General features: G+C 71.8%; 39 protein-coding genes. 11 read left to right on the top strand and 28 right to left on the bottom strand.

Annotation, left to right across the window (positions count from 1 at the left end):
• Nucleotides 1–42: 42 nt before the first annotated feature.
• The 8 genes from ACWGJ5_RS43440 to ACWGJ5_RS43405 all read right to left on the bottom strand — a co-directional run bounded on the left by ACWGJ5_RS43440 (nucleotide 43) and on the right by ACWGJ5_RS43405 (nucleotide 10737).
• Entirely contained in the window at nucleotides 43–2253 is a 2211-nt protein-coding gene (locus ACWGJ5_RS43440; protein WP_453315130.1) for an SWIM zinc finger family protein, read from the bottom strand.
• A complete protein-coding gene (locus ACWGJ5_RS43435) occupies nucleotides 2250–5102 on the bottom strand; it encodes a DEAD/DEAH box helicase (protein ID WP_453315129.1) in 2853 nt (950 codons plus the stop codon). The genes ACWGJ5_RS43440 and ACWGJ5_RS43435 overlap by 4 nt, the downstream gene beginning before the upstream one ends.
• A gap of 95 nt (nucleotides 5103–5197) precedes the next feature.
• Nucleotides 5198–5779, bottom strand: a complete 582-nt coding sequence (locus ACWGJ5_RS43430; RefSeq protein WP_453315128.1) for a sugar kinase — start codon at nucleotides 5777–5779, stop codon at nucleotides 5198–5200.
• Entirely contained in the window at nucleotides 5776–6921 is a 1146-nt protein-coding gene (locus ACWGJ5_RS43425) for an ROK family glucokinase (protein ID WP_453315127.1), read from the bottom strand. The genes ACWGJ5_RS43430 and ACWGJ5_RS43425 overlap by 4 nt, the downstream gene beginning before the upstream one ends.
• Nucleotides 6922–7038: 117 nt before the next feature.
• Nucleotides 7039–7809, bottom strand: coding sequence for an ATP-binding cassette domain-containing protein (locus ACWGJ5_RS43420; protein ID WP_453315126.1), 771 nt, complete (start codon nucleotides 7807–7809; stop codon nucleotides 7039–7041).
• Nucleotides 7806–8834, bottom strand: coding sequence for an ABC transporter permease (locus ACWGJ5_RS43415; protein WP_453315125.1), 1029 nt, complete (start codon nucleotides 8832–8834; stop codon nucleotides 7806–7808). The genes ACWGJ5_RS43420 and ACWGJ5_RS43415 overlap by 4 nt, the downstream gene beginning before the upstream one ends.
• A complete protein-coding gene (locus ACWGJ5_RS43410; RefSeq protein WP_453315124.1) occupies nucleotides 8831–9835 on the bottom strand; it encodes a sugar ABC transporter substrate-binding protein in 1005 nt (334 codons plus the stop codon). Before ACWGJ5_RS43410 ends, ACWGJ5_RS43415 begins: the two co-directional genes overlap by 4 nt.
• Before the next feature lie 164 nt (nucleotides 9836–9999).
• Entirely contained in the window at nucleotides 10000–10737 is a 738-nt protein-coding gene (locus ACWGJ5_RS43405) for a GntR family transcriptional regulator (RefSeq protein ID WP_453315133.1), read from the bottom strand.
• A 130-nt stretch (nucleotides 10738–10867) separates the two neighbouring features.
• Between ACWGJ5_RS43405 and ACWGJ5_RS43400 the strand changes: the two genes are divergently transcribed.
• Nucleotides 10868–11890 (top strand): Gfo/Idh/MocA family protein, encoded by a 1023-nt coding sequence (locus ACWGJ5_RS43400; protein WP_453315123.1) that lies wholly within the window; start codon nucleotides 10868–10870, stop codon nucleotides 11888–11890.
• A gap of 486 nt (nucleotides 11891–12376) precedes the next feature.
• Here the strand turns inward: ACWGJ5_RS43400 and ACWGJ5_RS43395 are convergent, their stop codons facing one another.
• From ACWGJ5_RS43395 to allB, 9 genes are all read right to left on the bottom strand, one after another.
• Nucleotides 12377–13561 (bottom strand): cytochrome P450 family protein, encoded by a 1185-nt coding sequence (locus tag ACWGJ5_RS43395; RefSeq protein WP_453315122.1) that lies wholly within the window; start codon nucleotides 13559–13561, stop codon nucleotides 12377–12379.
• Nucleotides 13562–13632: 71 nt separating this feature from the next.
• Nucleotides 13633–14304 carry a response regulator gene (locus tag ACWGJ5_RS43390; RefSeq protein ID WP_453315121.1) on the bottom strand — a complete coding sequence of 224 codons (672 nt, stop codon included), beginning with the start codon at nucleotides 14302–14304 and terminating at the stop codon, nucleotides 13633–13635.
• A gap of 79 nt (nucleotides 14305–14383) precedes the next feature.
• Nucleotides 14384–15619, bottom strand: a complete 1236-nt coding sequence (locus tag ACWGJ5_RS43385) for a sensor histidine kinase (RefSeq protein ID WP_453315132.1) — start codon at nucleotides 15617–15619, stop codon at nucleotides 14384–14386.
• A 296-nt stretch (nucleotides 15620–15915) separates the two neighbouring features.
• Nucleotides 15916–16308 (bottom strand): ribonuclease domain-containing protein, encoded by a 393-nt coding sequence (locus ACWGJ5_RS43380; RefSeq protein ID WP_453315120.1) that lies wholly within the window; start codon nucleotides 16306–16308, stop codon nucleotides 15916–15918.
• Between the two features lie 85 nt (nucleotides 16309–16393).
• Complete coding sequence (locus tag ACWGJ5_RS43375) at nucleotides 16394–17305, bottom strand: DMT family transporter (RefSeq protein ID WP_453315119.1); 912 nt, start codon at nucleotides 17303–17305, stop codon at nucleotides 16394–16396.
• A 158-nt stretch (nucleotides 17306–17463) separates the two neighbouring features.
• Nucleotides 17464–18090 carry a dihydrofolate reductase family protein gene (locus ACWGJ5_RS43370; RefSeq protein ID WP_453315118.1) on the bottom strand — a complete coding sequence of 209 codons (627 nt, stop codon included), beginning with the start codon at nucleotides 18088–18090 and terminating at the stop codon, nucleotides 17464–17466.
• Nucleotides 18091–18186: 96 nt separating this feature from the next.
• Nucleotides 18187–19005 carry an AIM24 family protein gene (locus ACWGJ5_RS43365; RefSeq protein ID WP_385318921.1) on the bottom strand — a complete coding sequence of 273 codons (819 nt, stop codon included), beginning with the start codon at nucleotides 19003–19005 and terminating at the stop codon, nucleotides 18187–18189.
• A gap of 123 nt (nucleotides 19006–19128) precedes the next feature.
• Nucleotides 19129–20244 carry an allantoicase gene (gene alc, locus ACWGJ5_RS43360; RefSeq protein WP_453315117.1) on the bottom strand — a complete coding sequence of 372 codons (1116 nt, stop codon included), beginning with the start codon at nucleotides 20242–20244 and terminating at the stop codon, nucleotides 19129–19131.
• A gap of 52 nt (nucleotides 20245–20296) precedes the next feature.
• Nucleotides 20297–21637 (bottom strand): allantoinase AllB, encoded by a 1341-nt coding sequence (gene allB, locus ACWGJ5_RS43355; RefSeq protein ID WP_453315116.1) that lies wholly within the window; start codon nucleotides 21635–21637, stop codon nucleotides 20297–20299.
• 274 nt (nucleotides 21638–21911) lie between these two features.
• On the opposite strand from allB, the gene ACWGJ5_RS43350 reads away from it, so the two are divergent.
• On the top strand, nucleotides 21912–22706 hold the full coding sequence (locus tag ACWGJ5_RS43350; protein ID WP_453315115.1) for an IclR family transcriptional regulator: 795 nt from the start codon (nucleotides 21912–21914) through the stop codon (nucleotides 22704–22706).
• Between the two features lie 107 nt (nucleotides 22707–22813).
• On the opposite strand, the gene ACWGJ5_RS43345 is transcribed toward ACWGJ5_RS43350, so the two are convergent.
• The gene (locus ACWGJ5_RS43345) at nucleotides 22814–23131 is read right to left on the bottom strand and encodes a DUF5955 family protein (protein ID WP_453315114.1); all 318 of its coding nucleotides are present in this window, start codon (nucleotides 23129–23131) and stop codon (nucleotides 22814–22816) included.
• 129 nt (nucleotides 23132–23260) lie between these two features.
• Between ACWGJ5_RS43345 and ACWGJ5_RS43340 the strand changes: the two genes are divergently transcribed.
• Together ACWGJ5_RS43340 and aceB are read left to right on the top strand one after the other, a co-directional pair.
• Nucleotides 23261–23863 (top strand): nucleotidyltransferase family protein, encoded by a 603-nt coding sequence (locus tag ACWGJ5_RS43340; RefSeq protein WP_453315113.1) that lies wholly within the window; start codon nucleotides 23261–23263, stop codon nucleotides 23861–23863.
• 184 nt (nucleotides 23864–24047) lie between these two features.
• A complete protein-coding gene (gene aceB, locus ACWGJ5_RS43335; protein ID WP_453315112.1) occupies nucleotides 24048–25673 on the top strand; it encodes a malate synthase A in 1626 nt (541 codons plus the stop codon).
• A gap of 3 nt (nucleotides 25674–25676) precedes the next feature.
• Here aceB and ACWGJ5_RS43330 read toward each other — a convergent pair whose 3' ends face one another.
• The 4 genes from ACWGJ5_RS43330 to ACWGJ5_RS43315 all read right to left on the bottom strand — a co-directional run bounded on the left by ACWGJ5_RS43330 (nucleotide 25677) and on the right by ACWGJ5_RS43315 (nucleotide 29635).
• Entirely contained in the window at nucleotides 25677–25952 is a 276-nt protein-coding gene (locus tag ACWGJ5_RS43330) for a SelT/SelW/SelH family protein (protein WP_453315111.1), read from the bottom strand.
• A gap of 10 nt (nucleotides 25953–25962) precedes the next feature.
• Complete coding sequence (locus ACWGJ5_RS43325) at nucleotides 25963–26877, bottom strand: HipA family kinase (protein ID WP_453315131.1); 915 nt, start codon at nucleotides 26875–26877, stop codon at nucleotides 25963–25965.
• A 95-nt stretch (nucleotides 26878–26972) separates the two neighbouring features.
• Nucleotides 26973–27959 (bottom strand): agmatinase, encoded by a 987-nt coding sequence (gene speB / locus ACWGJ5_RS43320; RefSeq protein WP_453315110.1) that lies wholly within the window; start codon nucleotides 27957–27959, stop codon nucleotides 26973–26975.
• A gap of 74 nt (nucleotides 27960–28033) precedes the next feature.
• Nucleotides 28034–29635 (bottom strand): acyl-CoA carboxylase subunit beta, encoded by a 1602-nt coding sequence (locus ACWGJ5_RS43315; protein ID WP_453315109.1) that lies wholly within the window; start codon nucleotides 29633–29635, stop codon nucleotides 28034–28036.
• Nucleotides 29636–30240: 605 nt separating this feature from the next.
• Here ACWGJ5_RS43315 and ACWGJ5_RS43310 point away from each other — a divergent pair.
• The 4 genes from ACWGJ5_RS43310 to ACWGJ5_RS43295 all read left to right on the top strand — a co-directional run bounded on the left by ACWGJ5_RS43310 (nucleotide 30241) and on the right by ACWGJ5_RS43295 (nucleotide 36448).
• Entirely contained in the window at nucleotides 30241–33054 is a 2814-nt protein-coding gene (locus ACWGJ5_RS43310; protein WP_453315108.1) for an AAA family ATPase, read from the top strand.
• A complete protein-coding gene (locus tag ACWGJ5_RS43305) occupies nucleotides 33035–33967 on the top strand; it encodes a metallophosphoesterase family protein (protein WP_453315107.1) in 933 nt (310 codons plus the stop codon). The genes ACWGJ5_RS43310 and ACWGJ5_RS43305 overlap by 20 nt, the downstream gene beginning before the upstream one ends.
• A complete protein-coding gene (locus ACWGJ5_RS43300; RefSeq protein ID WP_453315106.1) occupies nucleotides 33964–34647 on the top strand; it encodes a 4'-phosphopantetheinyl transferase family protein in 684 nt (227 codons plus the stop codon). The genes ACWGJ5_RS43305 and ACWGJ5_RS43300 overlap by 4 nt, the downstream gene beginning before the upstream one ends.
• 142 nt (nucleotides 34648–34789) lie before the next feature.
• Nucleotides 34790–36448 (top strand): flavin monoamine oxidase family protein, encoded by a 1659-nt coding sequence (locus tag ACWGJ5_RS43295; RefSeq protein WP_453315105.1) that lies wholly within the window; start codon nucleotides 34790–34792, stop codon nucleotides 36446–36448.
• A gap of 248 nt (nucleotides 36449–36696) precedes the next feature.
• Here the strand turns inward: ACWGJ5_RS43295 and ACWGJ5_RS43290 are convergent, their stop codons facing one another.
• The 6 genes from ACWGJ5_RS43290 to rfbD are packed head-to-tail and all read right to left on the bottom strand — an operon-like array spanning nucleotide 36697 to nucleotide 42496.
• The gene (locus ACWGJ5_RS43290) at nucleotides 36697–38100 is read right to left on the bottom strand and encodes a class I adenylate-forming enzyme family protein (RefSeq protein WP_453315104.1); all 1404 of its coding nucleotides are present in this window, start codon (nucleotides 38098–38100) and stop codon (nucleotides 36697–36699) included.
• A gap of 15 nt (nucleotides 38101–38115) precedes the next feature.
• Nucleotides 38116–38829, bottom strand: coding sequence for a thioesterase II family protein (locus ACWGJ5_RS43285; RefSeq protein WP_453315103.1), 714 nt, complete (start codon nucleotides 38827–38829; stop codon nucleotides 38116–38118).
• Nucleotides 38826–39812, bottom strand: a complete 987-nt coding sequence (gene rfbB / locus ACWGJ5_RS43280) for a dTDP-glucose 4,6-dehydratase (protein WP_453315102.1) — start codon at nucleotides 39810–39812, stop codon at nucleotides 38826–38828. The genes ACWGJ5_RS43285 and rfbB overlap by 4 nt, the downstream gene beginning before the upstream one ends.
• A complete protein-coding gene (locus tag ACWGJ5_RS43275) occupies nucleotides 39809–40876 on the bottom strand; it encodes a glucose-1-phosphate thymidylyltransferase (RefSeq protein WP_453315101.1) in 1068 nt (355 codons plus the stop codon). Before ACWGJ5_RS43275 ends, rfbB begins: the two co-directional genes overlap by 4 nt.
• Nucleotides 40877–41500, bottom strand: coding sequence for a dTDP-4-dehydrorhamnose 3,5-epimerase family protein (locus tag ACWGJ5_RS43270; protein WP_453315100.1), 624 nt, complete (start codon nucleotides 41498–41500; stop codon nucleotides 40877–40879).
• A 3-nt stretch (nucleotides 41501–41503) separates the two neighbouring features.
• Entirely contained in the window at nucleotides 41504–42496 is a 993-nt protein-coding gene (rfbD, locus tag ACWGJ5_RS43265; protein WP_453315099.1) for a dTDP-4-dehydrorhamnose reductase, read from the bottom strand.
• 249 nt (nucleotides 42497–42745) lie between these two features.
• Here rfbD and ACWGJ5_RS43260 point away from each other — a divergent pair, with 249 nt between their 5' ends.
• From ACWGJ5_RS43260 to ACWGJ5_RS43250, 3 genes are all read left to right on the top strand, one after another.
• Nucleotides 42746–43759 (top strand): ABC transporter ATP-binding protein, encoded by a 1014-nt coding sequence (locus tag ACWGJ5_RS43260; RefSeq protein WP_453315098.1) that lies wholly within the window; start codon nucleotides 42746–42748, stop codon nucleotides 43757–43759.
• Nucleotides 43756–44652, top strand: a complete 897-nt coding sequence (locus tag ACWGJ5_RS43255; protein ID WP_453315097.1) for an ABC transporter permease — start codon at nucleotides 43756–43758, stop codon at nucleotides 44650–44652. The genes ACWGJ5_RS43260 and ACWGJ5_RS43255 overlap by 4 nt, the downstream gene beginning before the upstream one ends.
• A gap of 119 nt (nucleotides 44653–44771) precedes the next feature.
• Nucleotides 44772–45665: an ACP S-malonyltransferase gene (locus tag ACWGJ5_RS43250; protein WP_453315096.1), complete on the top strand. Its 894-nt coding sequence runs from the start codon at nucleotides 44772–44774 to the stop codon at nucleotides 45663–45665.
• Nucleotides 45666–45734: the final 69 nt, after the last annotated feature.

Here is a 45734-nt window from a genome sequence, read left to right as displayed (position 1 = left end):
CGACAACCGCTGCCGGCACCGGCCTTCTCGCGTCCCGGACGGTCAGGCGTCGTCCGGTGTGCCGAGGCCGGTCAGGGCGCCCACCGGGTCCAGGTCGGGTGTGCCGCGGGGCCACCAGTCGTCCTGGCCCGGTTCCGACTCGTACGCGTACCACAGGCCGTCGCGGCCCAGCCGGAGCTGGACATGCCCGCGCGGATGGGTGAGGTGGTTGCGCCAGGGGCGGAACGCCGGGAGGTCGGCGGCGAGCAGCAGCGGGCGGGCCCGGTCGAAGCGGCCGGCCGGCGGATCCCACGGCTCCTCCAGGACGGCCAGCCCGGCGGCCCCGCCCTGGCGCCAGGCCGCGACGGCCCGCGCGAGCTCGGCCGGGGTGCGGCCGACGGCCGTGGCGAGCGTGGCGTACAGGGTGCGGGTGGTGGCCGTGAGGCCGGAGCCGGGGCGGGCGGCGGCCAGGCGCACCGCGTCCTGCCACAGGGTCAGCTCGCCCACCGGGTCTCGTCCGGTGCCGAGCAGCGCGTGGGCGCGGGCGGCGGCGTCGGTCGCGAGCTGGTCCAGCGCGAAGGGGTCCGGGCCGCCGGGCGCCGCCGGATAGACCGGGGGCTGCTCGGGGTGCGGGGGCACCGGCAACGGCGGGGGCAGCGGCGGGAGTCGGCGCGGGGCGAGGGCGTCGGCGGCGCGCACGCCCGGCAGGGACTCCGGCTGCCGTTCCTGTGCGGCGCGGGCCGCACGGGCGGCACTGCGGCGCGACAGCGCGTCGAGCAGGCTCCGCTCCCCCCGGCCGCGCAGCAGGAGCAGCACGAACGGGTCGGCGTCGAGCAGCCGTGCCGTCTGGTAGCAGAGCGCCGCCGCGTGCTTGCAGGGGTGCCCGGAGTCGGGGCAGCTGCAGCGCGGCACGAGGTCACCGGGGCCGGGCAGCAGGGGCACACCGCAGTCGGCGAGGGACTGGGGCAGTTCCTTGTCGAGCAGCGCGGCGATGTGCCCCGGCCGGTCGGCGGCCGCGTCCAGGAAACGCGCCCAGTCCGCGTCCTCCAGCGTGCGGACCCGTACCTGCACCCGGTACGGGCGGGGCCGGCTTCCGCGGACGTACGCCAGGACCAGCCCCGGGGTCACGGTGATCGCGTCGACGTGCCCCTGGTCGGCATAACCGCGGCCCCGCACCAGCCTCTTGGGGTCCAGCGCGCCCTGCTCCAGCGCGGCCACCCAGGCGTTGCCCCACCAGGTCCCCGCGAACGGCACACCCTCGTCGGTGGCCTCCCGGGGCGCGAACTCGGGGAAGGTACGGCGCAGTTCGGAGTCGCGGTGGGGGGTGGCCATGCTGACGGGCACGTGGGGGGACGCGGCAGCGGGGTCGGATCGGCGCGGGATGGTGTCGCGTCGGTTGTTCGGGCCGGCGGGGGTGGTGGGGGTCGCGGGAGCGGATGTGGCGGGGGGAGTGGGCGGGTACGCCGGCTCGTCCCGCGTCGGCCCCGGACCGGCGGGCGTGGGGTCCGGTCCGGCGGGCGTGGGGTCCGGTCCGGCGGGCCAGGGGTCCGGTCCGGCGGGGGCGGTGACGGGGCCTGGCTCGGTGGTGCCGGTGGGGTCGGGCGTCTCGGTGCTGTCGCCGCTGCCGCTGGTGTCCACGCTCGGGGTCTCGTCCTCCGGGGTGTCGGACCACACCGGCATCCGGAAGGCGTTGGCCAGGTAGTGCCGCATGTCCTGGACGGCCTTGGCGCGGGCGGCCGGGGAGTCCTGTCCGGGGACGGCAGCGGTACCCGGTGCCAAGAAGCCGGAGCCGCCGGTCGCGCGCGGCCCGGGTCGGGTACGGCGCTCCTGCGATCGCCGGCCACGCGCGGCGGCCTCCTCCGCCTCGGCCTCGGCACGCAGCGCCTCCCGGCGTGCGGACCGGAGTGCTTCCCTGGCCACGTCGGCGGGTCGCACAAGGGGCCCTTCCGCACGGATGGCCTCGGACACGCCCCGGTCCCCCGCACGGCCAACCCCCAACACGCCTCGGGCATCGGCACGGGCAGCCTCGGACACGGATCGATCACCCGCGCCCTGGTCGCCCGCCCGGTCAGCCCCAGCTTCTTCGACCCCAGCTTCTTCGGCCCCAGCCCGCTCGCCCCGAGCCCGCTCGGCCCCGGCCCCTCCGCACCCGGCCGGCTCGACCCCGACATCTTGGGACCCGGCCCGTGCGGTCTCCGCGCGCCGGCGTGCCTCCCGCAGGGCCCGGCGGGCGGCGTCGGCGGGGCGCTGTTCTCCGCGTTCTCCGGCCGTCATGACTGCCTCCGCAGTGAGACGAGGTCGGACAGCTCGCGGTCGGTCAGTTCGGTGAGGGCCGCCTCGCCGGAGCCGAGGATGGCGTCGGCCAGGGCGCGCTTGGCAGTGAGCATCTCGGCGATGCGGTCCTCGACCGTGCCCTCGGTGACCAGGCGGTGGACCTGGACCGGCTGGGTCTGGCCGATGCGGTACGCGCGGTCGGTGGCCTGTTCCTCGACCGCCGGGTTCCACCAGCGGTCGAAGTGGATGACATGGCCCGCGCGCGTGAGGTTCAGGCCGGTGCCGGCGGCCTTGAGGGAGAGCACCAGGATCGGGGTTTCACCGCTCTGGAAGCGGTCGACCATGCGCTCGCGTTCCGGGACGGGAGTGCCGCCGTGCAGCAGGTCCACCGGGATCGCGCGGGCGGACAGGTGCGCGGCGATGAGGCGGGCCATGCCGACGTACTGGGTGAAGACGAGCGCCGAACCGTCCTCGGCGAGGAGGGTGTCCAACAGCTCGTCCAGCAGGGCGAGTTTGCCGGAGCGGGCCACGAGCCGGTCGGCGCGCGTCTCCTCCTTCAGGTACAGCGCCGGGTGGTCGCAGATCTGCTTCAGGGCGCCCAGCAGTTTCAGCACCAGGCCCCGGCGGGCGATGCCCTCGGCGATCTCGATGGCCAGCATGGACTCGCGCACCACCGCCTCGTACAGCGCGGCCTGCTCGCGGGTGAGCGGCACCGGGTGATCGGTCTCGGTCTTGGGAGGCAGCTCGGGGACGATGCCGGGGTCGGACTTCTTGCGGCGGAGCAGGAACGGCCGGACCAGACGGGCGAGGCGGTCGGTGGCCTCCTGGTCCTCGCCGTTCTCCACCGCGCGGGCGTGCCGGGCGCGGAAGGACTTCAGGGGGCCGAGAAGTCCGGGGGTGGTCCAGTCGAGCAGGGCCCACAGTTCGGAGAGGTTGTTCTCCACCGGGGTGCCGGTCAGCGCCACGCGCGCGGGGGCCGGGATGGTGCGCAGCGCCTTGGCGGTGGCCGAGTAGGGGTTCTTCACGTGCTGGGCCTCGTCGGCGACGACCATGCCCCAGGCACGGTCGGCGAGCTGTGCGGACGCCGATCGCATCGTGCCGTACGTGGTGAGGACGAACCCGCCGGCGAGGCCGTCGAGGGTGCGGTCCGGGCCGTGGAAGCGGCGGACGGGGACGCCGGGTGCGAAGCGGGTGATCTCGCGCTGCCAGTTGCCGAGCAGAGAGGCCGGGCAGACGACGAGGGTCGGCTCGGTGCGGGCGCGTTTGAGGTGCAGGGCGATGAGCGTGACCGTCTTGCCGAGGCCCATGTCGTCGGCGAGGCAGCCGCCGAGGCCGAGGGAGGTCATCAGATCCAGCCAGGCCAGACCGCGCAGCTGGTAGTCGCGGAGGGTGGCGGCGAGGCCCGCGGGCGGGTCGGCGGGGCGCAGGCCCGCCGTGAGCCGGTCGCGGAGGGCGGCCAGCGCGCCGACCGGCACGGCCTCGACACTCTCGCCGTCGACGTCGGCGCTGCCGGTGAGCGCCACGGAGAGCGCGTCGACCGGGTCGAGCAGGCCCAGTTCGCGCTTGCGGGCCTTGCGGACGAGGGCCGGGTCGACCAGCACCCAGCGGTCCCGCAGCCGTACGACCGGGCGGTGGGCCTCGGCCAGGGTGTCCATCTCGGCCTCGCTGAGCGGATCCCCGCCGAGGGCCAGCTGCCAGCGGAACTGGAGCAGTTCCTCGCTCTCGAAGAAGCCGGTGCCGTCGGTCGCCGAGCCGGGCGCCGGGCGGACCACCGCCGCCGCCGTGAGGTCGCGGGCGAGGTCCCGGGGCCAGTGCACGGCGACCCCGGCGGCGGCCAGCCGCGTGGCGGCGACACCGAGGAGCTCGCCCAGCTCCTCCTCGGACAGGGCGAGCACATCGGGTACGTCCTGTTCGGCGAGCCGGTCCAGGGGCGGCCACACGCGGGCCGCGCGCCGCACGGCGAGGGCGGCGTCCACCCGCGAGCGGGGCCCGAACGCCGTGTCGGCCTCCCCCGCCCACAGGGCCGCCGCGTCGGCCACCAGGGTGGGGTCGGCAAGGCTGTGCACCTGCACGATGGCCGCGCCGGCGTTCCTCGGGCCGGTCGCCTGCTGGGCGCTCGTGTCGGCGTCGAAGACGTCGTACGCGGACAGGTCGAGGCGGAGCGAGATCCGCACGCCCGCGTCCATGCCGGCGGCGACCTCTGCCGCCCATTCATGGGCCTGTGGCAGCGCAACGGGCTCCCGGGCGGCGAAGGGCCGGCCGGCGGTGAACGGGGCGGCCGGGGTGCGGGGCAGGGTGTCGGCGACCGCGTCCAGGAAGGAGCGGATCAGGGCCTCCGGTTCGGGCAGCCGGAGCGGGCCCGGGTCCGGGAGCGGCACGGCGTGGCCCTCCGGGGGCAGGGCCGCGGCGACCGCGCGCAGGTGGGCGATGTCGGCGGGCTCCAGCGGGCCGGCGCGCCAGGCGTCATGGCCGGCCGGGGTCAGGCCCGGCAGCAGGCGGCCTCGGGCGGCCAGCCGCAGCGCGTGCAGCGCGGCGGCGCCCCAGCAGGCGGTGGCCGGATGGGCGGCCGGGTCGCGGCGGGCCCGGACCAGCAGCGGCAGGGCCTCGGCGAGCGGCAGTGTCAGCGCGGGCACCTGCCGGCGGCGCACACCCGCACCGTGGCGTCGTACGACCGTGATCTCGGCGGTGTCGCCCTCGACGGACCCGCCCTCGGGGTCCCAGAAGGCGATGCGACCCTCGCGTGGGAGGGTCGCCGGAAGGTACACGGACGCGAGGCGCACCGGGACCTGGTCCCCGGCCTGCCCGGAGCCTCCCGTGCGCTCGGCCACCGCGGCCGTGCCTGCGCTCATACGTCCTGCCACCTCCCGCCCGTGCGTCGGACCAGACGTCTTCGACTCTACGGGCGGGGTCTGACAACCGGCCCGGGACCGGCCGTGGCCTGCGGCTACGGGACGGTGCGGGAGACGACGTAGACCATCGGGTTCTTCGGGTCGGACATGTTCACGACCACGTCCTGGGTCGGCGCAGGGTTCTTCTGCGCGTGGGTCAGTCCCCACCAGGGGCCGGGTCCGGTGAAGTGCCATCCGCTGACCTTCTGGTCGCGGGTGCCGATGGTGATGTCGCCCGTCTTCAGCTCGTCCCGGCGCGTGCCCATGGTCTGCAGGAAGCTGTCCAGGCCGGCTTCGTTGGTGCGGAACTGCACGTAGAGGCGGCTGGTCTTCCAGTTGTTCGTCTCGTAGGAGGCGATGTAGTCGGCCGGGTGCGGGACGGTCACCTGGTAGAGGCGGCGCTGCACCTTCGACGGCCAGCCCGGGGTCAGGCCGGTCGCCATGTACTTCGCCTCCTTGTCCTTGCCGCTGTTGCGGCTCTGGTTCGCGGAGATCACCAGGTAGCCGGCCGGGACGCCGATCAGCAGCCCGATGATCAGCAGGGTGAGCGCGCGGCGCCTGGCCTTGTGCCGGGAGTCCTCGGCGGGGCGGCGCGGCTCGTCCGGCGGGGCGGCCTGGCGCGGCAGTGACGCGGTCATGCGGTGTCCCGGTCGCGTCGGGCCTGGGAGTACCGTTCGTAGCGCTCGTACCGCTCCACCCGGCGGCGCTTGGCCCGGCGGAACCGGCGGGCGACCAGCCGGGCCAGGTCGGCGGCGCCCACCATGCCGGCCTCGGGGCCGAGCTGGGCGCGGGTGATGCGGGCCTCGGGTCGGTAGCCGCGGCCGGTGAGGTGGCGTTTGAAGGCGTCCCGGGCCGGGCCGATGAGCAGGTCGTCGGCGGCCGAGACACCGCCGCCGATCACGAAGCAGGAGGGGTCCAGGGCGGCGGCGAGGTTGGCGATGCCGACGCCGAGCCACTGGCCGATGTCCTGGAGCAGCTCGATGCACATCGCGTCGCCCTCGCGGGCCAGCTCGGTGATCATCGGGCCGGTGATCTCGTGGATGTTGCCCTTGACGTGCTCGATGATGCCGTAGGCCACCGGGGAGTCGGCGGCGGCCAGCTCCTTCGCCTCGCGGACGAGGGCGTTGCCCGAGCTGTACTGCTCCCAGCAGCCGCGGTTGCCGCACGGGCAGCGGTGGCCGCCGGGCACGACCTGCATGTGGCCGAACTCGCCGGCGACGCCGTACTTGCCGCGCTTGACCTGGCCGTCCTCCAGGATGGCGCCGCCGATGCCGGTGCCGAGCGTGATCATGACCAGGTGGTCCTCGCCGCGCCCCGCGCCGAAGCGCCACTCCGCCCAGGCGGCGGTGTTGGCGTCGTTGTCCACGAGGACCGGCACGGACAGGCGACCGCTCAGGCGGTCGCGCAGCGGTTCGTTGCGCCAGGACAGGTGCGGGGCGAACAGGACGCGGTTGCGGTCGGCGTCGACCCAGCCGGCCGCGCCGATGCCCACCGCGTGCACGTCGTGCCGGTCGGACAGGTCCAGGACCAGTTCGACGATGGTGTCCTCGACGACCTGGGGACTCTTGGACTTGTCCGGGGTCTCCGCCCTGAGCTTCTCCAGGATGTTGCCGTCGGCGTCCACGACGCCCGCCATGACCTTGGTGCCGCCGATGTCGATCCCCACCGTGGGCACGCGGGGTGCGGTCAGGTGGGAGCGGCGCTCGCGCGTGCCGACGGTTCGCAGGACCGGGGCTCGGCGGGAGCCGATGGGGGCGGTGAGGTCGCGGTAGGTGCTCATCGTTGGTCGATTGTGCCGCACGCTCACGCTGAGTGCTGCGCGGGGCAGCGGGAGGGGGTGCGCGAGCATTGCCGTCCGCGGGTGCGTCGCGGTTGATCGCGCAGTGCCCCGCGCCCCTCAGCTGCGCTGCAGTTCGTGGCGTAGGGCCTCCAGGTCGGACCCGCCGGCCATCTGCTGGGTCAGCTCGTCCAGCGTTATGTCGTCCCGTGTGTAATTCCCCACCATCGTGCCCCTGCGCAGCAGTACGAACCTGTCCCCCACCAGGTACGCGTGATGCGGGTTGTGGGTGATCAAGACAACGCCCAGGCCCTCGTCGCGTGCCGCGGCCACATATTTCAGGACCACACCGGACTGCTTCACACCCAGTGCCGCCGTCGGCTCGTCCAGGACCAGGACCTTCGCACCGAAGTGGACCGCGCGGGCGATCGCCACGCACTGGCGTTCGCCGCCGGAAAGGGTGCCGATGGGCTGGTCGACGTCGCGGAGGTCGATGCCCATGCGGAGCAGGGCATCGCGGGTGGTCCGGCGCATGAGGTCGGTGTCCAGGCGCTTGAAGGGGCCCTTGCCCTTGCGGGGCTCGGAGCCGAGGAAGAAGTTGCGCCAGACCGGCATGAGGGGGACCACCGCCAGGTCCTGGTAGACCGTGGCGATGCCGCGGTCCAGGGCCTCCCGCGGGGAGGACAGGGTCGTCTCCTCGCCCTCGATGCTCAGGGTGCCGCCGTCGTGCCGGTGCAGACCCGCGACGATCTTGATCAGGGTGGACTTGCCGGCTCCGTTGTCGCCGAGGACGCAGGTGATCTCGCCGGGGTGGACCGCCAGTGAGACGCCTTCGAGGGCGCGGACGGTGCCGTAGTGCTTGCTGACGTCGGTCAGCTCGACCAGAGTCACTTGTTGGCCTCCGCGCGCTTCTTGACCCAGGCGTTGAGCAGGGTCGCGAGGAGCAGCATCGCTCCGAGGAAGAACTTGAACCAGTCGGGGTTCCACTCGGCGAAGACGATGCCCTTGCTCGTCATGCCGAAGAGGAGGGCGCCCACGGCGGAGCCGATCGCGCTGCCGTAGCCGCCGGTGATCAGGCAGCCGCCGATCACGGCCGCGATGATGTAGATCAGCTCGTTGCCGACGCCCTCGCCGGACTGGACGGCGTCGAAGGAGAAGAGCAGGTGCTGGCCGGAGATCCAGGCGCCGAACGCCACGCCCATGTAGAGGCCGATCTTGGTCCTGGCGACCGGGACGCCGACCGCGCGGGCCGCGTCCTGGTTGCCGCCGACGGCGAAGATCCAGTTGCCGGCGCGGGTGCGCAGCAGGATCCAGGAGGCGAGGACGACCAGGCCCAGCCACCACAGGATCGTGACCTTGAAGTCGACGCCGCCGACGGTGAGGGTCGAGGCGAAGAGTGCGTGGGCGGAGGGGAAGCCCTCCATGTCCCCGATGGTCTTTGTCGACACCGTGCCGTCGATCAGCTTGGTGAAGCCCAGGTTCACGCCGGTCAGCATCAGGAAGGTGCCCAGCGTGACGATGAAGCTGGGCAGCCTGGTACGGGTGAGCATGAAGCCGTTGAAGGCTCCGATGGCGAGGGTGACCAGCAGGGAGACGCCGACGCCGACCCAGGTGTTCGCCGTCATCTGGTAGCTGAACATCGAGGAGACCAGCGCCGAGGACGTCACCAGGACACCGGCCGACAGGTCGAACTCGCCGCCGATCATCAGCAGCGACACCGGTACGGCCATGATGCCGATGGTCGAGGAGGCGTACAGGACCGTGCTGAGGCTGGAGGCGTTGAGGAAGCCGTCGGCGGCGAAGGCGAAGAAGAGGAGGACGGCGAGGGCGCCGACCACCGAGCCCAGTTCCGGCCGGGCGAGCAGCTTCTTCAGCGGCGAGCTCTGCAGAATCCTTTCATCAACGGCTGTGCTCATCGGGTGCCCCGCTGGGTGTACGCGGCCAGCGCGGAGGCCTGGTCCTTGGTGATGATCTGCGGACCGGTCAGCACCGGCTTGCCGCCGCCGAGGACGTCGCCGTTGTACCTGTAGGCCCACAGCAGGTCGACCGCCTCGTAGCCCTGGAGGTACGGCTGCTGGTCCACGGCGAAGCCGAGGGTGCCGTTCTTCAGCTCGGCGGCGACCTGGGCGTTGAGGTCGAAGGTGTCGATCTCGGCCTTGCTGCCCGCGTCGCTCTTCGCCTTCACGGCGGTGTCGGCGTACGGGGCACCCAGGGTGACGACCGAGTCGATGGACCTGTCGGCCTGGAGCTTGGCCTCGATGGCGGACTGGACGTCGGGCATGTCGGTGCCGTTGACGTAGAGCTTCTGCAGGGTGCCGTGGAAGGTCCTGGCGACGCCGTCGCAGCGCTGCTCGTGGCCGACGTTGCCCTGCTCGTGCAGCACGCACAGGGCCTTCTTCTTCCCGCGCCTGTTCAGCTCGTCGCCGACGGCCTCGCCGGCGATGGTCTCGTCCTGCCCGATGTGGGTGAGGGCGCCGAAGGCCTTGGACTCCTCGGAGCCGGAGTTCACCGTGATGACCGGGATGCCGGCCTTCTCGGCGCGGGCCACGGCGGCCTTCATGGCGTCGGGCTTGGCGAGGGTGACGATGATGCCGTCGACCTTCTTGTCGACCGCCGCGTCCACGAGCTGCGCCTGCTGCTGGGCCTGGTCGTCGTGCGAGTACAGGAAGTTGATGTTGTCCTTGACGGCGGCCTGTTTGGCGCCGCTCTGCACGATGTCCCAGAAGGTGTCGCCGTCTCCCGAGTGGGTGATCATCGCGAAGGTCCAGCGCGGTGTGTTCACCGCCGCTCTCCCCTGGGCCGTGGCGGCCTTGCGGGCGTCCTCGGCCCGCTTGCCTCCGGTGCTGCTGCACGCTGCCAAGGACAGCGAAAGTGCCCCCGTCAGCGCTATGACTGCCCAGGTCCGAAACCGTGCCACGAGGCGGTGCCCCTTCTTGCCGTGTTCGTACGTACGGAAGGGGCCGGTGATCAGCTCAGCGGCCCCAAACGCTCCAGTATCGAACACGGCCGACGCTCATGACACAGCCGGGGAGCAAGCGTCCGCCTGAATGTCCGGACATTGCGACGAACTCAGGTCACCGGTCAGGGCCGGACGAGCAGCTGGAACTCGAAGGAGTAGCGGGTCGGCCGGTAGGTGTGATCGCCGAACTCGACCGCGCGGCCGGTGTCGTCGAAGGTGGTGCGCTGCATGGTGAGCAGCGGCGCACCCTCGACCTCGGCGAGCCGCTCGGCCTCGGCCGCGGTGGCGCCGCGGGCGCCGATGGACTGGCGTGCGCTGTGCAGGGTGATCCCGGCCGAACGCATCAGCCGGTACAGGCCGGTCGCCTCCAGCTGGCCGGTGTCCAGTTCGAGCAGGCCGGGCGGGAGATGGTTGATCAGGTACGCCATCGGCTCGCCGTGCGCGAGACGGAGCCGCTCGATGCGGTGCACGTCGCTGCCCTCGGGGACGCCGAGCGCGGCGGCGACCTCGGCGGAGGCCGGCACGACGGTGTTGACGAGCACCCTGGTCGCGGGGCGCTGTCCGGCCGCCTCCAGGTCGTCGTAGAGACTGCTCAGCTCCAGCGGGCGCTTGACCTGACTGTGCACCACCTGCGTGCCGACGCCGCGGCGGCGCACGAGGAGCCCCTTGTCGACGAGGGACTGGATGGCCTGGCGGACCGTCGGCCGGGACAGGCCGAGCCGCGCGGCCAGCTCGATCTCGTTGCCCAGCAGGCTGCCGGGGGTGAGGCTGCCGTGCTCGATGGCGGCCTCCAGCTGCTGGGAGAGCTGGAAGTACAACGGCACCGGGGAGCTACGGTCCACATGGAGGTCGAGCGACACGGTGGGGTCCACATCTGGTTTCGGCACGGGGCCGAGCGTAGCCCCGTGGCCGGTTGACGGGAAGTTGTGTAGTCCGATTGTCCGGACATATGCATTGACAGCGCGCGGGCTCCGCCCTCACTTTGTTTCCATGCGCATCGGGGTCATCGGTACGGGCCGCATCGGCACCCTTCACGCGAGAACGCTGAGCCGTCACCGCGAGGTCGGATCGCTGATCCTGACGGACACGGATCCGGCCCGGGCACAGGGACTGGCACACCGGCTGGGCGAGACGGCGGCGCCGGGTGTGGACGAGATCTTCAAGTGGGGCGTGGACGCGGTGGTGATCACCACGGCGACGTCGGCACACGCCGAACTGGTCGGTCGGGCAGCGCGTTCGGCCCTGCCGGTCTTCTGCGAGAAGCCGATCGCGCTCGACCTGCCGGGCACGCTGCAGGCGCTCGCCGAGGTGGAGACGGCGGGCACGATCCTGCAGATGGGGTTCCAGCGGCGCTTCGACGCGGGATACGCCGGCGCCCGCGAGGCCGTGCGCTCGGGACGCCTCGGCCGGCTGCACACCGTGCGCGCGATGACCTGTGACCAGTCCCCTCCCCCGGCCGACTGGCTGCCGCTGTCCGGCGGGCTGTTCCGGGACGCGCTGATCCACGACTTCGACGTGCTGCGCTGGGTGACGGGCCGTGAGGTGGCCGCCGTGTACGCCACCGGGTCCGACGCCGGGCCGCCGATGTTTCGCGAGGCCGGCGACATCGGCACGGGCGCGGCGCTGCTCACGCTGGACGACGGCACGCTCGCCACGGCCACGGCGACCCGGCTGAACGGCGCCGGGTACGACGTGCGCATGGAGCTGGCCGGGGAAGCGGACACGGTCGTGGTCGGCCTGGACGACCGTACGCCGCTCGCGTCCACCGAGCCGACCGGGCCACCGCCCGCGGACAAGCCGTGGCCGGGCTTCCTGGAACGGTTCGGGCCCGCGTACGAGGCCGAGCTGAACGCCTTCGTCGACGTGGTGCGCGGCGAGCGCCCCAACCCGTGCGACGGCCACGAGGCCCTGCAGGCCCTGCGGGTGGCCGAGGCCTGCGAGATCTCCCGGCACGAACGGCGCCCGGTGTCCCTCACGGAGATCCCGGACCGGGCACGGCCGTCGCAGGGCTGATCCCGGGGCCGCGTACGACCGTTGCCGAGAGCCTCTCACGGCCGTTGCCGCCGGCGCCGCGTGTCACCGTAGCCGCAGGCGCCCCGCACGACCGTCGCCGCCGGCTGCGCCTACGCCCGTGCCGCGTGCGCGCCGCGCGACAGTGCCACGGGCGCCGCGTACGACCGCTGCCGCCGGTGCCGCCGGTGCCGCCGGTGCCGCCGGTGCCGCCGGTGCCGCCGACGACCGTTACCGCCGGCGCCGCCCACGACCGCTGCCGCAAGTGCCTCGTGCAACCGCACCAGCGCGCCACGCACGACCGCAGCCGTCGGCGCCACGTACCGCCATAGCCGCCGGCGCCGCCCACGCCCGTTGCCACGGGCGCCACGCACGACCGCAGCCGCCGGCTCGCCCTACGACCGTGCCGCAGGCGCCACGCACGACCGTGGCGGGGCTGTGCCTGCGACCGAAGTCGCAGGTCCGCGCACAGCTGGTGTCAGCTGCCGGTCACCAGCGGACCGGGAGGCTGCGCATCCCTCTCATCAGGAGGCCGGGCAGCCACTCGCCCGGTGTGCCGTCGAGTGCGAGGGCGGGGGCGCGCTCCAGGAGGGTGCCGATGGCCGTGCGGCCCTCCAGGCGGGCCAGGGGTGCGCCCAGGCAGTAGTGGATGCCGTGGCCGAAGGCGAGGTGGCCGCGGGTGTCCCGGCGGATGTCGAACCGGTCGGGGTCGTCGTAGCGCTCGCCGTCGCGCTGGGCCGCGGTGAGGCTGATCACCACATGGGTGCCCTTCTCGATGGCCGCGCCGGCGATCTCCAGGGGTTCGGCGGCGAACCGGTAGGTGGCGCTCTGCACCGGGCTCTCGTAGCGCAGCATCTCCTCGACGGCGCCGTCCAGGAGGGTCATGTCGGCGCGCAGGGCTGCGAGTTGGCCGGGATGGGTCAGGAGGGCGTGGACGCCGTTGCCGATGAGGTTGACGGTGGTCTCGTGGCCGGCGATCAGCAGCAGGAAGGCCATGCCGCGCAGTTCGTGTGCGGAGAGCCGGTCGCCGTCCTCGGCAGTGGTGCGGATCAGGTCGCTGAGCAGGTCGTCGGTGGCGCCGCAGGAGCGCTTGTCCTCGATCAGCTCGGTGAGGTACTCACCGAGGCGGACGATCGCCTCGTACCCCGTCTGCCCGTTCGTCGGCGCGACCACCTCCGTGGACATCTTGCGGAACTCCTCGCGGTCCATGCCCGGCACGCCGAGGAGTTCGCAGATGACGGTGATCGGCAGCGGGTAGGCGAGGGAGGCGATGAGGTCGGCCCGGCCGGCCGGGAGCATCTCGTCCAGCAGTTCGTCGGTGATCTGCTGGATCCGCGGCCGCAGCTGCTCCACCCGGCGCATCGTGAACGCGCGCGTGACGAGGCCGCGCAGCCGGGTGTGCTGGGGCGGATCGGTGGTGAGCAGATGCCGGCCGATCATCTCCTGCTCCATGGCGGTCAGGCCGATCTTGCCGGTGTCCTTGGCCAGCCGGGGGTCGGCGAGGGCCGCCCGCGCCTCCTCGTACCCGACGACCAGCCAGGCGTCGTCCTCCCAGCCCGGCAGCCGGACGCGGTGCACGGGGCCCTGCTCGCGCAGCCGGGCGTACACCGGATGGGGATCCGTGCGCAGCGCATCCCCCAACTCCCCAAGATCGACCACGTGTTGCCTGCCCATCGCTCCCCTTCCGGACGCCCCCGAGGCACACCGGGAACCCCCGGTACCAGGACAACGCGCGGCGTACGCGCTCAGTGCCCGTCGTCCTCGAGGAGTCCGGCGTCGTACGCCAGCAACGCGATCTGGACGCGGTTGTCGAGCCCCAGCTTGGCGAGGATGCGCGAGACGTGCGTCTTGACGGTGGCCACGCTCATGAACAGCTCGGTGGCGATCGCCGCGTTGGCGAGGCCGCGGCCGACGGCGACGGTGACCTCGCGTTCGCGGTCGTTGAGGACGGCGAGCCGATCACGCGCGCGTGCCTGGCGCGCGTCGGCGGCACCGCCGGCCGCGTGCCGCATCAGCTGCCGGGTGACGGCGGGCGACAGCACGGGGTCGCCGGCCGCGACCCGGCGCACGGCGTCGACGATCTCGGCGGGCGGGGTGTCCTTGAGCACGAATCCGGCGGCGCCCGCGCGCAGGGCGTGCAGCACCTGCTCGTCGGCGTGGAAGGTGGTGAGCACCACGACCTGCGGGGCGTCGGCCCGCGCGCGCAGTCGCCCGGTCGCGGCGAGCCCGTCCACCGACGGCATCCGGATGTCCATGAGGACGACGTCCGGCCGGGTGCGCGAGACGAGTTCCTCGGCCTGGGCGCCGTCCGCGGCCTCCCCGACGATCTCGATGTCCTCGGCCCCGCCGATCATCAGGGCCAGTCCGGCCCGTACGAGCGGGTCGTCGTCGACGAGGAGGAGTCTGATCGGCGTCATGGGCCTTACGTAATCACGGTTGCGCGACTCGTGTTGCCACCCTCGCGCCCGCCGGCGTCCACGGCCGGCCCTGAGGTGCTCAGGGCGTCGGTGCCGTCCGGCCCCAGGGCAGCCAGGCCCGTACCTCGAACCCGCCGTCGGCCGTGCCGCCGTGCTCCAACCGGCCGCCGGTCAGGGTCGCACGTTCGGTGAGGCCGATCAGGCCCTGCCCGGAGCCGGGGACGGGCGTGGGCTCGCTGGTGGGCGACGGGTTGGTGACCGTCACGGTCACGCCCTCGCCGGGGGTGCCGGTGAGACGCAGGGTGACCTCGGCGCCCGGGGCGTGTTTGCGGGCGTTGGTCAGGGCCTCCTGGGCGATGCGGTAGGCGGTGCGGCCGACGGAGGCGGGTACGGCGGCCGGGTCGGCGACGTCATGGTCCAGGGTGACCTTCATGCCGGCCTCGCGGCACTCGGCGACGAGGGCGTCCAGCGCGGCCAGCGTCGGCTGGCGCCGCTCCCCGGCCGCGTCGTCGGACTCGCCGGCCCGCAGCACGCCGATGATCTCCCGCAGGTCCTGCAGCGCCTCGTGCGCGCTCTCCCGGATCACTCCGGCGGCCCGGGCGATCTCCTCGCGGGGCGCGTCCGGCCGGAACTCCAGCGCGCCCGCGTGCACGCTGAGCAGGGTGAGCCGGTGGGCGAGGACGTCGTGCATCTCCCGGGCGATGGCCTCGCGGGCGAGCCGCTGCGCCTGTTCGGCACGCAGCCGCGCCTCGGTCTCCGCCCGGCGGGCCCGCTCGCGCAGGCTGAGCATCAGCAGCCGCTTGGAACGCACGAACATGCCCCAGCCGATGACGGAGACGGCGAGCAGCACGACGAACACGACGGAAGCCGCGAAGGGCAGATCGGGGTCCGGACGCAGCCAGTAGTAGACGGGTACGAGGGCGAGGTCGGCGCCGCCGACCCAGGCGACGTAGCGGAAGGGCCGGTGCACTGCGAGCGTGAACAGGGCGACCGCGCCGGCCCCGCCCGCCGTGGAGGACACGAAACCGACGGCGACCATCGCCACGGCGAGGCCGACGGGCCAGCGGCGGCGCAGCCAGACGGCGCCGCAGGACAGGGCGCCCAGCACCACGTCGGCGATGGCGAGGCCGCCGGGCACGTCCTCCTGGCGAAGGGTCACGGCGGATGCCAGGAAGAGGAACACGGCAAGCAGGAAGCAGCAGGTGTCGACGGCCCAGTCCCGTGCGGTGCGCCGGGGCCGGCGGCCGTCCGGGTCGAGCCCGTGCAGCAGGGCGGAGGGCAGCATCCACCGGCGGGGCCACGCCCCGCGTTCCATGGTGTGGTCGAGCCCGTTCTCTGTCACGGTCGACAAATCTACGCAGGGCGCGGGGCACCGGCCGCACCGTGGGGGTGATCGGCTACCAAAGTCGCGGACTCGTCGACTTTCGGCGGCACCACCGGACGAGCCTTGCCGACGGTCGGACATCCCCGGTCGCGCCCTGGAGGAGGTCGAGAGCGTCACCGCCCGACCGGATCGCGGACGACAGCGGGCCGCCGGGGCAACACCGGCGGCCCGTTCGTGCGTTCGTGGGATCTGTCGCGCTGTTCCCTGGAGTCCTGTCGGCTTCCGGCTCAGCAGCCGAAGTCGACCAGGTCGAACGTGGCGTAGTGGTCGGAGGTGTAGTAGTCCTCCTGGGAGCCCTCACCGGTGACGATGCGCCGGGCACCGCGCGTGGGGGAGCCGGGGGTGATCACCGTGTACTCGTGGTAGTAGCCGGAGGGCTCGCTGGGCAGCACGCCCTCACGGTTGGAGAAGACGGTGCCGTCCTGCGAGTACGGGTACGGGCCGCCCCGGTCGATCAGGTCCAGGGTGTCGTGGGCCTGCGACGGCAGGTCGCCGTAGCAGACGCTGCCGACCGACGAGGCTGCGTCCGCCGTGGTGGCGGAGACGGTGCCGCCCACGAGAAGGGCGGACAGGAGCGCGGCTGCGGCGCTGATGCGAGTGGCGCGTGGGGGGAATCTCATACCCCCATGATGACGCGCGTAGACGTTGGCATGTCAACGACAAGATTGAAGATTTTCCCATCAAGTCCCATGAGTTTTCGGGAAGTTAACCTGCCGCCCTGCGCCCCCACGCGGTCCCCACGAGCACCAGCGCACCACCCGCGAGAGCGAATGCGCCGAGCCGCTCCCCACCGAGGGCGATACCCGCCGCGGCGGCCCACAGCGGCTCGGTGCCGAGCAGCAGCCCGACCCGGGACGGGGAGGTACGGCGGACCGCCCACATCTGCACGAAGAAGGCGAACACCGTGCACAGCGCGGACAGGAACAGCAGCCCCGCGCAGTCCCGGGCGCCGAACCCGGCCGCGACCGACCAGGGCGCCGGACCACCCGAGACGGCCGACAGCAGGGCGAAGACGGCGACGGACGCGCCGAGTTGGACCGTGGTCAGCGGCAGCGCACCGGCGCCCTGGACGGCCCTGAGCCGGGACATGGCGAGGACGTGCAGCGTGCGGGCGAGCGCGGCCAGCAGCATCAGCAGGTCGCCGGTGCTCGGCCGGGTGAAGCCGCCGCCCTGGGTGAGCAGGACGACGCCGAGCACCGACAGCAGCGCCGCGCCGAGGAAGGCCGGGGTGGGCCGGGTGCGGGTGACGGCGGCCTCGGCGAGCGGGGTGAAGACCATGGTGAGGCTGATGATCAGACCGGCGTTGGTCGCCGAGGTGTGCACCACGCCGTAGGTCTCCAGCAGGAAGATCCCGCTGAGGATCAGGCCGAGCAGGGCCGCGCCGCGCCACTGGGCGCCGCTGAGCGCCCGCAGGGTCCGGCGGCCGGCGACGGCCAGCACCGGTACGGCGAGCGCGAACCGCAGCACGAGCACCGCGAGGACCGTACGCGCGGTGGTGATGTCCTTGGCCGCGAGATAGCTGGCGCCCCAGCAGACGGCGACAAGCAGGACAGGCAGGTCGGTGTGCCAGGCGCGGCGGGGCGCGACGGCGGCACCCGGTACGGCGATCGACGACATGGGGCGGCTCTCCCGGTCTCCGAAAAGGGGTGCGGAGACATCGGTGGCTCGCACGGGGCGCGATCACCGTACCGGCGGGGACGATCTTCGGCCAGGGTTTTCCGCGGGCGTCTCAGACGCCGTCGGGAGTGCCTCGGGCGTGTCTTCGGGGAGCGGCCTCAGGCGTCTTCCGGGAGTTCGTACGACCCGTACTCGGGGCTCCCGGCGAGGTCGTACGACTGGATGGAGACGCCCGCGCCCGTGACGCGGCCGCCGGTGTGCCGGAAGCTGGTGGGGACCGCGCCCTCGGTGAACAGGCGGCGGCCGGCGCCGAGGACGACCGGGAAGGTCAGCAGGTGGAGGGTGTCGAGGAGCCGGAGGTCGATCAGGGAGCGGACCAGGGCGCCGCTGCCGTGGATCTGCAGTTCGCCGTCCGTGCGCTCCTTCATGGCCTGCACCTCCTTGGCGACGTCGCCGCCGAGCACGGTGGTGCCGGACCACTCGGGAGCCTGGAGGGTGGAGGAGACGACGTACTTCGGGAGTGTGTTGAGGCGGGACGCGATCGGGTTGGCGGGGTCGGTCACCTTCGGCCAGTAGGAGGCGAAGATGTCGTAGGTACGGCGGCCGAGCAGGAAGGCGCCGGACCGGTCGAAGACCTCGGTGACGAAGCGGCCGAAGTCGTCGTCGCCGTACCAAAAGCTCCAGCCGCCGTGCGTGAAGCCGCCGCTGGTGTCCTCCTGGGGGCCGCCGGGCGCCTGGTACACGCCGTCGAGGGTGACGAAGATGGTGGAGACGAGCTTGCCCATGGCGGTGCCTTCTTCCGGGTGCGGGGTCTGTCGGTCATCAGCTCAGACCCCGCGGGCACCCGGAACTCATCGGTCCGGCCGTGGAGAGGACCGGGCTCAGCCGGCGTGGGTGGAGAACAGGCCGCCGGTCGGGCCCTGCTTGTCGCCGCCCTGGGCCTTCTTCAGGGCGTTGGCGAGGCTCTCGATGGTGAGGGACTGCAGGATCACCCGGCCGTTGCCCTCCAGGGTGGCCAGGGACAGGCCCTCGCCGCCGAACACTGCGTTCATGATCCCCTGGCGGTTGAGGCCGCCGACGCGCTGGACGCCGTACTGGATGCCCTCCTCGAAGGCGACCACGCAGCCGGTGTCCACCTCGATGCGGCCGCCGAAGTCCGCCGGGTTGAGGTCGATGAAGTTGCCCGCACCGGCGATGATCACCGTGCCGTAGCCGGTGAACTTCTCCAGGATGAAGCCCTCGCCGCCGCTCATGCCGGTGCGGGCGCCGGCGAAGGCGATGCCGAAGTCGACGGTGGACTCGGCGGCCACGAAGGCGTCCTTCTCGGCGAACCACGCGCGCGTGCCGTCGAGTTCCAGCGCGCGCATCTCGCCCGGGAGCACGCCGGCGAACCCGACCGTGCCCTCGCCGCCCTGGGAGGTGAAGTACTGGAACGCCAGCGACTCGCCCGCGAGCATGCGCTGGCCGACCTGCATGGCGGTGCCCATGGCCTGGCGGAGCAGGCCGCCCATACCGCCGCTCCCGCCGCCCTGTGCCTGCTGCCCGCCGTTTCCGGACGGGGTGGACAGCCGCGTCTCCATGGTCACGTTCGTCGTCTTGAACAGGAACTTTCCGGCCTCGCAGTACACGGTCTGGCCGGGCTGCAGGTTGACGACCGCCATCTGCATGGCGTTGCCGACGATCTCTTGCTGAAGGGTCACGCGGAAAGAACGCGGGAGACGCACCCGTAAGTTCCACCGGACCGGAAACGGATCCTTGTGGGTGACGCGTGGGGCGCCCCGGTGCTGTCCGGACCGGGGCGCCCCACGCGGGTACGGGGTGGGTCAGCCGCCCAGTTCCTGGTGCCGGGCGGCGAGGCCGGCCGCGCCCCGCTCGGTCAGGGAGCCGTACAGGCGCAGGCGGGAGATGCCGCCGTCGGGGAATATGTCGATCCGCGCGTGCGTGCCGACCGCGGGCTCCGGGAGGACGAATCGGTGGTTGGTGTCGGGCTGGAGGCGGGTGCGCGGCACGATCTGCGTCCAGTCACCGTTCTCGCCGTCCTTCACGGACACCGAGGCCCAGCCGGCGCTGTTGCCCTTCAGACAGGCGGTGTCGATCTCGATCGCGCGGATCTGCGACTGGGCGGCCAGCTGGTAGCGGATCCAGTCGTTGCCCTGGTCGCGCCGGCGGCGGGTCTCCCAGCCGTCGTCCATCTTGCGGGAGCGGCCCGGCTGGATGGTGTTGGTGGCCGGGGAGTAGAAGAGGTTGGAGGCGTCCTCGACCCGGCCGCCGTTCTCCAGGGCGACCACGTCGAAGGTGCCGAGGACGGCCAGCCACTCGGGGTCCGGGACGACTTCGCCGTACACGCGCAGGCGCGCGATGCCGCCGTCGGGGTGCTGGTTGACGCGCAGGTGGGTGAAGCGCTGCTCGACGGCGACGGCGAAACCGTTCGCCGCGTGGCCGCCGACGGCGGTGCGCGGGACGATCGTCGTCCACTTCACGTCCTCGCCCAGCAGTTCCTCGGGGGACGGCGAGCCCGGTACGGACGTGCCCTCGACGGAGACCGCCTGCGGGTAGTTGCCGCGGAAGTGGGCGGTGTCGACGACGATCCCGCGGATCACCCCGGGCGCGCCGAGGCGGACCAGCGCCCAGTCGTGGTCCTCGGCGGTCGGCCAGGGGTGTTCGGCGGAGGCGCCGCGCCGGCGGCGGGTCTCCCAGCCGTCCATGACCTTGCCCTTGTGCCCGAAGTGCTCGGGGTCGAACTCGGCCGGCTCGGGCACCAGCAGGTTCTCCCGCTGGGCGAAGAACTCGTCGTTGGCGGCGATGACACCGGCGCCGAGCTGCCGGTCGGCGAGGTTGGCGTACTGGGTGAAGGGGAAGTCGGCGGTGCGGTAGTCCGCGTACGGGTCGCCGCCTCCGTAGGGGTTCGCGTCGCCGGTGAAGCTCTGTGTCGCCGTCACGGGGATCAGGGGGTCCTTTCTGGAGTCGGCCGGTTGCGGGTGCGGGGGTGGCTTACTGGGGGCGGGTGAGCAGCGTGCCCTTCGGGTCGGTGAACTCGCCGTCTGCGACGATGCGTTCGCCGCGCAGCCAGGTGGACTTCACGACGCCGTACAGGGTCTTGCCGGCGTACGCGGTGACCCGGTTGCGGTGCTGGAGGCCGGCCGGGTCGACGGTGAAGGTCTCGTCGGGGGCGAGGACCGCGAAGTCGGCGTCGCGGCCGGGGGCGATGGCGCCCTTGCACGCGTCGAGGCCGACCAGGGCGGCGGTCTTCGTGGACATCCAGCGCACGACGTCCTCCAGGCCGTGACCACGCGCGCGTGCCTCGGTCCATACGGCGGAGAGGCTGAGCTGGAGGCCGGAGATACCGCCCCAGGCGGTGGCGAAGTCGTCGGTCTTCAGGTCGGCGGTGGAGGGCGAGTGGTCGGTGACGACGCAGTCGATGGTGCCGTCGGCCAGCGCCTCCCACAGCAGGTCCTGGTTGGCGGCCTCGCGGATGGGCGGGCAGCACTTGAACTCGCTGGCGCCGTCCGGGACTTCCTCGGCGGTCAGGGTGAGGTAGTGCGGGCAGGTCTCCACGGTGATCCGGACGCCCTCGGCGCGGGCGGCGCGGATCAGCGGCAGCGCGTCGCTGGAGGACAGGTGCAGCACGTGCACGCGCGCGTGGAGGCGGCGGGCCTGCGCGACGAGGTTGGCGATGGCCGTGTCCTCGGCGTCGCGCGGGCGGGAGGCGAGGAAGTCGGCGTACCTGGGGCCGCCGTGCTGCGGGGCGGCGGCGAGGTGGTGCGGGTCCTCGGCGTGCACGATCAGCAGGCCGTCGAAGCCGGCGATCTCCGCCAGGGACCGGTCGAGCTGGTCCTGGTCGAGGTGCGGGAACTCGTCGACGCCGGACGGGGACAGGAACGCCTTGAAGCCGAAGACACCGGCGTCGTGCAGCGGGCGCAGGTCCTTGACGTTGTCGGGCAGGGCGCCGCCCCAGAAGCCGACGTCGATGTGCGCCTTGTCGGCGGCCACCTCCCGCTTCACGCGCAGGTTCTCGACGGTGGTGGTCGGCGGGAGGGAGTTGAGCGGCATGTCGACCAGCGTGGTGATGCCGCCGGCCGCCGCCGCGCGGGTGGCGGTCCAGAAGCCCTCCCACTCGGTGCGGCCCGGGTCGTTGACGTGCACGTGGGTGTCGACCAGGCCGGGCAGCAGGACGTGGTCGCCGAAGTCCTCCAGCCGCACGCCGGCCGGGACCTGGGCGTCGTACGGCAGGACGGCCGTGATCCTCCCGGCGGACACGGTGACCGTGGCGGCCCGTGTCCCCTCCGGAGTGATGACGCGCGTCGAGCGCAGGACCAGTTCAGCGTCGGACACCCGAACCCCTCTCTGTACCGCCGTTTTACGCCCCGGAAAAGGGGATTTACACCCACGTAACGGAATTCAACGTTCTGTTGAAGGAGTCTTCACTCCCACTCCCCCGCCGTCAAGGGGCACACTTCTGGGCAGCGCCCGACCGGCACCCACTCTGGACGTTTCCACAAAGCGGAATTAGAATTCCGGCAAGCAGAACGTAGCTACGTACAAGCAGGGAGTCAACCGGCTGCCGGGTAGGCTTCTCACCTCTTGCCAGTCCCGAAAGGAACGCGCCGTGCCGACGTCCAGGGCCAGCACCAACGACTCCGCCAAACCCTCCGCCGCGGGCGGGGTCCAGTCCCTGGAGCGCGCCTTCGACCTGCTCGAGCGGATGGCGGACGCGGGCGGCGAGGTCGGCCTGAGCGAGCTGTCCGCGACCAGCGGGCTGCCGCTGCCGACCATCCACCGGCTGATGCGCACGCTCGTCGCGTGCGGGTACGTCCGCCAGCAGCCGAACCGGCGCTACGCGCTCGGCCCCCGGCTGATCCGGCTCGGCGAGTCCGCGTCCCGCCTGCTCGGCACGTGGGCGCGGCCGTATCTCGCGCGGCTGGTCGAGGAGACCGGCGAGACCGCGAACATGGCGCTGCTGGACGGCGACGAGATCGTGTACGTGGCCCAGGTGCCGTCGAAGCACTCGATGCGGATGTTCACCGAAGTGGGCCGACGGGTGCTCCCGCACTCCACCGGCGTGGGCAAGGCGCTGCTGGCCGGCGTGCCGGACGGCGAGGTGCGCGCCCTGCTGTCCCGTACGGGGATGCCGGCCGCGACGGAGAAGACGATCACGACGCCCGATGGCTTCCTGGCCGCGCTGGAGGACGTACGGCGGCTCGGGTACGCCGTGGACGACAACGAGCAGGAGATAGGGGTTCGGTGCCTCGCGGTGTCCGTGCCGGAGTCTCCGACGGCCGCGGCGATCTCCATCTCGGGGCCGGCCGGGCGGGTCACCGAAGAGGCCACGGAGAAGATCGTGCCTGTGTTGCAGCAGATCGCCCTTGAGTTGTCTCAGGCTTTGGCGAGTTCGGGCGCCTGAGAGCCCGGGGGGATCGTCCGTCGGCGGGTGCGGGTGCTTCGTGGTCGTTCGCGCCCACGCGGCGGAGCCGCATATTGATACAGGCCCGCGCCCCCAGGGGGTTGCAGTCAGCCCCTCTGCATTGGTTCCCCGAAAAGATCCACCGCCTCCCGGACCTCCCTCAGGCCGCTCGCCAGCGCGCTCACCGAGCCGATCGCCCCAGCGATCAGTAACAGGGAGCTGCGCAGGCGCGGGATTTCCGGTGCGCCGCCCACGGCCATCGCCGCCAGCGTCGCCAGTTCGTCCTCGGCTATGCCCCGGTCGGGGAAGTCGGACGGGAGCGCGGCGAGTTCGCGGCGCAGCCGGGACACCGCGGTCCGCAGTTCCGACACTCTCGGATCCTCGTCGCTGCCGGTCACTGGCCTCTGCCCCAAGCTCCGCAACACAGCCCTCCCCCTCACACTCCGTCGTGCGCGGGCCAGTAAACGCCACCGCGTCCGGGAGCGCCACAGGGCGGACCGAAATTCAGCCCAAGGAAAGCGGCCGCCGCATCGCCCGTCAGGTATGCAGGACGCATGACGGACAACCATCACGAGGAGGTCGCCGGGCTGCTGCTCGCCGCCGGCGGGGGCAGACGGCTCGGCGGGCGGCCCAAGGCGCTGCTGGAGCACCGGGGGCGCCCCCTGGTCGAGCACGCGGTCGGGGTGCTGCGCGCGGCCGGATGTGCGCGGGTGCACGTCGTACTGGGCGCGCGCGCCGAGGACGTGCGGGCGCGGGCCGATCTGCGCGGCTGCGTGCTCGTGGACAACCCCGACTGGACCGAGGGCATGGGCTCCTCGCTGCGCGCAGGACTGGCCTCCCTGGCCGGTACGGGGGTGCGCGCGGCCCTGGTGAGTCTCGTCGACCAGCCGGGCATCGGGCCGGCGGCCGTGACGCGGGTGCTCGGCGCCTATGAGGACGAGAAATCGCTGGTCTCGGCCGCCTACGACGGCACCCGGGGGCATCCGGTGCTCTTCGGCGCGGCCCACTGGGCGGACATCACGGCGGCCGCCACCGGGGATCGTGGCGCTCGCGCCTATCTGAAGGACCACGCGGCTCAGATCCGGCTCGTGGAGTGCGCGGACGTGGCCGAGCCGTACGACATCGACACCGAGGCCGACCTACGCCACCTTGAGTGAAGGAGGTGGCACTGGGCGCCACCTTGCCTCGACTCAGAGAATCTCGACATCAACAAACCATTGAAGTTCCACAATGAGGAAACTACTATCCACTGATCAGAAGCGCCTGCCCGCACAGTCGGCGCTGATTGCCCTATTCGTGCCACTAGGCACCCGGTGCCACCGCTGAAGGAAGTGACAGCTCATGTCCGCACCAGCGCCGTCCCCGCTGGCCATCGTCGACGCCGAGCCCCTGCCCCGGCAGGAAGAGGTCCTCACGGACGCGGCGCTCGCCTTCGTGGCGGAGCTGCACCGGCGGTTCACCCCACGCCGTGACGAACTCCTCGCCCGCCGGGCCGAGCGCCGCGCCGAGATCGCCCGCACCTCCACGCTCGACTTCCGCCCCGAGACGGCCGCGATCCGCGCGGACGACTCCTGGAAGGTCGCCCCGGCCCCGGCCGCGCTGAACGACCGGCGCGTCGAGATCACCGGCCCCACCGACCGCAAGATGACCATCAACGCGCTCAATTCGGGCGCGAGGGTCTGGCTCGCCGACTTCGAGGATGCCTCAGCGCCCACCTGGGAGAACGTGGTCCTCGGCCAGGTCAACCTGATCGACGCCTACACCCGCAGCATCGACTTCACCGACCCGAAGTCGGGCAAGTCCTACGCCCTGCGCCCGAACGAGGAGCTGGCGACGGTCGTCATGCGCCCGCGCGGCTGGCACCTGAACGAGCGTCACCTGCTCGACGCCGACGGCCACGCCGTCCCGGGTGCCTTCGTCGACTTCGGCCTGTACTTCTTCCACAACGCCCAGCGGCTGCTGGAGCTCGGCAAGGGCCCGTACTTCTACCTGCCGAAGACGGAGTCGCATCTGGAGGCCCGCCTCTGGAACGACGTGTTCGTCTTCGCCCAGGACTACGTCGGCATCCCGCAGGGCACCATCCGCGCCACCGTCCTGATCGAGACGATCACGGCGGCGTACGAGATGGAGGAGATCCTCTACGAACTCCGCGACCACGCCTCCGGGCTGAACGCGGGCCGCTGGGACTACCTGTTCTCCATCGTGAAGAACTTCCGTGACGGTGGCGCCAGGTTCGTCCTGCCGGACCGCAACGCGGTCACGATGACGGCCCCGTTCATGCGGGCGTACACCGAACTCCTCGTCCGCACCTGCCACAAGCGCGGCGCGCACGCGATCGGCGGCATGGCGGCGTTCATCCCGTCCCGTCGCGACGCCGAGGTCAACAAGGTCGCCTTCGAGAAGGTCCGCGCCGACAAGGACCGTGAGGCGAACGACGGTTTCGACGGCTCCTGGGTCGCCCACCCCGACCTCGTCCCGATCGCCATGGAGTCCTTCGACCGGGTCCTCGGCGACAAGCCGAACCAGAAGGACCGGCTGCGCGAGGACGTCCACGTCGAGGCCGCCGACCTGATCGCGATCGACTCGCTGGCCGCGAGGCCGACGTACAACGGCCTCGTCAACGCCGTCCAGGTCGGCATCCGGTACATCGAGGCCTGGCTGCGCGGGCTCGGCGCGGTCGCCATCTTCAACCTGATGGAGGACGCGGCCACCGCGGAGATCTCCCGCTCCCAGATCTGGCAGTGGATCAACGCGGGCGTCGAGTTCGAGAACGGCGACAAGGCCACGCCCGAGCTGGCCCGCAAGGTCGCCGCCGAGGAACTGTCCGACATCCGCAAGGAGATCGGCGAGCAGGCCTTCGCCGCCGGCCACTGGCAGGAGGCCCACGACCTGCTGCTGAAGGTCTCCCTGGACGAGAACTACGCCGACTTCCTCACCCTGCCGGCGTACGAGCAGCTCAAGGGCTGACGCCTACGCGGTGCTGTCCGAGTGGCCCAGGGGCTTTCCCGGGGCCACTCGGTCGCGTACGAGGCGCTTGACCGCCGTGGGCTCCGGGAAGCCCTGCTCGCGCCGGTCCCAGACGACCTCGTCGTTCACCCTGACGACGAAGACGCCCCCGGTGCCGGGCTTGAGCGACAGCTCGGTCAGCTCGGCCTCGAAGGTGGTGAGCAGTTCCTGCGCCAGCCAGGCGGCACGGGGCAGCCAGCGGCACTGTGTGCAGTACTCGATCTGAACGCGACAACTCATCCGATGTGCCTCATCCCAGGTGCACCGACCAGTCCTGTTCCGCCGCCGGCTTGCCGTGCAGGTCGGGGACGCGCTTGAGCCAGTCCGGGCGGCCCGCCTGGGTCTTCTCCGCGCGGGCGGCCTCCTCGGCCGCGAGTTCCTCGCGACTCGGGAAGTCGCCGGGCAGCCACTCGGGCGAGAGCCGTACGCGCGCGAGGAGGTAGTCGACGTAGGCGTCCCGGACATCGTCCGGTGTCGCGAACCCTGCATCCTCGGCGAGCCAGGCGTCCGGCACCTCCGCGACGATCCCGCGCAGCAGCTCCTCGGTCACCCGGGGAGCCAGTTCCGCGTCGGCGGCGCGGACGTCGGGGCCGTAGTGACCGAGCGCGTGATGGCGGAAGTCGTACTTCTTGCCGGGTGTCGTGGTGTCCCAGCGGTGGTGGAAGACCAGGGCGGCGCCGTGGTCGATGAGCCACAGGCGGGGCGGTACGGTGCCGAGCGTCGGCCAGACCATGAGGTTGGAGCTGTGGACCGTGCGGTCGACGTTGACGGCCAGCGCGTCCAGCCAGACGATCCGGCCCGCCTCCAGCGGATCCACGGGGAAGCTCCTCGCGATCTCCGGGGTGAAGTCACAGGCGCCCGGCAGGTAGTCCATGCCGAGGTTCACGCCCGCGCTCGCGCCGTGCAGCTCCCGCACCTCCTGGTGCGGCTCCTCGGCGGCGATCGCGGGGTCGAAGTGGACGAGGACCAGCTCGGGGAAGCGCAGGCCGAGCGCGCGGGCGAGCTCGCCGACGATCACCTCGGCGACCAGCGCCTTGTGCCCCTGTGCCGAAGCGGTGAACTTGACGACGTACGTGCCGAGGTCGTCGGCCTCGACGACGCCGGGGACGGAGCCACCGGAGTGGAGGGGCGCGACGTAGCGGGTTGCAGCGACCTCTCTCAACATCATCGAAGGTCCCCTCGCCCATCTGTCCTACATTCATGAGCATGGTAACCAAGCGTGACAGCCGGGAGGAGTGCCGGAGCCGTCCTCGGCGGGTGTTACTTGGCCCCCCAGCGGGCCGGACCCATCTGGCGGGACATGATCGTGACGAGTTCGTAGGCGATATGGGAGGCGGCGACGGAGGTGATCTCGGCATGGTCGTAGGCGGGGGCAACCTCGACGAGGTCGGCGGAGACCAGGCGGCAGTCGGACAGCCCGCGGATGATCTCGAGCAGTTCGCGTGAGGTGAGACCGCCGGCCTCCGGCGTGCCGGTTCCCGGGGCGTGCGAGGGATCGAGGACGTCGATGTCGACGGAGATGTAGAGCGGACGTTCGCCGACGCGCTCGCGCAGCTGCTGGACCACCTCGTCGACGCCGCGTCGCATCACGTCCGCGGAGCTCACGATGCCGAAGCCCAGCTTGGCGTCCTCGGCCAGGTCGTCCTGGTGGTAGATCGGGCCTCGGATGCCCACGTGGGACAGGGCCGAGGTGTCGAGGATGCCCTCTTCGACCGCGCGGCGGAACGGTGTGCCGTGGGCGTACTGCACACCGAAGATGGAGTCCCAGGTGTCCAGGTGGGCGTCGAAGTGCAGCAGAGCCACGGGACCGTGCCGGCGCGCCACGGCCCGCAGCAGGGGCAGGGCGATGGTGTGGTCGCCGCCCAGCGTCATCAACCGCGCGCCGGTGCCGAGCAGCTCGTCCGCGGCGGCCTCGATGGTCTCCACCGCCTCCTCGACGTTGTACGGGTTGGCGGTGATGTCACCGGCGTCCGCCACCTGGGCGAAGTGGAACGGGTAGACCTGCTGGGCGGGGTTGTAGGGGCGCAGCTGGCGTGACGCCTCGCGGATGGCGTTGCCGCCGAAGCGGGCCCCGGGCCGGTAGGAGACGCCCGAGTCGTACGGCACGCCGACCACGGCGATGTCGGTGTTGTCGACCTCGTCCAGCCGGGGCACCCGGCCGAAGGTCGCCGGACCGGCGTAGTGGAGGGTCCGGTCGGACTCCTCCGGACCGCGCGGCGGGACGATGCCGTTGGGGTGGGCGTTCATGGTGGGTCCAGGGCCTTTCTCGGGGCGGTCGGCGCGGTGGCGGGCCCGGGCGGGGCCGGCTTCGAAGTGCGCCGTCAGATCGGGGGGTTGCCGTGCTTGCGGGCCGGCAGGTCGGCGTGCTTCGTGCGCAGCACGGCAAGGGCACGGATCAGCACCTCGCGGGTGTCGGCGGGGTCGATGACGTCGTCGACCAGGCCGCGTTCCGCCGCGTAATAGGGGTGCATCAGCTCGGACTTGTACTCCTTGACCATGCGCTCACGCATGGCCTCGGGGTCGTCGGCCTCGGCGATCTGGCGGCGGAAGACGACGTTCGCCGCGCCTTCCGCGCCCATCACCGCGATCTCGTTGGTCGGCCAGGCGTAGGTCAGGTCCGCGCCGATGGACTGGGAGTCCATGACGATGTAGGCACCTCCGTACGCCTTCCGCAGGATCAGCGAGATCCTCGGCACCGTCGCGTTGCAGTACGCGTACAGCAGCTTGGCACCGTGCCGGATGATGCCGTTGTGCTCCTGATCGACACCCGGGAGGAACCCCGGTACGTCCAGCAGCGTGATCAGCGGGATGTTGAAGGCGTCGCACATCTGGACGAAGCGGGCCGCCTTCTCGGACGCCTCGATGTCCAGGACGCCCGCCAGCACCCGGGGCTGGTTGGCGACGACACCGACGACCTGGCCGTCGAGGCGGGCCAGGGCGACGATGACGTTGGCCGCCCAGCGCTCGTGGACCTCCATGAACTCGCCGTCGTCGACGATCTCCTGGATGACCTCACGCATGTCGTACGGCCGGCTGCCGTCCACCGGCACGAGCTTCAGCAGGACGTCGGAGCGGCGGTCGGCGGGGTCGTCGCCGACTACGTCCGGCGGCATCTCGCGGTTGTTCTGCGGCAGGAGCGACAGCAGGTACCGCACCTCGGCGATGCAGGTCTCCTCGTCGTCGTACGCGAAGTGGCAGACACCGGAGGTCTCGGCGTGGACGTCGGCGCCGCCGAGCCCGTTCTGGGTGATCTCCTCGCCCGTGACCGCCTTGACCACGTCCGGGCCCGTGATGAACATCTGCGAGGTCTCACGGACCATGAACACGAAGTCCGTCAGGGCGGGGCTGTACGCCGCGCCGCCCGCGCACGGGCCCAGCATCACCGAGATCTGCGGGATGACGCCGGACGCCTTGGTGTTGCGCTGGAAGATGCCGCCGTACCCGGCCAGGGCACTGACGCCCTCCTGGATACGGGCGCCCGCGCCGTCGTTCAGCGAGACCAGCGGGGCACCGGCCGCGATGGCCATGTCCATGATCTTGTGGATCTTGGTGGCGTGGGCCTCGCCCAGCGCGCCGCCGAAGATCCGGAAGTCGTGGGCGTAGACGAAGACCGTACGGCCCTCCACCGTGCCCCAGCCGGTGATGACACCGTCCGTGTACGGCTTCTTCGCCTCCAGGCCGAAGCCCTGCGCGCGGTGCCGGCGCAGCTGCTCGACCTCCTGGAAGGACCCCGGGTCCAGGAGCAGCTCGATCCGCTCCCGCGCCGTCAGCTTGCCCTTGGCGTGCTGCGCCTCGGTCGCCTTCTCGCTGGGGCCCGCCACGGCCCGGGCACGAATCGCGTGCAACTCGGCGACCCGTCCGCGGGCATCGCCGGCGGCGGTCGTCGGGGCCGCCGTCAGCTGCGTCGCCTCTGTCGTCGTCATTGGACCAGCTCCACCCCGGGCCCGGCAGCAGTCCGGGCGACATCATGGTCCGCGACCCCGGCGGGCTCGCGCTCGATGATTGAATCCCGTACCCGCCGACGGTTCCACCTGCAACTCCCCCTAACCTTCGCCGGCAACCCCTAATCGTCGCCGCGCCGACCGGAGGAGCGGCGTCCGGCGCCCGGACCGCCGCGGAACACAGGACGTCACAATTTGTGAATATCCTCTTACATAACACGCCGTCAGCGCCAGGCAGATTTACTTCACGGGGCCCAGTCGTTGCTAGAGTCACCACCGCGGGCCTCGTGCAGAGGTTCGGAACCGATGTAACCGGCCCATCGTAAAAGCAACTGACCAGTGCTTTCCGGACATTGATGTCGGCTTCGAGGCCCATGGGGAAGTGCCGGGCAGCCGCGGTCATCCGCTTCGCCCGGGTGAAGACACATGAGGTGCAAGCATTCTTACTGACGATCATTCGGATCCACCGCACACCACCCTTCGATGCCTACGAGCTCTTCTACTGATCGGTAGCGGACCAGTGCCCGGCGACATCTCTCGGGAGCTACCTCAATTCTTTGCGCGCAATTAACGGGAAGGAATTGACGATGTTGCTGGAACGGGATACGGAGACCGCGAGACTCACCCGGTTCCTCACTGGTGAGGCGCACGGCCGGGGCCGGGTCGGCGTCGTCGCCGGCGCCGTCGGATCGGGGAAGACCGCCTTGCTGCACCGTGTGGCGGAACACGTCACGTCCTGCGGTGCGCGTCTGCTGAGCGCGGTCGGGTCCCCTGATGAACAGGCCTTTCCCTACGCGGTCGTGGAGCAGCTGATCCATGGGCTTCCGCCTGCGCCGTCGGGCCACCCGACGGCCGCCGCGCAGGCTTCGCCACCGCAGCCGGTGGCAGCTCGGACCGAGGCGGCCCGCCACCACGCCCTCCACCCAGCGTTTCGGCAACGGCTGGCCCGGGCGGCGTCGGCCGGGCCGGTGCTCATCGTCATCGACGACGTGCAGTTCGCGGACCCGGAGTCCCTGGCCTGCCTGACGCACACCTGGGAACTGCTGCCTGCCGAAACGTTCTCGCTGCTGGTCGCGCTGGGCTCCCCGGAGGCAGCGCTGCCCGCCGCGCTCGCCGAACTCCCGCACCGGGCCCAGGTATGCGACGTCCGACTCGGCCCACTGACGGAGACGGGCGTCGAGGGCCTGCTGGCCGGGACGTACGGCACGGCGCACGCCGCCCGGTTCGCGCCCGTATGGCATGCGGCGACCGGTGGCAGTCCCCTGCTGGTGCACGCGCTGCTGGACGACGCCTCGGGCCGCACCCGCACCTCGGGCGCCTCCACAGTCCGGGACGGGGCGGCCCCCGAGACCGGTGAGATGTTCCGGCGGGCGACGCTGGCCTGTGTGCACCGTCATGGTGCGGCGGGGGTGCGGGTCGCCCGGGCCGTCGCCGTACTGGGCGGTGCCGAACGGGTGCGGCTGTTGTGCGCGTTGACCTCGCTCGAGGAGCGGGCGGTCCACGGATGCCTGGTCTCCCTCACCCGGGCGGGCATCCTGGACGGCACCGGCTTCCGGCACGAGGCCGCCCGGCGTGCCGTGCTGCAGGACGTACCCGCGGAGCAGGCCGGCCGGTTCCGTACGGACGCCGCGCGGTGGCTCCACGAGAACGGGGCCCCGGCGGTGGAGACGGCCCGCCAGCTGATCGCGCACGAGTCGGCCGTGCCCCACGAGGCGTGGGCGGTCGCGGTCCTGCGGGAGGCGACGCGGCAGGCGCTCGACGAGGACGACACCGCCCTCGCCACGCAGTGCCTGCAGGCAGCCGAACGCTGCAGCACCGACGAGCAGGAGCGGCTCACGATCCAGGCGGACCTGGCCCAGCTCATCTGGCGGCTCAAGCCCTCGGCGTCCGGCCCCTGGATGCAGTCGCTGACCGAGCCGGCCCGAGCCGGCCTGCTGGCGCCCGCCCAGACGCTGCGCCTCGCGGTGGGGCTGCTGTGGAACGGGCGCACGGACGATGCCGCGGCACTGATCCGCCAGGTCGACGAGGCGATGTCGGGCAGGCCCGACCCGGTCCTCGACACCCAGGTGCGGACCGTACAGATGATGCTGGCCACCACGTACCCCGACGCCCTCGGGGCGATCCGGCAGTTGCTGCAACGGCTGGACGGCGCACAGCATTCCCCGGCGGACACGGCCGGCAGCGACTCACTGCGGTCGTTCCGCCTGCTGCGCGCCGCGCTCTACCAGGAGTGGGACGAGTCCGCGACCGCCGAAGCGGACCGGCTCCTCGAGGCGAACCAGCCGACGGAGCAGGGATTCGACCAGGTGCGGGTGGCACTGCTGGCGCTGGTGTACGCCGACCGGCTGGAGCAGGCCACGCGATGGTGCGAGCGGTTCCTGGCCGGGGCGGAGGGGCGGGTCTTCCCGGGCTGGCAGACGGCGCTCGACGCGATGCGCGGTCAGATCTCCTTGCGCCAGGGCCGGTTGAGCGAAGCCGCGGAGCTCGTCGAGCGCGCGCTGGAGCATCTGCCGGCCCACGCTTGGGGGGTGGCCGTCGGCATGCCGCTGGGCACGCTGGTGGAGGCCAGGACCGCAATGGGCCACCACAACCGCGCGGCCGAGCTGCTCGAGACGCCGATGGTGTCGACCATGTTCGCCACCCGGTACGGGGCGCACTACCTGTACGCGCGCGGCCGTCACCAGCTGGCCACCGGCCGCCACGACGCCGCCCTCGCCGACTTCCTGGCCTGTGGCGAGCGGATGACCGCCTGGCGGATGGACACCGCCTCCCTCGCGCCCTGGCGGCTGGGCGCGGCCGAGACCTGGCTGGCCCTGGGCGACCACGCCAAGGCCGCCGCCCTGGCCAAGGAGCAGGTGGACCGGCCCGGACAGCCGGCCGCCCGCGGTCCGGCGCTGCGGATCCTGGCCGCCACCCGGCCGCCCTGGGAGCGCATCGGGCTGCTCGGCCGGGCTCTGACCGCGCTGCGGGAGTCCGGGAACCGCTACGAGACCGCACGCGCCCTCGCCGATCTGGGGCAAGCGCACCGGCGGGTCGGCAATACCGCGCAGGGCAGGCAACTGGCCCGCAAGGCAAGGGAATCGGCCGACTCGTGCGGCGCCGAGGAGCTGAGCCGCTCCCTGCAGCCGGAGCCGGGTCGCGGCGCCGCGCCGGAGTCCGGGCGGGACGGCGCGGACGCGGTGCGGCCGGACGCCGCGGCGCTGGCCTCTCTGACCGACGCCGAGCGGCGGGTCGCGGCGCTGGCCGTCTACGGCCACACCAACCGGGAGATCGCCGCGAAGCTGTTCATCACGGTCAGCACGGTCGAACAGCACCTCACCCGGGTCTACCGCAAGATGAACATCAGTCACCGACAGGACCTCCCGGTCAGTTTGGACAGCGATGTCGCACACAGTGCATGACATACCGGCGCAGCCCGCCGACCCGGCGAGATCCGGCGGGCAGTTGCTCGCCGTGAGCGATCTGCACATCGGTATGGCGGACAACCGGCCCATCACCGAGTCGCTGCGGCCGGGCTCGGACGGTGACTGGCTCCTGGTCGCCGGAGACGTGGGCGAGCTGACCACGGACATCGAGTGGGCGCTGCGGCTGCTGTCGCAGCGGTTCGCGAAGGTGGTGTGGGCGCCCGGCAACCACGAGCTGTGGACACCGCGCGAGGACCCCGTCCAGCTGCGCGGCGAGCGGCGGTACCGGTACCTGGTGGAGATGTGCCGGGGCCTCGGCGTGGTCACCCCGGAGGACCCGTACCCGGTGTGGGAAGGGGAGGACGGGCCGGTCGCGGTGGCCCCGCTGTTCGTGCTCTACGACTACTCCTTCCGGGCGCCGGGCACCGCCACCAAGGCGGAGTCGCTGGCCCGGGCGCACGCCACGGGGGTGGTGTGCAGCGACGAGTACCTGCTGCATCCGGACCCCTACCCCACCCGGGAGGCGTGGTGCGCCGCCCGGGTCGAGGCCACCGAACGGCGGCTCGCGGCGCACGATCCGTCCGTGCCGCTGGTGCTGGTCAATCACTATCCGCTGCTGCGCGAGCCCACCGAGGTGCTGTGGTACCCGGAGTTCGCCCAGTGGTGCGGCACCGTGCGGACGGCGGACTGGCACCGCAGGTTCCGCACCGCGGCGGTGGTCTACGGCCATCTGCACATCCCCCGGACGACCTGGCACGACGGGGTGCGGCACGAGGAGGTCTCGGTCGGCTATCCGCGTGAGTGGCGGCGCCGGGGACATCCGCGGGGGCTGCTGCGGCGGATCCTGCCGCATCCTCCCGCCCCCGCCGGAAGCGGCGCGGACGGCGTCCGGCAGCGGGAGAGCGTGTGATCGGCGAGCTGATGCCGGGGACGGTCGTGTGCGCCGAGGCGTTCGAGGACCGGGACGAGGAGGCGCTGTTCCCCGAGGAGCGCCGGGTGCTGGGGCAGGCGGTCGAACGCAGGCGCCGGGAGTTCGCGACTGTACGGGCGTGTGCCCGGCAGGCGCTGGCCGGTCTGGGGCTGCCCCCGGCGCCGGTGCTGCCCGGGGTGCGCAACACTCCGCAGTGGCCCGCCGGGGTGGTGGGCAGCATGACGCACTGCGACGGCTACCGCGCCGCCGCGCTCGCCCGGGCGTCGGACGTGACCGCCGTCGGCATCGACGCGGAGCCCGACGGGCCGCTGCGGCAAGGGGTGCTGGAGTCCATCGCGCTGCCCCGGGAACTGGCCTGGGCGCGGACTGCGTCGCCGGTCCCGGTGCACCGGGACCGGCTGCTGTTCAGCGCCAAGGAGTGCGTGTACAAGGCGTGGTTCCCGATGATGCGCAGCGAACTGGACTTCGACGACGCGGAGATCACCTTCTCCGGGACCGCGGGGGCGGGACCGGAACAGGGCGCTCACGGTGCCTTCCACGCGCGGATCCTGCGCCCGGCACGCAACGCCGTGGGGCAACAGGTGGGGGCCTTCTCGGGACGCTGGGCGGCCCGGCGCGGGCTGCTGGTCACGGCGATCGTGCTGGCGGCCGCGTCCTGAAGTCGCCGCGCCGGCCCCGGAGAGGGCGGCCCGGGGTCGGTAGGGGTTGTCCGCCCGGAACGGCCCTCCCTAGCGTGAGAGCGCCGGGGCGATCTGCGATTCCGCGGCCCCGTTGCCGACACGGCCGAGAGGTTTTTCCACCATGTCGACTGCCGGCCCCTCCCCGACCACCATGCTGGTGCCGGACTTCCCCTTCTCCTACGACCGCTGGCTGAGCCATCCGGCCGGGCTGGGTGTGCTCCCCGAAGCACTGCGGGGCACCGAAGTCGCGGTCGTCGGAGGTGGCATGGCCGGGATGACGGCGGCGTACGAGCTGATGCGGCTCGGGCTGCGGCCCGTGGTGTACGAGACCGGGCAACTGGGCGGCAGGATGCGTTCGGTGCCCTTCCCGGAGGATCCGCGGTACGTGGCCGAGATGGGCGCCATGCGCTTCCCGCTGTCCGCCCGGTCGCTGTTCCACTACGTCGGCATGCTCGGTCTCGCCACCCGTCCCTTCCCCAACCCGCTGGCCGCGTGCACCCCGAGCACCGTCGTCGATCTGGGCGGCAGCCGGCACCTGGTGCGGTCCGCGGACGAACTGCCCGGGCTCTACCAGGAGGTGGCCGAGGCCTGGGCCAAGGCGCTGCAGGAGCGTGCCGAGTTGTCCACCGTGCGGGACGCCATCCAGCGGCGGGACACGGAGACCCTGAAAGCCGTGTGGAACCGGCTGGTCACCGAATTCGACGACCAGTCCTTCTACGGCTTCCTCGCCACGACTCCGGCCTTCCAGTCGTTCCGGTACCGGGAGACGTTCGGCCAGGTGGGGTTCGGGACGGGCGGCTGGGACACGGACTTCCCCAACTCCTTCCTGGAGATCCTCCGCGTGGTGTTCACCGAGGCGGACGACAACCAGGTGCTGATCGACGGCGGCGCCCAGCAGGTGCCGCTGGGCCTGTGGCAGCACGTTCCCGCCGATCCGGTGCACTGGCCGGCGGGAACGTCCCTGGCGGCCCTGCACGGCGGGTCGCCGCGCCCGGGAGCGGTCGGGCTGAGGCGCACCGCGGGCGGCATAGCGGTACGGGACGCCGGCCAGGAGGAGCGCGAGTACCCGGCGGTCGTGTACACCCCGCACGTGTGGACGCTGCTGCACCGCGTCGACTGCGACCCGGCGCTGCTGCCGGCCGCGCACTGGACGGCGGTCGAGCGCACCCACTACATGGGGGCGTCGAAGCTGTTCGTGCTGGTGGACCGGCCGTTCTGGCGGGACGTCGACCCGGTGACCGGGCAGCACGTGATGAGCATGACGCTCACCGACCGGCTGCCTCGCGGTGTCTACCTGTTCGAGGAGGGCTCCGACCGGCCGGCCGTGATGTGCCTGTCGTACACCTGGAACGACGACTCGCTGAAGGTCGCCACCCTCTCCGCGGAGGAGCGGCTGCGGGCGCTGCTGGCGCGGCTGGCGGAGATCTACCCGGACACCGACATCCGCTCGCACATCATCAGCGAGCCGATCACCGTCACCTGGGAGACCGAACCCCATTTCATGGGCGCGTTCAAGTCCAACCTGCCGGGCCAGTACCGCTACCAGCGGCGGCTGTTCACCCAGTTCGTGCAGGAGGGCATGACCCCCGCGCAGCGCGGGTTCTTCCTGTGCGGGGACGACGTCTCGTGGACGGCCGGCTTCGCCGAGGGTGCGGTGACCACGGCGCTCAACGCCGTGTGGGGAGTCCTGCACCACCTGGGCGGTGCCGCGCACCCCGCCAACCCGGGGCCGGGTGACCTCTTCGAGGCGCTCGCTCCCGTGGAGCTGCCGTACGCCTGAGGCGATGGTGCGGCCGGCCGGTGCTGATGATCAGCCCGGCCGGCCGTTCCACGATCGACGAGCGCGCCGGGAAGCCGCCGATGCCGCCGGCCTCACGGCCGGCGGCGCGTCCGTGTCTCACCGCACTGCGGGACGCCGACGAGGCGAGGACGTCCTCGCGCTCTCCGGCGGCGAAGACGTCCTCGCACTCCGCCGGCCTCGCCGGCGCTCTCATCCGCTGCCGGAGCACCGCCGGCCGGGACGGGGTCCTACTGCTGGGCGAGCTCGGCCAGGCGGTGCTTGTCGGGCTTGCCGTTGCGGTTGAGCGGGAAGCTGTCGAGAACCAGGACGCGGTTGGGCTGCTCGAAGGCGGGCAGCAGGCCCGCCAGCACCTCGCGCCAGTGTGCGGCGTCCCGCCCCTGCTCGTCCTCCACGAAGAACACCAGCTGGGTACCGCGCCGCTCGTCCGGCAGCGGAACGATCCGCACCGGGCAGTCGGCGGCTTCCGCCTTCCGTTCGATCACCTCGGGATAGAGGGTGTAGCCGTTGCGGTGCACGGCGAGCTTGCGGCCCAGGACGAACAGGTTGCGGTGCTCGTCGAGGTAGCCGAGGTCGCCGGTCGCCTGCCAGCCGGACGGCACGCGAGCAACGGTTCCGTCCGCGTTCAGATGGCCCTCGAGGCCGTCGGGGGTGTCGACCTCGATCTCCCCCGGCTCGCCCGCGGCCCGCGGGAGCCCCGCCTCGTCGACGATCCGCACCTCGATGCCGTCCATGGCCCGGCCGCAGGCGACCGGATTGTCCAGGGTGGCGAAGGCGATGTTGCCGAGTTCGGTGCTTCCGTAGCTGTCCAGCAGCGGCAGGCCGAACTCGGCCTGGTAGCGCGACACCAGCGGAGCGTCCAGCGGGGCGGCACCGACGCAGAACATCCGCACCGACTCCAGGTGGGTGCGCAGTGCCGGCTTGCGGGTGACGAGGTTGAGCATGCTGCGGTAGCTCGACGGTGTGGCGTCGATGACGGTGGTACCGGTCTGCCCGGCCATCCGCAGCGCGTGGTCGAGCCGCCGGTAGGGGGCGATCACCAGTGAGCAGCGGGTCAGCCAGGCGATCAGGACCATCGACAGTCCGTACTGGTGCGCGAAGGGCAGCAGCGGCAGCAGTACGTCGTCGGGGCGGTGGCCCACCTGTGCGGCGTTGCGTTCCAGGTTGCGCAGGAACTTCGCGCCGTTCTTGACGACGCCCTTGGGGGAGCCGGTGGAGCCGGACGTCCACATGATGAGTCCGTCGGGCAGTCGGCCCCAGGTGTCGAAGTCGAGGCTGTGCTCCGTGCCGGTGAGGCCGGCGGAGGGCACCAGCAGCTCGTAGAGATGCACCGGGTCGGCCTCGCGGTCGACGGGCGCGTCGTCGTCCACGAAGACGACCTTCGCACCGGTCCGCAGGGCGATGCGGCGGGTTTCCTCGGCGCGCTCCTGCTGGTCGACCAGCACGATGGAGGCGCCGATGTGCATCAGGGCGAACAGCACCGACAGGTAGGCGGTGGAGTTCCCCGCCTTCAGCATGACCCGGTCTCCGGGGCCGACGCCGCGGTCCCGGATCACGCTGGCGACGCGCAGCGCATCCTGCTCGAAGGCGTCGAGGGTCTGCACCGAGTCGGCACCGAATATTTTCGCTGTCATCGTAGGCTCCCTGTCCTACTCGGCGTCCATGGTCCTTGCGTTGCGCGGGTGGTGGGTCGGGTCGAGCAGCCGCAGCTCTCCCCCGGGTCCCGGGGGTTCCGGCGGGTCGAAGGGCGAGAGGGACATGAGCTGGTCGTGCACGATGTTGACGACCTCGCGTTTGTGCGAATCCAGGCAGCCGCGGGCCCCGGAGAGCGTCTCCAGGTCGAAGCGGCCGCTGGTGCAGCGCCGCCAGGCGCGGACCCCCGCCGGGGTGAGTCCGGGATCGCGGTCGGCGGCCAGTGCCACGATGCGGCAGCCGAGCGTCGGGGGGCCGAGCGGCGTGTGCACGCACGGCGCGTTGCTGCCGGAGACGAACAGGGTCTGCAGCAGTGCGGCGGTCTCCCGCTCCAGCCGTTCGGCCACCCGGTAGGCGAGCCGGGCACCCGCGCGGTGCCCGAAGAACGCGAGCCGGCAGCCGGTGAAGCCGTCGAGTGTCTCGAATATCCTGGAGGCCAGTTCCTCCGAGTCGCAGACGGGTTCGGGCCTGTGGCCGCCCAGGTCGCCCGAGTCGCCGGGGTACTGGATCAGCAGCACCTCGACGGTGGGCAGCAGCAGTTCCGCCAGTCCGAGGTAGCGCCCGGTGGCATGCGTGTGGCCCGGAAAGCAGATGAGTCGGAACCTGCTCGGGGTCTCCGGTTGCAGAATCCTGACGAGCCCGATGTCGTCGGGTGTTTTGTCGTGGGTCATGAAGTCGGCAGCCCCTGCCTGAGCGGGGTCCACACCTTGTGGTTGTTGCGGTACCACTCGACCGTCTCGGTGATCCCGAGGTCGAAGTCGACCATCGGCCGGTAGCCGAGGTCCTCACGGATCCTCGACCAGTCGACGCAGTAGCGGCGGTCGTGTCCCTTGCGGTCGGTGACCGGCTCGACGCGGTCCCAGCCCGCGCCGCACGCCTTCAGCAGCATCTCGGTGAGTTGACGGTTCGTCAGTTGCGTGCCGCCGCCGATGTTGTAGACCGCACCGGGGGTGCCTTGGGTGAGCACCGCGAGGAGGGCACGGCAGTGGTCGTCGACGTGCAGCCAGTCGCGCACGTTCTCGCCGTCGCCGTACAGCGGGACCGTGCCGCCGCCGAGCAGGCGGGAGACGAAGAGCGGGATCACCTTCTCCGGGTACTGGTAGGGGCCGTAGTTGTTGGAGCAGCGGGTCACCCGCACGTCGAGGCCGTGGGTACGGTGGTGGGCGAGGGCCAGCAGGTCGCTGGACGCCTTGGACGCGGCGTAGGGGGAGCTGGGCCGCAGGGGATCGTCCTCGCGGGAGGCGCCGGTGGGCACCGAGCCGTAGACCTCGTCGGTCGACACGTGCACGAACGGTCCGACGCCGTGCCGCAGTGCGGCCTCCAGCAGCACCGAGGTGCCCAGCACGTTGGTGGTCACGAAGTCCCCGGCCGCCACGATGGAGCGGTCGACGTGCGACTCGGCGGCCAGGTGGACGACGGCGTCGTGGTCCGGCATCACCCGGTTCACCAGCTCCGCGTCGGTGATGTCACCGTGGACGAACGCAAAACCGGGTTCGTCCGCCACCGGTGCGAGGTTCTCCCGGCGGCCCGCGTAGGTGAGTTTGTCGAGGGCGGTGACGTGCACGTCGTCACCGAGCGGTCTGCCGGCCCCGAGGATCGTACGGACCAGGTGGGAGCCGATGAAGCCGGCGGCGCCGGTGATCAGAAGTCTCATGAACGGATCTGCACTTTGCTGTGGTCGCCGAGGATCAGGCGGTGGGCTTGGGGGACGCGCGGCGCGGGGGTGACCTGGACGTGCCGTCCGATCATGGACGCCTCGATGCGGCGTACACCGTCGATGCCGGCGCCGGTCAGGACGATGGAGTACTCGATCTCGCTGTCCGCGATGGTGCAGTGGTCGGCGACCGAGGTGAACGGGCCGATGTAGGAGTCCTCGACGCGGCTGCCCCGTCCGATGATCGCCGGTCCCACGATCCGGGACCGCGCCACTGTGGCGCCGGCTTCCACGACCACCCTGCCGACGAGCTCGCTGGCCTCGTCGACCGTGCCGTCGCAACGCGGGTCCAGCCGGTCCAGGACCGAACGGTTGACCTCCAGCATGTCGGCCGCGTTGCCGGTGTCCTTCCAGTAGCCGGTGACCACCGAGGAGCGGACGTCGGTGCCGTGGTCGATGAGCCACTGGATGGCGTCGGTGATCTCCAGTTCGCCGCGCGCGGAGGGCCGGATCGCGGCGACCGCGTCGTGGATGGCGGGGGTGAAGAAGTACACCCCGACCAGAGCCAGGTCGCTCTTGGGGAACCGCGGCTTCTCCTCGAGCCGGATGACGCGGCCGGCGTCGTCCAGTTCGGCCACGCCGAAGGCCGACGGGTCACCGACCCGGGTGAGCATGATCTGCGCGTCCGGTCCCGCCTGCCGGAAGTCGGCCAGTTGCGCGCGGATACCGCCGACCAGGAAGTTGTCCCCCAGGTACATCACGAAGTCGTCGTCGCCGAGCCAGTCGCGGGCGGTGCGCACGGCGTGCGCCAGGCCCAGCGGGCGGTCCTGCGGGATGTAGGTGACGCGGATGCCGAAGGTCGTGCCGTCGCCGACCGCGCCGCGGATCTCCTGCGCGGTGTCGCCGACGATGATGCCGACGTCCGTGATGCCGGCCTCCGCGATGCCCTCCAGCACGTAGAAGAGGATCGGTTTGTTGGCGACCGGGACGAGTTGTTTCGCCGAGGTGTGGGTCAGGGGCCGCAGGCGGGTGCCGGACCCCCCGGCCAGGACGAGCGCCTTCACTCAGGCCTCCAGGACGGTTGTGGGCGCCGCGGGGCGCGGCGGCAGGGAGCTCAGGTGGCGTCGGCACTCCTCGTACGAGGGCAGCAGGCCGGCGGCCTCCAGCTGGGCGAGCCCGGGTGCGGCGGCGTCCTTCTCGGAGAGCACCGCCGGGATGTGCGGCCACTGGATCCCGAGGTCCTCGTCGAGCGGGTGGACGCCGTGCTCGCGACTCGGCTGGTAACCGGTGGAGCACAGGTAGACCACGGTGGCGTCATCGGTGAGCGCCTGGAACGCGTGGCCGAGGCCCTCGGAGAGGAACACGGCGTCGCGGTCGCGGTCGTCCAGTTCGACGGCCTCCCACCGGCCGAAGGTCGGTGAGCCGGTTCGCAGGTCCACCACCACGTCGCGCACCGCGCCGCGTACGCAGGTGACGTATTTGGCCTGGCCGGGCGGAACATCGGCGTAGTGCACCCCGCGCAGCACGCCGCGGCGGGAGACGGAGCAGTTGGCCTGGGCCGGATCGAGGTCGCGGCCGGTGGCCTCGCGGAACAGGTCGCCGCGGAACCACTCGAGGAAGGTGCCGCGCGGGTCGCCGAACTGGCGCGGGCGGTACCGCCAGGCGCCTTCGATGGACAGGGGTTCCATGGTTCAGCCGACCTCCGTCGCCGCGGCACCGCCGTGCTGTGCCGGTGTTCCGCTCTGTGTGATCGCCTCGTGGAGCGCCGCCCGCCAGGGGCGCGGGGCAGGCAGGCCGGCCTCGGCCCACCGATCGTGGCCGAGCACGCTCCAGGCCGGCCGCCGTGCGGCGCGCACCAGTTGGTCGCTGCCGATCGGCCGCACCCGCAGCGGGTCGGCGCCCAGCAGCCGGAAGACCTCCTGCGCCAGTTCGTGCCAGGTGGTCTGCCCGGCGCCGGTGGCGTGGAAGACACCGCACGTCCGGTCCCGGGGCAGCGAGCCGAGGGCGACCAGGGCTTCGGCGACGTCGGGCGCCCAACTGGGCTGTCCGTGCTGGTCGTCGACCACGTTCACGGTCCGGCCCGGCTCGGCCGCGAACCGGGCCATGGTGCCCACGAAGCCGGTGAGCGGGAGGCCTCCGGCCGGGGCGCCCCCGTCGGCGGCCGGCCCGTACAGCCAGGAGGTGCGCACGACGGTGGCCTGCGGGAGCTCCGCCAGCACGGCGCGCTCACCCGCCAGTTTGGTACGCCCGTAGGCGGTACGGGGCTTCGGCGGCGCGTCCTCCGGGTACGGCGTGCCCCGGTGCTCGGGGTCGCCGCCGAACACGTAGTCGGTGGAGACGTGCAGCAGCCGGGCAGCGGAGTCGGCGCAGGCCCTGGCGAGGTTGCGCGGGCCCATGACATTGACCTGGGCGGCGGCGCTCTCGTCGCGCTCCGCGGCGTCGACGTCCGTCCACGCGGCGCAGTTGACGACCGTGTGGGGACGATGTGCGGCGACGGCTTCCGAGACGGCGCGCCGGTCCGTGATGTCCAGGTCACCGTGTCCCAGCGCCACCGTCTCGGCGCCCGCCGTCTCCAGCAGCGCCCGCACCGCGCGTCCCAGCGTGCCGCCCGCGCCCACCAGCAGCCACCCGAATCCGGCCGGCGACCGCGCTGATATGTGCGAAGAATCCTTCGAGGCGATCACACGGCGATGCTACGGGCTATTCAGGTATTCCCATACCCGCCCTTTCCCCCTACGCACCCCTAACCCGGCACGCTCACCCCTGCCTTGGGGCCCGTGCGGGCCACGGGAAAAGAAACCGTGCTACACATGGCGAGCACCTTTGTCACGTTCCTTTCCGTCGGCGCACACATCGCGCAGCCAGGCCGCACGCGACCCTCGCGGCAGAACGCCGGTGCGGCGGTGTCGCGTCCAGCTTGATTCACAGGTTTCATGAATACAACACGTGCCGCGGATTCCGCCGTCCTCGTCGACGGACTGGTCAAAAAATATCCCGATCGAGAACAATTCGCTGTCGAAGACCTCAGCTTCAGCGTGAACCACGGAGAGGTCTTCGGATTCCTCGGTCCGAACGGAGCGGGGAAGACCACCACGATCGGCATTCTCACCACCCGGGTGGCTCCCACCGCGGGGCGCGCCTTCGTGATGGGCGTCGACGTGGTGGCCAAGCCGGCGCTGGCGCGCCAGTCGTTCGCCGTCGTACCGCAACGCAACAACCTGGACCGCTCACTGACCATCCGGCAGAACCTCGTCTTCCACGCCGGATACCACGGGCTGCCCCGGTCCGAACGCAACCGGCTGGCGGACGAGAGCCTGGAGTTCGTCGGGCTGACCGACCACGGGCAGGCGCGCGCCGACGAGGTGTCCGGCGGCCAGGCCCAGCGCGTGATGATCGCCCGGGCGCTGATGCACCGGCCCCGGGTGCTGTTCCTCGACGAGCCCGCCACCGGCCTGGACCCCCAGTCGCAGCTGTTCGTGCACGACCGGGTGGCCGAACTCAGCGGCCGGGGCGTCACCGTGGTCATCACCACCCACAACATGGACGAGGCCGAGAAGCTGTGCGACCGGGTCGGCATCGTCGACCACGGCAAGCTCCTCGCCCTCGACACCCCGCAGGCCCTGATGGAGTCGCTCAGCAACACCTCGGTCTCCGTCACGGTGGCACCGCCGCCGACCGGGGCCGAGGAGGTCCTGGCGCGTCTGAAGCGGATCGAGTCCGTGGCGGGCGTCGAGGTTCTGCACCAGGACGGGGACGACGACCTCGACCTCGACTTCCGTCCGAAGGACGTACGGCTGAAGGTCTACAGCGACGCCGCTTCCTCGACGATCCTCCCGACCGTGATCCGCGCCCTCGCCGAAGCCGGCTGCGAGGTCAAGGACATGAGCGTCGGCAACTCCACCCTCGAAGACGTCTTCGTCGAGCTGACCGGCAGGGAGCTGCGATGACCACCGCCGCCACGTCCGCGCCCACCGACGACACCGCCCCCGAGACGGACGACACCACGGACGCCGCCCAGCCACAGGGACAGCCGACCGCCCGCGGCGGCCGGCACCGGCGCCGGGCCACCCGCTGGCGGACCTTCTGGTTCATCCTGTGGCGGGACATCTTCGTCACCGGCCGCGAGATCGCGCCGTTCCTCGGCCAGGTCCTCGTGGAGCCGTTCTTCATCCTCTTCGTCTTCGGCAAGGTGCTCGGCAACCTCGGCTACACCACTCCGGGGTTCGAACAGGTGCTGCTGCCGGGCGTCGTCGCGCTCAACAGCTTCCTGGTGAGCCTGCAGAACACCGCCCTGCCGCTGGCCATCGACTTCTCCTACACCAAGGAGATCGAGGACCGGCTGCTGGCGCCGATCCCCGTGGTGCTGGTCGCGATCGAGAAGGTGCTGTTCGGTGCCATACGCGGGCTGATCGGCTCGCTGGTGATGATTCCGATCGGCCTGCTCCTCCTCGACCACGTCTCCTGGCCGCTGCACACCCTCCCGGCCACCCTGGGCATCCTGACGCTGGGCGGTCTCGTCGGCGGCACGGTGGGCCTGACGCTGGGCACGCTGGCCCCGGCGCGGCACATCAGCATCGTCTTCGCCATGACGCTCACGCCGATCATGTTCACCGGCGCCACCCAGTTCCCCTGGGCGAGCCTGTCCCACATCCGCTGGTTCCAGATCCTGTGCTCCCTCAACCCGCTGACCTACGTCAGCGAGGCGATGCGCGGCCTGCTGCTGCCGGCCGGCGGACCGCACTCGATTCCGCTGCCCATCTGCATAGGCGCCATCGCTGCGGGATGCCTGGTCTACGGATTCATCGGAATCCGCGGTTTCCACCGCCGCGCACAGGACTAGGCCCCGTGCACCCGGCGGGAACCGACGGAATTCAGCACCACCCCCGAGCAGCAAAGGGCGTTCACACGACCATGACGACGACATCCACGGCGTCCCGCACTGCGATCGTGTTTCCCGGAATGGGACCTTCCCGGTTCGCCGAAGTGGGGAAGTTCCTGCTCCTGGACCCCTTCGCACGGGCCCGTCTCGCCGAGGCCGACCAGGCTCTCGGCACCTCGGTCTTCGACAACTTCAGGGAACAGACGGAGGACTACTCCGAATTCAGCCAGGTGGCCTTTCTGGTCAACTCCATGGCTCTGGCCGACCGCGCCGAGGAGACACTCGGCGTCGTGCCGGACATCTGCGTGGGCCCGAGTTTCGGGCAGAAGGCGGCGGCGGCCTACGTCGGCTCGCTGCCGTTCGCGGAGGTGGTCCGGCTCACGGCGGAACTCGCCCGGCTCGAGGAGGACTTCTTCGGCCGGGAGTACACCGACGTGGTCACCCACTCCTTCGTCCGCACCCCCGAGGAGCGCCTCGCCGAGATCCTGGCCGACTTCGACGAGCGCGGCGTGTGGTACGAGTTCTCCGGCCACCTCGACCGCGGCTTCACGATGCTCTCGCTGCGGGAGAACGAACTGGAGGAGTTGAAGGAGCGGATCAGCAAGGCGGGCGGCTACTCGATGTACAGCATGCGCCCGCCGGTGCACGCCCCGGCCTTCGCCGCCCTGCGCCGCCGGGCCGAGGAGGAGGTCTTCTCCCGCTACGAGTTCGCCGATCCGAAGCTGCCCGTGGTGACCGACCAGGACGGCACGGTGATCAACTCGGCGGACGAGCTGCGCACCATGATGCTGGACACCTTCGACCGGCCCGTCAACTGGCCAGCCGTCGTCGCCGCGTTGAAGGACGCGGGTGTGTCCAGGGTGTGCGTGACCGGTCCGGACAACCTCTTCCACCGCCTGGACTGCACCAAGGACAACTTCGAGGTCGAGGCCGTGGGCCTGCCGAAGCGCTCGCGCCCCCGCAGGTCCGCGTGATCTGACGAACCCGACGTCCGCAACACTCCGGCACCGAAAACCCAAGGGCCGGCCCCGCCTCTCGGCGGG

This window comes from Streptomyces sp. NPDC054783 (genome assembly GCF_053611725.1).
Note: the sequence above shows the minus strand (reverse complement) of the source record. Positions and strands in the feature narration are given on the sequence as shown.

Excerpts from the sequence above, each read along its gene's own strand:
- ACWGJ5_RS43440 (WP_453315130.1), bottom strand. The coding sequence starts at position 2,253 with ATGACGGCCGGAGAACGCGGAGAACAGCGCCCCGCCGACGCCGCCCGC.
- ACWGJ5_RS43435 (WP_453315129.1), bottom strand. The coding sequence starts at position 5,102 with ATGAGCGCAGGCACGGCCGCGGTGGCCGAGCGCACGGGAGGCTCCGGG.
- ACWGJ5_RS43430 (WP_453315128.1), bottom strand. The coding sequence starts at position 5,779 with ATGACCGCGTCACTGCCGCGCCAGGCCGCCCCGCCGGACGAGCCGCGC.
- ACWGJ5_RS43425 (WP_453315127.1), bottom strand. The coding sequence starts at position 6,921 with ATGAGCACCTACCGCGACCTCACCGCCCCCATCGGCTCCCGCCGAGCC.
- ACWGJ5_RS43415 (WP_453315125.1), bottom strand. The coding sequence starts at position 8,834 with ATGAGCACAGCCGTTGATGAAAGGATTCTGCAGAGCTCGCCGCTGAAG.
- ACWGJ5_RS43400 (WP_453315123.1), top strand. The coding sequence starts at position 10,868 with ATGCGCATCGGGGTCATCGGTACGGGCCGCATCGGCACCCTTCACGCG.
- ACWGJ5_RS43395 (WP_453315122.1), bottom strand. The coding sequence starts at position 13,561 with ATGGGCAGGCAACACGTGGTCGATCTTGGGGAGTTGGGGGATGCGCTG.
- ACWGJ5_RS43390 (WP_453315121.1), bottom strand. The coding sequence starts at position 14,304 with ATGACGCCGATCAGACTCCTCCTCGTCGACGACGACCCGCTCGTACGG.
- ACWGJ5_RS43385 (WP_453315132.1), bottom strand. The coding sequence starts at position 15,619 with ATGGAACGCGGGGCGTGGCCCCGCCGGTGGATGCTGCCCTCCGCCCTG.
- ACWGJ5_RS43380 (WP_453315120.1), bottom strand. The coding sequence starts at position 16,308 with ATGAGATTCCCCCCACGCGCCACTCGCATCAGCGCCGCAGCCGCGCTC.
- ACWGJ5_RS43375 (WP_453315119.1), bottom strand. The coding sequence starts at position 17,305 with ATGTCGTCGATCGCCGTACCGGGTGCCGCCGTCGCGCCCCGCCGCGCC.
- ACWGJ5_RS43370 (WP_453315118.1), bottom strand. The coding sequence starts at position 18,090 with ATGGGCAAGCTCGTCTCCACCATCTTCGTCACCCTCGACGGCGTGTAC.
- ACWGJ5_RS43340 (WP_453315113.1), top strand. The coding sequence starts at position 23,261 with ATGACGGACAACCATCACGAGGAGGTCGCCGGGCTGCTGCTCGCCGCC.
- aceB (WP_453315112.1), top strand. The coding sequence starts at position 24,048 with ATGTCCGCACCAGCGCCGTCCCCGCTGGCCATCGTCGACGCCGAGCCC.
- ACWGJ5_RS43330 (WP_453315111.1), bottom strand. The coding sequence starts at position 25,952 with ATGAGTTGTCGCGTTCAGATCGAGTACTGCACACAGTGCCGCTGGCTG.
- ACWGJ5_RS43325 (WP_453315131.1), bottom strand. The coding sequence starts at position 26,877 with ATGTTGAGAGAGGTCGCTGCAACCCGCTACGTCGCGCCCCTCCACTCC.
- speB (WP_453315110.1), bottom strand. The coding sequence starts at position 27,959 with ATGAACGCCCACCCCAACGGCATCGTCCCGCCGCGCGGTCCGGAGGAG.
- ACWGJ5_RS43315 (WP_453315109.1), bottom strand. The coding sequence starts at position 29,635 with ATGACGACGACAGAGGCGACGCAGCTGACGGCGGCCCCGACGACCGCC.
- ACWGJ5_RS43310 (WP_453315108.1), top strand. The coding sequence starts at position 30,241 with ATGTTGCTGGAACGGGATACGGAGACCGCGAGACTCACCCGGTTCCTC.
- ACWGJ5_RS43305 (WP_453315107.1), top strand. The coding sequence starts at position 33,035 with ATGTCGCACACAGTGCATGACATACCGGCGCAGCCCGCCGACCCGGCG.
- ACWGJ5_RS43295 (WP_453315105.1), top strand. The coding sequence starts at position 34,790 with ATGTCGACTGCCGGCCCCTCCCCGACCACCATGCTGGTGCCGGACTTC.
- ACWGJ5_RS43290 (WP_453315104.1), bottom strand. The coding sequence starts at position 38,100 with ATGACAGCGAAAATATTCGGTGCCGACTCGGTGCAGACCCTCGACGCC.
- ACWGJ5_RS43285 (WP_453315103.1), bottom strand. The coding sequence starts at position 38,829 with ATGACCCACGACAAAACACCCGACGACATCGGGCTCGTCAGGATTCTG.
- rfbB (WP_453315102.1), bottom strand. The coding sequence starts at position 39,812 with ATGAGACTTCTGATCACCGGCGCCGCCGGCTTCATCGGCTCCCACCTG.
- ACWGJ5_RS43270 (WP_453315100.1), bottom strand. The coding sequence starts at position 41,500 with ATGGAACCCCTGTCCATCGAAGGCGCCTGGCGGTACCGCCCGCGCCAG.
- ACWGJ5_RS43260 (WP_453315098.1), top strand. The coding sequence starts at position 42,746 with ATGAATACAACACGTGCCGCGGATTCCGCCGTCCTCGTCGACGGACTG.
- ACWGJ5_RS43255 (WP_453315097.1), top strand. The coding sequence starts at position 43,756 with ATGACCACCGCCGCCACGTCCGCGCCCACCGACGACACCGCCCCCGAG.
- ACWGJ5_RS43250 (WP_453315096.1), top strand. The coding sequence starts at position 44,772 with ATGGGACCTTCCCGGTTCGCCGAAGTGGGGAAGTTCCTGCTCCTGGAC.